48 protein-coding genes (2 of these 48 running past the window's edge) are annotated in these 57,671 nt (G+C 58.7%); 37 read left to right on the top strand and 11 right to left on the bottom strand.

Annotated features, from left to right (window positions below; translation table 11 throughout):
- From lepA to acpS, 7 genes are all read left to right on the top strand, one after another.
- A protein-coding gene (gene lepA / locus NWP14_RS15255) for a translation elongation factor 4 (RefSeq protein ID WP_095100189.1) crosses the window boundary here: on the top strand, positions 1-852 show its 3' end. Its footprint begins 948 nt before the window's first position; only the last 852 of its 1,800 coding nucleotides appear in the window; its start codon lies beyond the left edge, outside the window; it ends in the stop codon at positions 850-852.
- 16 nt (positions 853-868) lie between these two features.
- Positions 869-1,843 (top strand): signal peptidase I, encoded by a 975-nt coding sequence (gene lepB / locus NWP14_RS15250; RefSeq protein ID WP_095100192.1) that lies wholly within the window; start codon positions 869-871, stop codon positions 1,841-1,843.
- Between the two features lie 294 nt (positions 1,844-2,137).
- On the top strand, positions 2,138-2,818 hold the full coding sequence (gene rnc / locus NWP14_RS15245; protein WP_041146753.1) for a ribonuclease III: 681 nt from the start codon (positions 2,138-2,140) through the stop codon (positions 2,816-2,818).
- Positions 2,815-3,720: a GTPase Era gene (era, locus tag NWP14_RS15240; protein ID WP_095100195.1), complete on the top strand. Its 906-nt coding sequence runs from the start codon at positions 2,815-2,817 to the stop codon at positions 3,718-3,720. Before rnc ends, era begins: the two co-directional genes overlap by 4 nt.
- 131 nt (positions 3,721-3,851) lie before the next feature.
- Positions 3,852-4,592: a DNA repair protein RecO gene (recO, locus tag NWP14_RS15235; protein WP_095101323.1), complete on the top strand. Its 741-nt coding sequence runs from the start codon at positions 3,852-3,854 to the stop codon at positions 4,590-4,592.
- A gap of 8 nt (positions 4,593-4,600) precedes the next feature.
- Complete coding sequence (gene pdxJ, locus NWP14_RS15230; protein WP_095100201.1) at positions 4,601-5,332, top strand: pyridoxine 5'-phosphate synthase; 732 nt, start codon at positions 4,601-4,603, stop codon at positions 5,330-5,332.
- Complete coding sequence (acpS, locus tag NWP14_RS15225) at positions 5,332-5,712, top strand: holo-ACP synthase (protein ID WP_159237913.1); 381 nt, start codon at positions 5,332-5,334, stop codon at positions 5,710-5,712. Before pdxJ ends, acpS begins: the two co-directional genes overlap by 1 nt.
- Here acpS and NWP14_RS15220 read toward each other — a convergent pair.
- Both NWP14_RS15220 and NWP14_RS15215 read right to left on the bottom strand, forming a co-directional pair.
- The gene (locus NWP14_RS15220) at positions 5,709-5,969 is read right to left on the bottom strand and encodes a YfhL family 4Fe-4S dicluster ferredoxin (protein ID WP_045856379.1); all 261 of its coding nucleotides are present in this window, start codon (positions 5,967-5,969) and stop codon (positions 5,709-5,711) included. The two genes, acpS and NWP14_RS15220, sit on opposite strands and share 4 nt — an antisense overlap.
- Before the next feature lie 56 nt (positions 5,970-6,025).
- Complete coding sequence (locus tag NWP14_RS15215) at positions 6,026-6,874, bottom strand: MurR/RpiR family transcriptional regulator (RefSeq protein ID WP_095100207.1); 849 nt, start codon at positions 6,872-6,874, stop codon at positions 6,026-6,028.
- A 219-nt stretch (positions 6,875-7,093) separates the two neighbouring features.
- Here NWP14_RS15215 and yfhb point away from each other — a divergent pair, with 219 nt between their 5' ends.
- Together yfhb and tadA are read left to right on the top strand one after the other, a co-directional pair.
- Positions 7,094-7,717, top strand: coding sequence for a phosphatidylglycerophosphatase C (gene yfhb, locus NWP14_RS15210; RefSeq protein ID WP_375215610.1), 624 nt, complete (start codon positions 7,094-7,096; stop codon positions 7,715-7,717).
- A gap of 61 nt (positions 7,718-7,778) precedes the next feature.
- Positions 7,779-8,285 (top strand): tRNA adenosine(34) deaminase TadA, encoded by a 507-nt coding sequence (tadA, locus tag NWP14_RS15205; protein ID WP_346430879.1) that lies wholly within the window; start codon positions 7,779-7,781, stop codon positions 8,283-8,285.
- Here the strand turns inward: tadA and mltF are convergent.
- A complete protein-coding gene (gene mltF / locus NWP14_RS15200; RefSeq protein ID WP_375215598.1) occupies positions 8,282-9,898 on the bottom strand; it encodes a membrane-bound lytic murein transglycosylase MltF in 1,617 nt (538 codons plus the stop codon). The genes tadA and mltF overlap by 4 nt on opposite strands.
- Positions 9,899-10,072: 174 nt before the next feature.
- Here mltF and purL point away from each other — a divergent pair, with 174 nt between their 5' ends.
- The 5 genes from purL (at position 10,073) to glnB (ending at position 18,499) form a co-directional block, all read left to right on the top strand.
- Positions 10,073-13,960, top strand: a complete 3,888-nt coding sequence (gene purL, locus NWP14_RS15195; RefSeq protein ID WP_375215597.1) for a phosphoribosylformylglycinamidine synthase — start codon at positions 10,073-10,075, stop codon at positions 13,958-13,960.
- A gap of 652 nt (positions 13,961-14,612) precedes the next feature.
- The gene (locus NWP14_RS15190) at positions 14,613-16,049 is read left to right on the top strand and encodes a sensor histidine kinase KdpD (protein ID WP_095100221.1); all 1,437 of its coding nucleotides are present in this window, start codon (positions 14,613-14,615) and stop codon (positions 16,047-16,049) included.
- Between the two features lie 17 nt (positions 16,050-16,066).
- On the top strand, positions 16,067-16,771 hold the full coding sequence (qseG, locus tag NWP14_RS15185) for a two-component system QseEF-associated lipoprotein QseG (RefSeq protein ID WP_189339872.1): 705 nt from the start codon (positions 16,067-16,069) through the stop codon (positions 16,769-16,771).
- Positions 16,758-18,095 carry a two-component system response regulator GlrR gene (glrR, locus tag NWP14_RS15180; protein WP_095100227.1) on the top strand — a complete coding sequence of 446 codons (1,338 nt, stop codon included), beginning with the start codon at positions 16,758-16,760 and terminating at the stop codon, positions 18,093-18,095. The genes qseG and glrR overlap by 14 nt, the downstream gene beginning before the upstream one ends.
- Positions 18,096-18,160: 65 nt before the next feature.
- Complete coding sequence (gene glnB, locus NWP14_RS15175) at positions 18,161-18,499, top strand: nitrogen regulatory protein P-II (RefSeq protein ID WP_041146740.1); 339 nt, start codon at positions 18,161-18,163, stop codon at positions 18,497-18,499.
- Between the two features lie 37 nt (positions 18,500-18,536).
- Here the strand turns inward: glnB and hmpA are convergent, their stop codons facing one another.
- Positions 18,537-19,727 (bottom strand): NO-inducible flavohemoprotein, encoded by a 1,191-nt coding sequence (gene hmpA / locus NWP14_RS15170; protein ID WP_346430882.1) that lies wholly within the window; start codon positions 19,725-19,727, stop codon positions 18,537-18,539.
- A gap of 322 nt (positions 19,728-20,049) precedes the next feature.
- Between hmpA and glyA the strand changes: the two genes are divergently transcribed.
- Entirely contained in the window at positions 20,050-21,303 is a 1,254-nt protein-coding gene (gene glyA, locus NWP14_RS15165; protein ID WP_095100236.1) for a serine hydroxymethyltransferase, read from the top strand.
- Positions 21,304-21,369: 66 nt separating this feature from the next.
- Here the strand turns inward: glyA and NWP14_RS15160 are convergent, their stop codons facing one another.
- Both NWP14_RS15160 and NWP14_RS15155 read right to left on the bottom strand, forming a co-directional pair.
- A complete protein-coding gene (locus NWP14_RS15160) occupies positions 21,370-21,792 on the bottom strand; it encodes a DoxX family protein (RefSeq protein ID WP_346430883.1) in 423 nt (140 codons plus the stop codon).
- 77 nt (positions 21,793-21,869) lie between these two features.
- Positions 21,870-23,063, bottom strand: a complete 1,194-nt coding sequence (locus tag NWP14_RS15155) for an ROK family protein (protein ID WP_375215596.1) — start codon at positions 23,061-23,063, stop codon at positions 21,870-21,872.
- A gap of 113 nt (positions 23,064-23,176) precedes the next feature.
- Here NWP14_RS15155 and NWP14_RS15150 point away from each other — a divergent pair, with 113 nt between their 5' ends.
- The 4 genes from NWP14_RS15150 to NWP14_RS15135 all read left to right on the top strand — a co-directional run bounded on the left by NWP14_RS15150 (position 23,177) and on the right by NWP14_RS15135 (position 30,006).
- On the top strand, positions 23,177-26,452 hold the full coding sequence (locus NWP14_RS15150; protein ID WP_375215595.1) for a DUF5107 domain-containing protein: 3,276 nt from the start codon (positions 23,177-23,179) through the stop codon (positions 26,450-26,452).
- 69 nt (positions 26,453-26,521) lie between these two features.
- Positions 26,522-27,958: a sugar porter family MFS transporter gene (locus tag NWP14_RS15145; RefSeq protein ID WP_375215594.1), complete on the top strand. Its 1,437-nt coding sequence runs from the start codon at positions 26,522-26,524 to the stop codon at positions 27,956-27,958.
- A complete protein-coding gene (locus NWP14_RS15140) occupies positions 27,958-28,785 on the top strand; it encodes an aldose 1-epimerase (protein ID WP_375215593.1) in 828 nt (275 codons plus the stop codon). The genes NWP14_RS15145 and NWP14_RS15140 overlap by 1 nt, the downstream gene beginning before the upstream one ends.
- An 87-nt stretch (positions 28,786-28,872) precedes the next feature.
- The gene (locus tag NWP14_RS15135) at positions 28,873-30,006 is read left to right on the top strand and encodes a 3-phenylpropionate MFS transporter (RefSeq protein ID WP_346430891.1); all 1,134 of its coding nucleotides are present in this window, start codon (positions 28,873-28,875) and stop codon (positions 30,004-30,006) included.
- On the opposite strand, the gene csiE is transcribed toward NWP14_RS15135, so the two are convergent.
- Positions 30,003-31,280 carry a stationary phase inducible protein CsiE gene (csiE, locus tag NWP14_RS15130; protein WP_375215592.1) on the bottom strand — a complete coding sequence of 426 codons (1,278 nt, stop codon included), beginning with the start codon at positions 31,278-31,280 and terminating at the stop codon, positions 30,003-30,005. The genes NWP14_RS15135 and csiE overlap by 4 nt on opposite strands.
- A gap of 124 nt (positions 31,281-31,404) precedes the next feature.
- Here csiE and NWP14_RS15125 point away from each other — a divergent pair, with 124 nt between their 5' ends.
- Positions 31,405-32,043: a DUF1007 family protein gene (locus NWP14_RS15125; RefSeq protein WP_095100259.1), complete on the top strand. Its 639-nt coding sequence runs from the start codon at positions 31,405-31,407 to the stop codon at positions 32,041-32,043.
- A complete protein-coding gene (locus tag NWP14_RS15120; RefSeq protein ID WP_375215591.1) occupies positions 32,034-33,014 on the top strand; it encodes a nickel/cobalt transporter in 981 nt (326 codons plus the stop codon). The genes NWP14_RS15125 and NWP14_RS15120 overlap by 10 nt, the downstream gene beginning before the upstream one ends.
- Positions 33,015-33,057: 43 nt before the next feature.
- On the opposite strand, the gene suhB is transcribed toward NWP14_RS15120, so the two are convergent.
- Positions 33,058-33,861 carry an inositol-1-monophosphatase gene (suhB, locus tag NWP14_RS15115; RefSeq protein WP_095100264.1) on the bottom strand — a complete coding sequence of 268 codons (804 nt, stop codon included), beginning with the start codon at positions 33,859-33,861 and terminating at the stop codon, positions 33,058-33,060.
- A gap of 120 nt (positions 33,862-33,981) precedes the next feature.
- On the opposite strand from suhB, the gene trmJ reads away from it, so the two are divergent.
- From trmJ to sseB, 11 genes are all read left to right on the top strand, one after another.
- The gene (trmJ, locus tag NWP14_RS15110) at positions 33,982-34,722 is read left to right on the top strand and encodes a tRNA (cytosine(32)/uridine(32)-2'-O)-methyltransferase TrmJ (RefSeq protein ID WP_095100266.1); all 741 of its coding nucleotides are present in this window, start codon (positions 33,982-33,984) and stop codon (positions 34,720-34,722) included.
- Positions 34,723-34,951: 229 nt separating this feature from the next.
- Positions 34,952-35,443 carry a Fe-S cluster assembly transcriptional regulator IscR gene (iscR, locus tag NWP14_RS15105; RefSeq protein WP_041146727.1) on the top strand — a complete coding sequence of 164 codons (492 nt, stop codon included), beginning with the start codon at positions 34,952-34,954 and terminating at the stop codon, positions 35,441-35,443.
- A gap of 242 nt (positions 35,444-35,685) precedes the next feature.
- Positions 35,686-36,900, top strand: coding sequence for a cysteine desulfurase (gene iscS / locus NWP14_RS15100; RefSeq protein WP_041146726.1), 1,215 nt, complete (start codon positions 35,686-35,688; stop codon positions 36,898-36,900).
- 26 nt (positions 36,901-36,926) lie between these two features.
- Positions 36,927-37,313: a Fe-S cluster assembly scaffold IscU gene (gene iscU, locus NWP14_RS15095; protein WP_002913991.1), complete on the top strand. Its 387-nt coding sequence runs from the start codon at positions 36,927-36,929 to the stop codon at positions 37,311-37,313.
- Positions 37,314-37,328: 15 nt separating this feature from the next.
- On the top strand, positions 37,329-37,652 hold the full coding sequence (gene iscA, locus NWP14_RS15090; RefSeq protein WP_041146725.1) for an iron-sulfur cluster assembly protein IscA: 324 nt from the start codon (positions 37,329-37,331) through the stop codon (positions 37,650-37,652).
- 182 nt (positions 37,653-37,834) lie between these two features.
- Positions 37,835-38,350 (top strand): co-chaperone HscB, encoded by a 516-nt coding sequence (gene hscB, locus NWP14_RS15085; protein ID WP_375215590.1) that lies wholly within the window; start codon positions 37,835-37,837, stop codon positions 38,348-38,350.
- Positions 38,351-38,425: 75 nt separating this feature from the next.
- Positions 38,426-40,276, top strand: coding sequence for a Fe-S protein assembly chaperone HscA (gene hscA, locus NWP14_RS15080; protein ID WP_375215589.1), 1,851 nt, complete (start codon positions 38,426-38,428; stop codon positions 40,274-40,276).
- A gap of 1 nt (position 40,277) precedes the next feature.
- A complete protein-coding gene (gene fdx, locus NWP14_RS15075) occupies positions 40,278-40,613 on the top strand; it encodes an ISC system 2Fe-2S type ferredoxin (RefSeq protein WP_095100276.1) in 336 nt (111 codons plus the stop codon).
- A gap of 1 nt (position 40,614) precedes the next feature.
- Positions 40,615-40,815 carry a Fe-S cluster assembly protein IscX gene (iscX, locus tag NWP14_RS15070; RefSeq protein ID WP_041146721.1) on the top strand — a complete coding sequence of 67 codons (201 nt, stop codon included), beginning with the start codon at positions 40,615-40,617 and terminating at the stop codon, positions 40,813-40,815.
- A gap of 179 nt (positions 40,816-40,994) precedes the next feature.
- Positions 40,995-42,281, top strand: coding sequence for an aminopeptidase PepB (gene pepB, locus NWP14_RS15065; RefSeq protein ID WP_095100279.1), 1,287 nt, complete (start codon positions 40,995-40,997; stop codon positions 42,279-42,281).
- Positions 42,282-42,368: 87 nt separating this feature from the next.
- A complete protein-coding gene (gene sseB, locus NWP14_RS15060) occupies positions 42,369-43,145 on the top strand; it encodes an enhanced serine sensitivity protein SseB (RefSeq protein WP_095100281.1) in 777 nt (258 codons plus the stop codon).
- Between the two features lie 31 nt (positions 43,146-43,176).
- On the opposite strand, the gene sseA is transcribed toward sseB, so the two are convergent.
- From sseA to NWP14_RS15045, 3 genes are all read right to left on the bottom strand, one after another.
- Positions 43,177-44,022, bottom strand: a complete 846-nt coding sequence (gene sseA, locus NWP14_RS15055; RefSeq protein WP_346430896.1) for a 3-mercaptopyruvate sulfurtransferase — start codon at positions 44,020-44,022, stop codon at positions 43,177-43,179.
- Between the two features lie 123 nt (positions 44,023-44,145).
- Entirely contained in the window at positions 44,146-45,330 is a 1,185-nt protein-coding gene (locus NWP14_RS15050; RefSeq protein WP_375215588.1) for an amidohydrolase, read from the bottom strand.
- 37 nt (positions 45,331-45,367) lie between these two features.
- The gene (locus NWP14_RS15045) at positions 45,368-46,579 is read right to left on the bottom strand and encodes a hypothetical protein (protein WP_346430898.1); all 1,212 of its coding nucleotides are present in this window, start codon (positions 46,577-46,579) and stop codon (positions 45,368-45,370) included.
- Positions 46,580-47,207: 628 nt separating this feature from the next.
- On the opposite strand from NWP14_RS15045, the gene NWP14_RS15040 reads away from it, so the two are divergent.
- From NWP14_RS15040 to rodZ, 5 genes are all read left to right on the top strand, one after another.
- The gene (locus tag NWP14_RS15040) at positions 47,208-52,157 is read left to right on the top strand and encodes an alpha-2-macroglobulin (protein ID WP_375215587.1); all 4,950 of its coding nucleotides are present in this window, start codon (positions 47,208-47,210) and stop codon (positions 52,155-52,157) included.
- The gene (gene pbpC / locus NWP14_RS15035) at positions 52,158-54,482 is read left to right on the top strand and encodes a peptidoglycan glycosyltransferase PbpC (protein WP_095100301.1); all 2,325 of its coding nucleotides are present in this window, start codon (positions 52,158-52,160) and stop codon (positions 54,480-54,482) included.
- 160 nt (positions 54,483-54,642) lie between these two features.
- Positions 54,643-55,074, top strand: a complete 432-nt coding sequence (gene ndk / locus NWP14_RS15030; protein WP_041146713.1) for a nucleoside-diphosphate kinase — start codon at positions 54,643-54,645, stop codon at positions 55,072-55,074.
- Between the two features lie 334 nt (positions 55,075-55,408).
- Complete coding sequence (locus NWP14_RS15025; protein WP_095100303.1) at positions 55,409-56,575, top strand: bifunctional tRNA (adenosine(37)-C2)-methyltransferase TrmG/ribosomal RNA large subunit methyltransferase RlmN; 1,167 nt, start codon at positions 55,409-55,411, stop codon at positions 56,573-56,575.
- Between the two features lie 272 nt (positions 56,576-56,847).
- A protein-coding gene (gene rodZ / locus NWP14_RS15020) for a cytoskeleton protein RodZ (RefSeq protein WP_346430901.1) crosses the window boundary here: on the top strand, positions 56,848-57,671 show its 5' portion. The gene runs 166 nt beyond the window's last position; 824 of the gene's 990 nt are visible here — the first part of the coding sequence; its start codon is at positions 56,848-56,850; its stop codon lies off the right edge, out of view.

The following is a 57,671-nucleotide window of genomic DNA, read 5'->3' as shown; positions in this document are numbered from 1 at the left end:
CTGAGCCTCAACGACGCCTCTCTGTTCTATGAACCAGAAAGCTCGACGGCGCTGGGCTTTGGTTTCCGCTGCGGCTTCCTCGGCCTGCTGCACATGGAGATCATCCAGGAGCGTCTGGAGCGCGAATACGATCTGGACCTGATTACCACGGCGCCAACGGTGGTCTACGAAGTCGAGACGACGGCGAAAGAGGTCATCTACGTCGACAGCCCGTCCAAGCTGCCGCCGCTGAATAACATTCAGGAGCTGCGCGAGCCTATTGCGGAGTGCCATATGCTGCTGCCGCAGGAGTACCTCGGCAACGTCATCACCCTGTGCATTGAGAAGCGCGGCGTGCAGACCAACATGGTTTACCACGGTAAACAGGTTGCGCTGACCTATGAAATCCCGATGGCGGAAGTGGTTCTCGACTTCTTCGATCGCCTGAAGTCAACTTCTCGCGGCTACGCGTCGCTGGACTACAACTTCAAGCGCTTCCAGGCCTCCAACATGGTGCGCGTAGATGTGCTGATCAACAGCGAGCGCGTCGATGCGCTGGCGCTGATCACCCACAATGATAACGCCCCGTACCGCGGTCGCGAGCTGGTGGAGAAGATGAAAGAGCTGATCCCTCGTCAGCAGTTCGATATCGCGATTCAGGCGGCAATCGGCAACCACATTATCGCCCGTGCTACCGTTAAGCAGCTGCGTAAAAACGTCCTGGCGAAATGCTATGGCGGCGACGTGAGCCGTAAGAAGAAGCTGCTGCAGAAGCAGAAAGACGGTAAGAAGCGAATGAAGCAAGTAGGCAACGTTGAGCTGCCGCAGGAAGCGTTCCTCGCCATTCTGCACGTGGGTAAAGACGGAAAATAACCATTAAGGAGTTGGCATGGCGAACATGTTTGCCCTGATCCTGGTGATCGCAACCCTGGTGACGGGGCTTTTATGGTGTCTGGATAAGTTTATCTTCGCACCGAAGCGCCGCGCAGGTCAGGCCGCAGCTCAGGCGGCGACCGGCGAAGGGCTTGATAAAACGACGCTGAAGAAAGTCGGCCCGAAACCGGGCTGGCTGGAAACGGGGGCCTCGGTGTTCCCGGTGCTGGCCATCGTGCTGGTGGTGCGTTCATTTATTTACGAACCCTTCCAGATCCCGTCAGGCTCAATGATGCCGACGCTGCTGATCGGTGATTTTATTCTGGTAGAGAAGTTTGCTTACGGGATTAAAGATCCTATCTACCAGAAAACGCTGATCGAGACCGGGCATCCGAAGCGTGGCGATATCGTGGTGTTTAAATACCCGGAAGATCCGCGCCTTGACTACATCAAGCGGGCGGTGGGTTTACCGGGTGATAAAGTCACCTACGATCCGCTGACTAAGCAGGTCACTATCCAGCCGGGATGCAGTTCCGGACAGGCGTGCGGCAACGCGCTGCCGGTCACTTACTCCAACGTTGAGCCGAGCGATTTCGTCCAGACTTTCTCGCGCAGCAACGGCGGTGAAGCGACCAGCGGCTTCTGGCAGCTGCCGAAGGGCGAGAGCAAGGCTGACGGTATCCGTCTGACCGAACGCAAAGAGACGCTGGGTGACGTTACCCATCGGATTCTGACCGTGCCGATTGCTCAGGATCAGGTAGGTATGTACTACCACCAGTCCGGTCTGCCGCTGGCGACCTGGATTGTGCCGCCGGGCCACTATTTCATGATGGGCGACAACCGCGATAATAGCGCGGACAGCCGCTACTGGGGCTTTGTGCCGGAAGCAAACCTGGTGGGTAAAGCCACGGCCATCTGGATGAGCTTCGAAAAACAGGAAGGCGAGTGGCCGACCGGCGTACGTTTATCGCGCATCGGCAGCATCCACTAATTTTCCTGACCGATTCACGCTGCCGCCGCAATATCGGCAGCGTGAATTATTTAATATTTAAATCCATCCAAACTAACGACATCCCTTGTCGTTGCGTATAGAATATCCCCCCGAAGTTTTGGTTGTCTCTCGTAAGAGTGACACTGCACACGAAACCGCGTTGGTTGTTTATACTCTCAATAATTTGGGTTGCAGAAAGGCGACAAGCAAGCGCGCATGCAACGTGAAGTTGGCGAGAGTGCTCAGGTCGGTTTCGTGTGCTGCATTTTTGACGCATTCATTTATTGGTAACGCATGAACCCCATCGTAATTAATCGGCTTCAACGGAAGCTGGGCTACACTTTTAATCATCAGGAGCTGTTGCAACAGGCATTAACTCACCGCAGTGCCAGCAGCAAACACAATGAGCGCCTGGAATTCTTAGGCGACTCTATTTTGAGTTTTGTGATCGCGAATGCGCTCTACCATCGCTTCCCTCGGGTTGACGAAGGCGATATGAGCCGTATGCGCGCGACGCTGGTACGGGGCAACACGCTGGCGGAAATCGCTCGCGAGTTTGAGCTGGGTGAGTGCCTGCGTCTGGGGCCGGGTGAATTGAAAAGCGGTGGCTTCCGTCGCGAATCGATTCTGGCAGATACCGTTGAAGCGTTAATTGGCGGAGTCTTCCTCGACAGCGATATCCAGAATATCGAACGCCTGATCCTCTCCTGGTACCAAACTCGTCTGGACGAAATTAGCCCGGGCGATAAGCAAAAAGATCCGAAGACCCGCCTGCAGGAATATCTGCAGGGTCGCCACTTGCCGCTGCCATCTTATTTGGTTGTCCAGGTGCGCGGGGAAGCACACGATCAGGAATTTACTATCCACTGCCAGGTTAGCGGCCTGAGTGAACCGGTGGTCGGCACGGGTTCCAGCCGTCGCAAGGCGGAGCAGGCTGCCGCCGAACAGGCGCTGAAAAAGCTGGAGCTGGAATGAGCGAAGAAAAAAGTTATTGCGGGTTTGTTGCCATCGTTGGCCGCCCGAACGTGGGTAAATCCACGCTGTTGAACAAGCTGCTTGGGCAGAAGATTTCTATTACTTCGCGTAAAGCGCAGACCACCCGTCACCGCATCGTCGGTATCCATACCGAAGGGCCGTATCAGGCAATCTACGTTGATACCCCGGGCCTGCATATGGAAGAGAAGCGGGCGATTAACCGCCTGATGAACAAAGCGGCGAGCAGCTCGATTGGCGACGTTGAGCTGGTGATCTTCGTTGTTGAAGGCACCCGCTGGACCGCCGACGACGAAATGGTGCTGGGCAAGCTGCGCGACGCCAGGGCGCCGGTTATTCTTGCGGTGAACAAAGTCGATAACGTGCAGGAAAAGGCCGATCTGCTGCCGCACCTGCAGTTCCTGGCAAGCCAGATGAACTTCCTCGATATCGTGCCGATTTCCGCAGAAACCGGGACCAACGTCGATACTATCGCCGGGATCGTGCGTAAACATCTGCCGGAAGCGATTCATCACTTCCCGGAAGATTACATCACCGATCGTTCCCAGCGCTTTATGGCTTCTGAAATCATCCGTGAGAAGCTGATGCGCTTCCTCGGGGCCGAGCTGCCGTACTCCGTAACGGTAGAGATCGAGCGTTTCCAGACCAACGAACGCGGCGGTTATGATATTAACGGCCTGATCCTGGTTGAGCGTGAAGGGCAGAAGAAGATGGTTATTGGTAACAAAGGTGCCAAAATCAAAACCATCGGTATTGAAGCGCGTAAAGACATGCAGGATATGTTCGAAGCGCCGGTTCACCTCGAACTGTGGGTGAAGGTGAAATCCGGCTGGGCCGACGACGAGCGCGCGCTGCGCAGCCTCGGTTACGTTGACGATCTCTGAGTTTGATACTCTATGGCTTTCGAGGTGCAGGCAGGCGGCAGGACCGCGAGTCCCCGGGAGCTTACCGTAGTAAGTGACCAGGGTGTGCGGACGCAGCCAACGCCCCTGCAGCCTGCAAGACGACGCGTATGATGGAAGGCTGGCAGCGCGCTTTCGTTCTGCATAGTCGTCCCTGGAGCGAAACCAGCCTGATGCTGGACGTCTTCACGGAAGAGTCGGGCCGCGTGCGCCTTGTTGCTAAAGGCGCGCGTTCCAAACGCTCCAGCCTCAAAGGCGCTCTCCAACCTTTTACCCCCTTACTGCTCCGCTTTGGCGGCCGTGGCGAAGTCAAAACGCTGCGCAGCGCCGAAGCCGTTTCGCTGGCGCTCCCGCTCAGCGGGATCACGCTCTATAGCGGTCTCTACGTCAATGAGCTGCTCTCCCGCGTGCTCGAACACGAAACCCGCTTCTCTGAACTGTTCTTCGACTACCTGCACTGCCTCCAGGCGCTGGCCGGCGCGAGCGGTTCGCCGGAACCCGCTCTACGGCGTTTCGAGCTGGCCCTGCTCGGACATCTCGGCTACGGCGTCGATTTCCTGCACTGCGCCGGTAGCGGCGAAGCGGTCTCCGATACCATGACCTATCGTTACCGCGAAGAAAAAGGCTTTATCGCCAGCATGGTTATTGATAACAGCAGCTTTACCGGGCACCATTTGAAAGCGCTGGCTAACCGTGAATTTCCGGATAGCGATGCCTTACGTGCTGCCAAACGCTTTACCCGTATCGCCCTGAAGCCGTATCTTGGCGGCAAGCCGCTAAAGAGCCGGGAGCTGTTTCGCCAGTTTATCCCCGCCAGAGCGGCGCGAGCAGATAAAACAAATAATGAACAATGAGGATTGTCATGGCTGAATTACTGTTAGGGGTCAACATTGACCATATCGCTACGCTACGTAACGCTCGCGGCACCGCATACCCGGACCCGGTACAGGCAGCGTTTATCGCCGAGCAGGCCGGCGCCGACGGTATTACCGTGCATCTGCGTGAAGATCGCCGCCATATCACCGACCGCGATGTGCGCATCCTGCGTCAGACGCTGGGTACCCGCATGAATCTCGAAATGGCGGTGACCGAAGAGATGCTGGCTATCGCCTGCGAAACCAAACCGCATTTCTGCTGCCTGGTGCCGGAAAAGCGCCAGGAAGTGACCACCGAGGGCGGCCTGGACGTGGCCGGCCAGCGCGAAAAAATGCGCGATGCCTGCCAGCGTCTTGCCGATGCCGGCATTCTGGTTTCGCTGTTCATTGATGCCGATTTTGCGCAAATTAAGGCGGCGGCGGAAGTCGGCGCGCCCTATATCGAAATTCATACCGGCTGCTACGCGGATGCCGAAAGCGACGCTCAGCAGGCCAAAGAGCTCGAGCGCATTGCGAAAGCGGCCACCTACGCCGCCAGCCTTGGCCTGAAGGTCAATGCCGGACACGGTCTGACCTACCACAACGTCAAGGCCATCGCCCGACTGCCGGAAATGCATGAGCTGAATATCGGCCACGCGATTATCGGTCGCGCGGTGATGAGTGGCCTGAAGGAAGCGGTTGCTGAAATGAAGCGCCTGATGCAGGAAGCCCGTCCTTAATGGCTATTCTCGGGCTGGGCACGGATATCGTTGAAATTGCCCGCATTGAAGCGGTGATCGCCCGTAGCGGCGATCGCCTTGCCCGACGCGTTTTAAGCGATAGCGAGTGGGCAATCTGGGAGCAGCACCAGCAGCCGGTGCGTTTTCTGGCCAAGCGCTTTGCGGTGAAAGAGGCGGCGGCAAAAGCGCTAGGTACCGGGATTCGTAACGGTTTGGCTTTTAACCAGTTTGAAGTCTACAACGATGAGCTGGGTAAACCGAAGCTGCGCTTATGGGGTGAGGCTAAGAATCTGGCGGAGCGTCTGGGAGTCAGCGCGGTTCACGTCACGCTGGCCGATGAGCGCCACTACGCCTGCGCAACGGTAATTATCGAAAGCTAGATTTTATCCGCGTGGTGCATCAGCACAAATTTATCCCACAGCTGCTCTTCGTTCTCGAGGTGCGCCGGATCTTTGAGGATCGTATTGGGGATCGGGCACACTTTTTGACAGGTGGGCGTTTCATAATGGCCCACGCACTCCGTGCAGCGATCGCTGTTAATTTCATAAATGCTATCACCCATCGAAATGGCCTCGTTCGGACACTCCGGTTCGCACATATCGCAGTTGATGCATTTTTTGGTAATTAACAGCGCCATCAGGTAATTCTCAGAAACAACACAAACAGGGCGGGCATTATACGCCCATTTTCTGCTCACACCAGCTTTTTCACCAGCGCCTCGCTGTGGCGAATACGGTCCGGCGCATGCTCAAGATCCTGCTGGACCAGCGCCATAAACAGCAGATCCGTCAGCATCATCTGCGCGCTGGTTGAGGAGATAGCCGCGCTGCGCGTCGCCTGCTCTTCAGCAATGGTATACAGGCACTGTGAGGCCTGCTGCTGCAGCGCGTTGGGGCTGAAGCCGGTGATCGCCAGGATCCGGCAGCCAACGCGCAGGGCTTCTGCCGCCGCCATGTTGATTTCGCGCCGCTCGCCGGAATAGGAGATGGCGAACAGCAGATCGTCCGGCGACATCGCCTGAACGGTGGCCAGCAGGGCGTGCATATCCTGCTCGGCGACGGCGTTAATGCCAATCTTCATCAGCTTCCAGCTGAAGTTGCGCGCCACCAGGCCCGAGGCGCCGATGCCGGTAATAATGACCCGACGGGCGGTACGCAGCAGCGCAACGGCCTCCAGCAGCTTCTCTTCGCTGTTAACGTCCAGCGAGGCGTGCATCGCCGCCACGTTATCCTTAATCAGCTTTTCACCCACCAGACGCAGCGGATCGTCGCCGAGGATCTGGTTATGCACCGGGACCGACTGCGGGTCGGGCGCGCTGGCCAGCGCTTCGCTCAGCGCCAGCTTCAGGGCCGGGAAACCTTTGAAGCCCATCTTCTGGGCGAATTTCACCACGCTGGACTGGCTCACGCCCGCTTCACCCGCCAGCTGCTGGGAGCTCAGGTGCCGGGTCTGGTCCGGCTGGGCGAGGATAAAATCAGCCAGCTTCTTATCGCTTGCCGCCAGAGAGGGGTAGCGCTGGCGAATGCGGATTAAACAGTTCATAGGTTTTCCTGAGGACGGCCTTCACCCTCTGCTGAAAGAATTTTGTATTCGATTATAAGAGGATTATGGCGAATTAAAAATTCTGGCGCTGAGATTTCTTGAGGAACGACCTTAACCCAAATTCAACGCCCGCAGATGTTTTTAATATTAAGGGTGCAAGGCTGGTAAGCTATCGGCTGCTGGAATGACTAAAAGAAGAGGTCGGGTTTGAATAGCGTTATGCGTCGGGTGGTCTTTTTTGATCTTGATGGAACCCTGCACCAGCAGGATATGTTTGGCAGCTTCATACGCTACGTGTTGCGTCATCAGCCTCTGAATCTGCTGCCGGTGATGCTGTTGCTGCCGCTTATCCTCGGCGGGCTGCTGGTCAACGGCAGGGCGGCGCGCTGGCCGATGAGCCTGCTGCTGTGGGCGTCCACCTGCGGGCGCAGCGAGGCGAAGCTCAAGCGCCTGGAGGCGAACTTCGTCCGCTGGTTTCGCCAGCACGTGACGGCGTTCCCGGTGGTGCATGCCCGGCTAACGGGCTATTTGACCAGCACCGATGCCGACGTCTGGCTGATCACCGGTTCGCCGCAGTCGCTGGTGGAGCAGGTCTATTTTGATACGCCCTGGCTACCGAGGGTGAACGTGATTGCCAGCAGGATGGCGCGGCGCTACGGCGGCTGGGTCCTGACTCTGCGCTGCCTGGGTCATGAAAAAGTGGTGCAGCTGGAGCAACAAATTGGCGCGCCGCTGCGGCTGTATAGCGGCTACAGCGACAGCGAGCAGGATAATCCGCTGCTCTGCTTTTGCCAGCACCGCTGGCGGGTGACGCCGCAGGGCGACCTGCATCAGCTAGAGTGATAGTGTCTAATGCGCGGCCGGCATGTATAATGCGCCCCGCTTTTGCACAGGAGTCCCCGCTTTGTCTGACCATGAACGCAATGATGAATACTGGATGCGTCACGCTTTGACGCTGGCTAAACGCGCCTGGGAAGAGGGCGAAGTGCCGGTGGGCGCCGTGCTGGTACACAATAACCAGGTCATTGGCGAGGGCTGGAATCGTCCAATCGGCCGTCACGATCCGACCGCGCATGCCGAGATCATGGCCATACGCCAGGGCGGGCTGGTGCTGCAAAACTACCGCCTGATTGACGCCACGCTATACGTCACCCTTGAGCCCTGCGTGATGTGCGCCGGGGCGATGGTGCATAGCCGCATCTCGCGCCTGGTTTTCGGCGCCCGGGATGCCAAAACCGGCGCCGCCGGATCGCTGATCGACGTGCTGCACCATCCGGGGATGAACCATCGGGTTGAGATCGCCGAAGGCGTTCTCGCTGAGTCGTGTTCGGCAATGCTGAGCGATTTTTTCCGCTGGCGGCGGGAAGAGAAAAAGGCGCTAAAGAAGGCGCGCCAGGAAAGCGAGGGCTAGTGGCCCAGCCCGGGGATTTTGAATTTGGCGTTATCGACCAGCGCTTCGGCGCGGAATTTGAAGAACGGTAGCGTCTGCTCTTCCTTTTTATCTACCTCATCCGGCATAACCGCCGGATAGTCGCCGGCCATCGCCAGCGCCTGCTCGTCCTTGCTCTCCTTCTCGGAAAGATAGCCGACCAGGCTGATATGGTATTTGCGAATATTCTCGACGTAAGCGTACGCTTCATGGCCCCGCGCGTAGCCGTATTTCAGCCTGCTGTAGTAGGATTTTTGGCTGAGAAGCGGGAGGCGCTGCTTTACGTCTGCCCAGCTGTCGGGGTTACCCTTTTGTTTTTTCGTCAGGGCGATGGCGTCAAGAATATGCGCATAGCCCATATTGTAAGCCGCCAGCGCAAACCAGATCCGCTCATCTTTGGGTACCGAATCCGGAACCTTATTCATCATATCCTGCAGATAACGCATGCCGCCGTTGATACTCTGTTCGGCATCGGTGCGGTCGGTTAATCCCAGGCTCTGGGCGGTGTTTCTGGTGAGCATCATCATCCCGCGAACTCCGGTCGGCGAGGTCGCCTGCGGGTCCCAGTGCGACTCCTGCCATGAAATAGCCGCCAGCAGACGCCAGTCGATCTGTCGGGCATATTTTTCAAACATCGGCTGCAGATCCGGCAGGATATTTTCTACCGCTCGCAGGAAGGTTCGCGTATCGACATAATCGAAATCGTTGCCGTGCCCGAGATACTTTTCTTCCAGCCGCGCCAGCGTGCCGTCTTCATTAATGTTGTTGAAGAAATCGAGCATCGCCGCCGATAGCGAATTGTCATCGCTCTTTACGCTAAACCAGGTCACCGGCTGCTCATCGGTGATGTCCAGCGCGACCGCCAGCTCAGGATGAACGCGCTGAAACAGGCTGACCGCTACGGAATCGGCGATGGTGTAGTCCAGGTCGCCATCGATGACCGCCTGCATCAGCGCCGTGGTGCCGCGCTTTTCATCGACGCGCCAGCTGAGATCGGGATATTTACTGCCCTTTAGGTTCTGCAGGTCGTTAATGGCGACGTGGCCCGGCGCGATAACCAGCTGGTCTGCATTGAGGTTAGCAAGGGTGCGCGGGCGAGTGCTGCCGACCCGGTAGACCAGCTGCTGCGATACGGAGTAGTAGCTCGGTCCCGGCTGATAGTTCTTCACCCGCTCGGAGTTATAGACCAGCCCTGCGCCGAGCATGTCGGCCTTGCCGTCATCCAGATCGTCAAAGAGCTGGCTGATATTCTGCCGGACGGTGACCTTGAGCTTGACGCCGAGGTAGTCGGCGAACTGCTGCGCCAGCTCGTAATCAAGGCCGTAGGTTTTGTCATTGATGGTCGCAAAGGTCATCGGTGAGTTGATGGTGCTGATCCGCAGCTCTCCGCGCGACATAATTCCCGCCACGCGGTTCTCTGGTTTGCCCGACCACGGGATCGACGGCCACAGGGCAGCCGCCAGCAACAAGGTAACAATGCCGATGAGCAGATAATTAATCTTTAGTTTTTTCAGATAGTTAATCTTCTGCAGCTCTGTGTTCCTCAGCAGACTATGACCAGAAAAAGTAAAAGGTTGTCGATGAATGAGCGGCATTTTGCTTAAGAATGCGCCAGTTGGCAACTTATTCGCGATAGGGGTCACATTTATTGGTAAACACAGGGAATGATTTTATTTCCACGCAAACGGTTTCGTCAGGGCACAGGATTCACTATAATAGCGCCCGTTTCCCCCCTGGCTCATATTGAAAGCTTCGAAGACGAGAGACTTATGATGGAAATTTTGCGTGGTTCGCCTGCACTGTCGGCATTTCGTATTAATAAACTGCTGGCACGTTTTCAGGCGGCCAACATACCGGTAAGCACAATATATGCAGAGTATGTTCATTTTGCCGACCTGAACGCCCCGCTCGGCGGTGAGGATCGCGAGAGGCTGGCACGACTGCTCAAGTATGGCCCAAGCTTAAGTAGCCATACCCCAACCGGTAAATTACTGCTCGTCACCCCCCGCCCTGGCACCATCTCCCCCTGGTCTTCTAAAGCTACCGATATTGCCCATAACTGCGGCCTGGCACAGGTTGTGCGCCTTGAGCGCGGCGTGGCGTACTACGTTGAAGCCGGTACGCTGAGCGCTGAGCAGTGGGCCGTCGTTGCGGCTGAACTGCACGACCGGATGATGGAAAGCATATTTGACGCGCTGGAAGAGGGCGAGAAGCTGTTCGCTCAGCATCAACCTGCGCCGGTCACCAGCGTTGACCTGCTGGGCCAGGGCCGCCAGGCGCTGATCGACGCTAACCTCCGTCTGGGGCTGGCGCTGGCGGAAGATGAAATCGACTATCTGCAGGATGCCTTCAAAACGCTGGGCCGTAATCCGAACGATATCGAACTGTATATGTTCGCGCAGGCTAACTCCGAGCACTGCCGCCACAAGATTTTTAACGCCGATTGGGTTATCGACGGCGAACAGCAGCCGAAGTCGCTGTTTAAGATGATCAAAAATACCTTTGAGAAGACCCCGGACTACGTTCTGTCTGCCTATAAAGACAACGCCGCGGTTATGGAAGGTTCAGAAGTCGGTCGCTTCTTTGCCAGCCATCAGGAAGGGATTTATGACTACCATCAGGAAGCGGCGCATATCCTGATGAAGGTAGAAACGCATAACCACCCGACGGCGATTTCCCCGTGGCCGGGCGCGGCGACCGGTTCCGGCGGCGAAATCCGCGATGAAGGCGCAACCGGACGCGGGGCGAAACCCAAAGCGGGCCTGGTCGGGTTCTCGGTTTCTAACCTGCGCATCCCGGGCTTCGAACAGCCGTGGGAAGAAGATTTTGGCAAACCGGACCGCATTGTCACCGCGTTGGATATCATGACCGACGGCCCGCTGGGCGGCGCGGCGTTTAACAACGAATTTGGTCGTCCGGCGCTGAACGGCTACTTCCGCACCTATGAAGAAAAGGTTACCAGCCACAACGGTGAAGAGCTGCGCGGCTATCACAAGCCGATCATGCTGGCTGGCGGCATCGGCAACATTCGCGCTGAGCACGTCCAGAAAGGTGAAATTATCGTTGGGGCGAAGCTTATTGTTCTCGGCGGCCCGGCGATGAACATTGGCCTCGGCGGCGGAGCAGCATCGTCTATGGCATCCGGTCAGTCTGATGCGGACCTCGATTTTGCCTCCGTACAGCGTGACAACCCGGAAATGGAGCGCCGCTGTCAGGAGGTCATTGACCGCTGCTGGCAGCTGGGCGAAGCCAACCCGATTCTCTTTATTCACGACGTCGGCGCGGGCGGTCTTTCGAACGCGATGCCGGAGCTGGTTAGCGACGGCGGCCGCGGCGGCAAATTCCAGCTGCGCGATATTCTCAGCGATGAGCCGGGTATGAGCCCGCTGGAAATCTGGTGCAACGAATCGCAGGAGCGCTACGTGCTGGCGGTGGCACCGGACCAGCTGCCGCTGTTCGACGAGCTGTGCCGCCGCGAGCGCGCGCCTTACGCCGTGATCGGCGACGCTACCGAAGAGCTGCATCTGAATATGAGCGACAGCCATTTCAACGACCAGCCGATCGATCTGCCCTTGGACGTGCTGTTGGGCAAAACGCCGAAAATGACCCGCGACGTGCAGACCCTGAAGGCGAAAGGTGAAGCGCTGAATCGCCAGGGAATGACCGTTGCCGATGCGGTAAATCGCGTTCTGCACCTGCCGGCGGTGGCGGAGAAAACCTTCCTCGTCACCATCGGCGACCGTACCGTTACCGGCATGGTGGCGCGCGATCAGATGGTTGGTCCGTGGCAGATCCCGGTGGCTAACTGTGCGGTCACCACCGCCAGCCTCGATAGCTACTACGGCGAAGCGATGGCCCTTGGCGAACGTACGCCGGTGGCGTTACTGGACTTTGCCGCCTCCGCCCGTCTGGCGGTAGGCGAAGCGCTGACCAACATGGCGGCAACGCAGATTGGTGCGCTGAATCGCGTGAAGCTTTCGGCAAACTGGATGGCGGCGGCCGGACACCCGGGCGAAGATGCCGGCCTGTACGAAGCGGTGAAGGCGGTTGGTGAAGAGCTGTGTCCGGCTCTGGGCCTGACTATCCCGGTCGGCAAAGATTCGATGTCGATGAAAACCCGCTGGCAGGAAGGCAGCGAGCAGCGCGAGATGACTTCTCCGCTGTCGCTGGTGATCACCGCTTTTGCCCGCGTGGAAGATGTGCGTCGTACCGTGACGCCGCAACTCTCCAGCGAAGACAACGCCCTGCTGCTGATTGATTTAGGCAACGGCCGCAACGCGCTGGGCGCGACCGCGCTGGCGCAGGTTTATCGCCAGCTGGGCGATACCCCGGCAGACGTTCGCGACGTTGCGCAGCTGAAAGGCTTCTGGGACGCAATGCAGGCGCTGGTGGCCGAACGCAAGCTGCTGGCTTACCACGACCGTTCTGACGGCGGCCTGCTGGTGACGCTGGCTGAGATGGCCTTTACCGGCCACTGCGGCCTGACGGCGGACATTGCCGCGCTGGGCGACGATAGCCTGGCGGCGCTGTTCAACGAAGAGCTCGGCGCGGTTATTCAGGTTCGCGCCGCGGATCGCGAGGCGGTTGAAGCGCTGCTGGCGTCCCACGGCCTGGCGGAGTGCACCCACTACCTCGGTCAGGCAACGGCGGGCGACCGCTTTGTCATCACCGCCGACGGCAGCCCGGTATTCAGCGAAAGCCGCTCTACGCTGCGTACGTGGTGGGCAGAAACCACCTGGCAGATGCAGCGTCTGCGCGATAACCCCGAGTGCGCCGATAGCGAACACGCCGCGAAAAGCAACGATAGCGATCCGGGCCTCAACGTTAAGCTCTCCTTCGATATCAGCGAAGATATCGCCGCGCCGTACATTGCGACCGGCGCGCGTCCGAAGGTGGCGGTACTGCGCGAGCAGGGCGTCAACTCGCACGTGGAGATGGCCGCGGCCTTCCATCGCGCGGGCTTTGATGCCGTTGACGTGCATATGAGCGACCTGCTTGCGGGCCGTACCGGTCTTGCCGACTTCCAGGCGCTGGTTGCCTGCGGCGGCTTCTCCTACGGCGACGTGCTGGGGGCGGGCGAAGGCTGGGCGAAATCGATTCTGTTCAACGACCGCGTGCGCGATGAGTTTGCGACCTTCTTCCATCGTCCGCAGACCCTGGCGCTGGGCGTGTGTAACGGCTGTCAGATGATGTCGAACCTGCGGGAGCTGATCCCGGGAAGCGACCTGTGGCCGCGCTTCGTGCGTAACTACTCTGACCGCTTTGAGGCGCGCTTCAGCCTGGTCGAAGTGACGCAAAGCCCGTCTCTGCTGCTGCAGGGAATGGTCGGCTCCATGATGCCCATCGCCGTTTCTCACGGTGAAGGGCAGGTGGAGGTGCGCGACGGCGCGCATCTGGCGCAGCTTGAGAGCAAAGGGCTGGTCGCGCTACGCTTCGTGGATAACTTCGGTAAAGTCACCGAAAGCTACCCGGCGAACCCGAACGGCTCGCCGAACGGGATTACCGCCGTCACCAGCGAAAGCGGTCGTGCCACCATCATGATGCCGCACCCTGAGCGCGTCTTCCGTACCGTGGCAAACTCCTGGCACCCGGAAAACTGGGGAGAGGACAGCCCGTGGATGCGTATTTTCCGCAATGCGCGTAAGCAGTTAGGCTAAACCGGCTCCTGGTTCCTTGCTCTAAAAGGCCTCCCGCGAAAGCGGGGGGCCTTTTTGTTTGTGATGGGTATCGCAGCAGGGTGTCGGGATTTACCGACAAACGCGAGGAAGGAGTGTCTCCAAAAGGAGACATTTAATTCATTGATTTTAAAAGGGGTTACCAGGCCGGTTGTGAAGCGTTGCTAAATGGCGACAGTGTGGTTAAAAAACAGACACCATCGTTTGGGGTGATAAGTATAGAAAATCTATTATATTTCATTGTGTTAATAAAATGTTTTGTAATGTGGCATAGAACGTGCATAATAATATGCAGTGGCTCATTCACCTTCTTATGTCAGCCCCTTCGGGACGCGCTACATAAACTTCGAATGACGCACAACAAGGTGCCTGCCGTCCAACTCCTGATAATAGCTCTGCTTTATCAGCCATCGGGCGAAACGTCGAGTTAGGCACCGCCTTATTTCTTAATAAAGCCAGGCACTTGCCTGGCTTTATTATTTCCGCTCCAGGGCAAGCCAGCGGCGTGATTATCCGCTCCGCTGATGGGCCTCGCCCTGACTTGTCGCCTTTCGCGCAGATCTGCTGATTGCACCTGTTACTCTGCGGCGTCCTCAGTTAGCATCATCTTAAGCTAATGTTTGAGGCTATATACTTGAAGCGACTCTCTCTTTTCCCCCGCTCATTGCGCCAGCTGGTGACGCTCTCCTTTGTGCTGATCCTGCTACCCCTGCTGGTTCTGGCCTGGCAGGCGTGGCAAAGCCTGAACGCCCTCAGCGCCCAGGCTGCGCACATCAACCGGACCACGCTGGTCGATGCTCGTCGCAGCGAGGCAATGATTAACGCTTCGCTGGAAATGGAGCGCAGCTACCGCCAGTACTGCGTGCTGGACGATCCGACTCTGGCGAAGGTTTATCAGAATCAGCGCCAGCGCTACAGCGAAATGCTGGACGCGCACGCCGGCGTTCTGCCGGATGAGAAAATCTGGCAGGCGCTGAGCCAGGATTTGAGCGACCTGGCGCAGCTGAGATGTAAAAACAGCAGCCCAGACGCAAAGTCCGCAGAGAGCCTGGAAGCCTTCGCCACGGCCAACAGCGTCATGGTGCAGGCCACCCGAACGGTCGTTTATTCGCGCGGGCAGCAGCTCCAGCAGGAGATCGCCGAACGCGGGCAGTTCTTCGGCTGGCAGGCGCTGGTGCTGTTCCTGCTGAGCCTGGCGCTGGTGCTGCTGTTTACCCGCATGATCATCGGCCCGGTAAAAGGGATTGAGAAAATGATTAACCGGCTGGGGGAAGGGAAGTCGCTGGATAACGCGGCGCTGTTCACCGGGCCGCGCGAGCTGCGCTCGGTCGGCGAGCGCATCATCTGGCTGAGCGAGCGCCTGGCCTGGCTGGAGTCGCAGCGGCATCAGTTTTTACGTCATCTCTCGCATGAGCTGAAAACGCCGTTAGCCAGCATGCGGGAAGGTACGGAGCTGCTCGCCGACCGCGTCGCCGGGCCTTTGACCGCCGAGCAGCAGGAAATTGTCGAGATCCTCGACAGCAGCAGCCGCAATCTGCAAAAGCTGATTGAACAGCTGCTTGATTACAACCGTAAACAGGCCGACGGCCCGGTGGCGCGCGAGACGGTGAACCTTGCGGAGCTGGTAGAAAGCGTTGTCTCCGCCCACAGCCTGCCGGCAAGAGCTAAACTGATGCGAACGGATCTCAGCCTGGAGGCCAGGTTCTGCCAGGCGGAGCCGGCTTTGCTGGCGAGCGTGCTGGATAATCTCTATTCCAATGCGGTGCACTATGGTGCTGAATCCGGTAACATTCACATTCACAGCTACCGGCACGGCGAGCAGGTGCGCATCGACGTTAGCAACAGCGGCGAGCCGATACCGCCGGTGGAAAGAAAAATGATTTTTGAGCCCTTTTATCAGGGAAGTCACCAGCGTAAAGGGGCGGTAAAAGGCAGCGGTCTCGGGCTAAGCATTGCGCGGGACTGCGTGCGACAAATGCAGGGTGAGCTAAGCCTGGTCGACGATATACCCGGGCTGATCTGTTTTCGCATCACGCTACCCACCGGCGAGCCGGGAAAAATCAACACATGAATCAACAATGGGTGACTATGTCCCACTTTTTCGCATGGGTTCGTCCCGTCAAAGTCTGGCTGCTGTCCGGCGTTTCTTGCCTTGCGCTGGCCGGATGTTCCGCGGCTTTATCGCCGCATACGGCAAACGACAAAGCGCAGCCCGAGCTGCCGCAGCACCAGGTGGCGGATTTCCTCTCGGTTGATTGCGCAGATATCTGGTCTCTGAACGGTGATATCAGCGACAAAAATCCGCTCTACTGGCTGCGCGGAATTGACTGCGCCGATCGCCTTGCTCCGGTACAGGCGCGGGCGGAAGCCCGGCAGCACGGTGACGACCGCTGGCAGGATGCGTTTAAGCGCGGCATTTTGCTGGCGGACGCCAAAATTACCCCGGACGAGCGGCGCGAGCTGGTTTCTCGCCTGGATACCTTCAGCTCCCAAATTGCCGTGCAGGTGCGCCCGCTTTATCAGCTCTGGCGCGACGGCCAGAGCCGCCAGCTGCAGCTGGTGGACGAACGTTCCCGCTACGCGAAGCTACAGCAGACCAGCGATGCCGAGCTCGACGCGCTGCGCCAGCAGGAGCAGCAGCTGCGCGGCGAGCTGGAGCTCACGACGCGTAAGCTGGAAAATCTCACCGATATCGAACGTCAGCTCTCCACCCGTAAGCCGGGAGGGAATTTTAATTCTGACGTCGGACACGGTAGCGATAAAGTCCCGGAGGCCAATCATGACGAGCCGTAAACCCGCGCGCCTGCTGCTGGTGGACGATGACCCAGGGCTGCTGAAGCTGCTTGGGATGCGCCTTGTCAGCGAAGGATACAGCGTGGTCACTGCCGAAAGCGGCCCCGAGGCGCTGCGCGTGCTGGGGCGCGATAAGGTCGACCTGGTGGTCAGCGATTTACGCATGGATGAAATGGACGGCCTGCAGCTGTTTGCCGAAATCCAGAAGGTGCAGCCGGGAATGCCGGTGATTATTCTCACCGCCCACGGATCGATTCCGGAGGCGGTGGCCGCGACCCAGCAGGGAGTGTTCAGCTTCCTGACCAAGCCGGTAGATAAGGATGCGCTGTACAAAGCCATTGATGACGCCCTGGAGCACAGCGCGCCGGCGACGGATGAGCGCTGGCGCCAGGCGATTGTGACCCGTAGCCCGCTGATGCAGCGTCTGCTTGAGCAGGCGGGCATGGTGGCGCAGTCGGACGTCAGCGTGCTGATTAACGGCCAGAGCGGCACCGGCAAAGAGATCGTCGCCCAGGCGATTCATAACGCCAGCCCGCGCCACGCTAAGCCGTTTGTCGCCATTAACTGCGGCGCCCTGCCGGAACAGCTGCTGGAGTCGGAGCTGTTTGGCCACGCCCGCGGCGCCTTTACCGGCGCGGTCAGCAATCGGGAAGGGCTGTTTCAGGCCGCCGAAGGGGGAACGCTGTTCCTCGATGAGATCGGCGATATGCCGGTGGCCCTGCAGGTAAAACTGCTGCGCGTCCTGCAGGAGCGAAAGGTCCGCCCGCTGGGCAGCAACCGCGACATCGACATCGACGTGCGGATCATCTCCGCCACCCACCGCGACCTGCCTAAGGCGATGGCCCGCGGCGAGTTCCGCGAAGATCTGTTTTATCGCCTGAACGTGGTGAACCTGAAGATCCCGCCTCTCGCCGATCGCACCGAGGATATTCCGCTTCTTGCCAACCATCTGCTGCGGCAGTCGGCCGACCGGCACAAGCCGTTTGTCCGCGCCTTCTCGACCGATGCGATGAAGCGGCTGATGGCCGCCAAATGGCCGGGCAACGTGCGTCAGCTGGTGAACGTGATTGAGCAGTGCGTGGCGCTGACCTCATCGCCGGTGATCAGCGACGCGCTGGTGGAGCAGGCGCTGGAAGGCGAGAATACCGCGCTGCCGACTTTCGTTGAGGCGCGCAATCAGTTTGAGCTGAACTACCTGCGCAAGCTGCTGCAAATAACCAAAGGCAACGTGACGCACGCGGCCAGAATGGCCGGGCGCAACCGCACCGAATTTTATAAACTGCTGTCGCGCCACGAGCTCGACGCCAACGACTTTAAAGAGTAGCTCCTCGGCATAGCGCAAGTTATGATACGGTAAGCAACCGGTTACGCGACTAAGACAGGAACACCATGAAAAAGATTGATGCGATTATTAAACCTTTCAAGCTGGATGACGTGCGTGAAGCGCTGGCGGAAGTCGGCATCACCGGGATGACGGTAACGGAAGTGAAGGGCTTTGGCCGTCAGAAGGGCCATACCGAGCTGTACCGCGGTGCGGAGTATATGGTGGATTTTCTGCCAAAAGTGAAAATCGAAATCGTGGTCACTGATGATATCGTCGATACCTGCGTGGATACTATTATCCGCACGGCGCAGACCGGTAAAATCGGCGATGGCAAAATCTTTGTCTTTGACGTGGCGCGCGTGATCCGTATCCGTACCGGCGAAGAAGACGACGAAGCGATTTAAGTTTTAACCCTCTCCCCGGCGGGGAGAGGGGCATCAATTACAGTACCTTGTGCGGGCCAAAGCATTCGTAATGAATGCGCTCGCTATTGATGCCAAGCGCCACCAGCTGCTTCGCAGCGTGCTGCATAAAGGCTACCGGGCCGCAGAGGTAGAACTGCATCAGCGGGTCGCGCAGGCTCTCTGCCTGAGCGGTCAAATCCATCAAACCTTCGCTATTAAAACGCGCCGCCTGACGGTCCTCTTCGCCAGGGCTGCGATACCAGACGTGAGAAGCAAACTTAGGCAAGGTCGCTCCCAGCGCGCTGACCTCATCGGCAAAGGCGTGAACCTCGCCGTTTTCCGCCGCGTGGAACCAGTTAACCTGCGCCGGATGGCGCGCTTTTGCCAGCGAATCCAGCATTGCCAGCATTGGCGTTTGGCCGACGCCGCCGGAAAGCAGCGTTACCGGAGTTTCGGCGTCAACGGTAAGGAAGAAGTCGCCTGCCGGCGCCGCCAGGTGCACAACATCCCCTTCGCTTGACGCATTGTGCAGCCAGTTCGATACCTGACCGCCGCTCTCGCGCTTCACGGCAATGCGATAGCCTTTGCCATCCGCCTTACGCGTCAGGGAGTACTGGCGAATCTCCTGATATTCAAACCCTTCTGGCTTCAGCCAGACGGCCAGGTACTGGCCCGGCTGATAGTCGGCAACCGGCTGACCGTCTACCGGCTCCATTTCGAAGCTGGTGATCAGCGCGCTGCGCGGGGTTTTCTTCACGATGCGAAACGCGCGGGTCCCTTCCCAGCCGCCGGTCTTGCTGGCGCTATCCTGATAGATTTCGGCTTCGCGATTGATAAAGACGTTTGCCAGCACGCCGTAGGCTTTGCCCCAGGCATCAAGCACTTCCTGACCCGGGCTGAACATTTCATCCAGCGTCGCCAGCAGGTGGCCGCCGACAATATTGTACTGCTCCGGCCTGATCTGGAAGCTGGTGTGCTTCTGCGCGATTTTTTCTACCGCCGGCAGCAGGGCCGCCAGGTTATCGATATTGCTCGCATAGGCGGCAATAGCGTTAAACAGCGCCTCACGCTGATCGCCGTTACGCTGGTTGCTCATATTGAAGATTTCTTTGAGTTCTGGGTTATGAGCAAACATGCGATCGTAGAAATGGGCGGTCAGCTTTGGACCGGTTTCGACCAGCAGGGGAATGGTGGCTTTGACCGTAGCGATGGTTTGAGCGTCGAGCATAGCAGCTTCCTTTAGTGTTATCTTAATGATGCATTTCAAATGCATCTTATATAAATAACCCTGCAATGTAAATGGTTCTTTAACACCCTGCATTGAAACAGTTACAACGTGAAGAATTTGCATCACAAACCTGAAAAGAAATCCGTTGATAATCGTAGAGGCGTTATTGCTCAAAGCCTTGTGTCATGCGGAGCCAAACGTTTGCGTAAAATCGTTTGTCAAGACCTGTTATCACAGAACGATTCAGTTATACTGTGGGCCGTCGCCCAAAAAGGCCCCTTTTTAGAGCTGTAATCTATTGTTAGCTGAGCAGGAGATGCGGATGTTAAAGCGTGAAATGAACATTGCCGATTATGATGCCGAACTGTGGCAGGCTATGGAGCAGGAAAAAGTACGTCAGGAAGAGCACATCGAACTGATCGCCTCCGAGAACTACACCAGCCCGCGCGTTATGCAGGCACAGGGTTCTCAGCTGACCAACAAATATGCCGAAGGCTATCCGGGCAAGCGCTACTACGGCGGCTGCGAATACGTTGATATCGTCGAGCAGCTGGCTATCGATCGCGCAAAAGAGCTGTTTGGCGCTGACTACGCCAACGTGCAGCCGCACTCCGGTTCTCAGGCTAACTTCGCGGTTTACACCGCTCTGCTCCAGCCGGGCGATACCGTTCTCGGTATGAACCTGGCGCAAGGCGGCCACCTGACTCACGGCTCCCCGGTTAACTTCTCCGGCAAACTGTACAACATCATCCCTTACGGTATTGATGAGTCCGGCAAAATTGACTACGAAGATATGGCGAAGCAGGCGCAGACCCATAAGCCGAAGATGATCATCGGCGGCTTCTCTGCCTATTCCGGTATCGTTGACTGGGCAAAAATGCGTGAAATCGCAGACAGCATCGGCGCATACCTGTTCGTCGATATGGCGCACGTTGCGGGCCTGATTGCCGCGGACGTTTACCCGAACCCGGTTCCGCACGCTCACGTTGTCACCACAACCACGCACAAAACCCTGGCGGGTCCGCGCGGCGGCCTGATCCTGGCGAAAGGCGGCGACGAAGAGCTGTACAAAAAGCTGAACTCTGCCGTATTCCCAAGCGCTCAGGGCGGCCCGCTGATGCACGTTATCGCCGCGAAAGCGGTAGCGCTGAAAGAAGCGATGGAGCCAGAATTCAAAGTCTACCAGCAGCAGGTAGCGAAAAACGCCAAAGCGATGGTGGAAGTGTTCCTGAACCGCGGCTACAAAGTGGTGTCCGGCGGGACTGAAAACCACCTGTTCCTGCTGGATCTGGTTGATAAGAACCTGACCGGTAAAGAAGCTGACGCTGCCCTGGGCCGCGCCAACATCACCGTGAACAAAAACAGCGTGCCTAACGATCCGAAGAGCCCGTTCGTGACTTCCGGTATCCGTATCGGTTCTCCGGCTGTAACTCGCCGCGGCTTTAAAGAAGCGGAAGTGAAAGAGCTGGCAGGCTGGATGTGTGACGTTCTGGACAACATCAATGACGAAGCGGTAACCGAGCGCGTTAAAGGTAAAGTTCTGGATATCTGCGCACGCTTCCCGGTTTACGCATAACGCTGAGCCGCTGAAAGCGAATAAAAGGCCGCGAATGCGGCCTTTTTTACGTCTGTCGCCCGGTGATTAACGCCGGTCGAGCGAGATGGCGCCCGGGCCGACTATCGCCAGCAGCAGGAAGGCGCCGGCAATGCTGACGTTTTTATAGAAGTTAATCATATTTGGCAGCACCGCATCGCCGGACATATCCCAGAAATGGTGGCCGATAACCGCCGTGCCCAGAGTATAAAAAATAAAGATGACCGCCAGCGGACGCGTGAAGAAGCCGAGAATAATCAGGATCGCCGCCGGGACCTCCATCACGATGGCGATAACGGCCGCCAGCGTCGGCAGCGGGGCGCCGGATGACGCCATATACTGCACGGTGCCGCTAAAGCCCAGCAGTTTGGGGTAGCCAAAGATGATAAACAGCAGCACGACGGCAATACGCGCAATCAGCAGCAGTACGTGGCGCGAGGAACCAAAATCAAAATAGCGTAATGCGTTCATAACCAGCACCTTATGAAAGACGAGTTATTTAAACGTAATACACAATTTTGCTCCCCGCCACGAATTGAAATCGGTACCTAGATTTTCTCCAGCGCCTCCTCCACGTACAGATAACCAATACCCAGCAGCTGCTGCGCGCGCGTGAGCCGACCGAAGCTAATTTGGGTGGCGTGCGCGCGCGGAGTGTCGCCGTGATCGAAGGGGTTAAAGCTGGTTTGTTTAACAATGGTGTTTAACCACTGCTCGCCAAAAGCGCAGCTGCGGCCGTAGAGCCATATCTGATTAATATTGAGCAGATTGAGGAAGTTATACAGGCTTAAGCCAATCGCATTGGCGGAGTTTTCAACCCAGGCACGGATATGCACGTCGCCCTGTTCCCAGGCTGCTATAAGCGACCCGGTGGTTAATTTATCGGGGGAGGGCTGCGCCTCCGGCTGGGTTTTTAGCCACACCCGAGCCTGCTTTTTCAGCGCGCTGAGCGAGGCGATTGTTTCCAGACAGCCATAGCGCCCGCAGTCGCAGGCGGTGCCGTCCGGATTGACAATCGTATGCCCAATCTGGCCGCTACCGTAGAGGCTCCCGCGGTAGATCTGATCGTTAATAACAAACGATGAACCAATGCCGTAATCGACGTTGATCACGCAAAAATCCTGCGGCGCGGTGCTGTTCTGCCATTTTTCGGCCAGCGCCAGCATGGCGCAATCATTATCAACCCTGACCTGAACGCCCAGCTGCTCCTCAAGTAAATATTTGAGTTCGACCGGCGTCTTCCAGCGCGCCTGGGGCATGGTTTGCGAGACGCCGGTCACCGGATCCACCTGCCCGTGAACCCCCAGCGCGATGTTTATTTTATGCTGCGGATACCGGCGGTGGATGCTTCGCCAGCAGTCGATAATCGCCGTTAGCAAAGCCTGAGGGGTCGGCGCATCGATACGAATATTCTGGTGCTCGTCGACGGCCAGCAGGCGAGCATCGGCGAGCTGATACTCAATGCTGGTCGGCGTGATATTCATACACAGCGTCCACGCGCCGTGCTGCGGGATCTGAAAACTACCGCTATTGACGCCTCGGTTACTCATTTTTTCCGTGGAGTGGCTGATGAGTCCTTCGCTGAGGAGCTCTTCGAGTATGTTGCTCACCGCCGGAATGGATAGCCCGCTGAGCTGAGCGAGCTGCGATTTACTGAGCTGCTTTTCCCGCCACAAACAGGCCAGAAAGATAGATTTATTGGCCTGCCTGACCCGAACGTTGTTGAATCCGGTTAGCTGCATACACTTAACTCCCTTAACTATATTGCGTGAGCATTGCGCACTTTAACAGCTAATCAAGATTATAAACTCGCCTCTATGAGTTTTTTACTTAATTACTTTTAGTGGAGAGCGTTATGCACGGTTCGGTTAAGGTCTGGCAGGAAACGATTACACTCCCGACGTGGACGACGGGTGCGGAGGATCCTAACCCGATGTTCCTGGAAAAACGGGTCTATCAGGGTTCATCTGGCAGCGTGTACCCCTACGGCGTGGTTGATACCTTAACCGGCGAGCGGGAGATGCGCGACTATCAGGCGGTGTGGATGGAGAATGATTTCATTCGCATCATGCTGCTGCCGGAGCTCGGCGGACGAATCCATCGCGCCTACGATAAAGTAAAACAGCGTGATTTCGTCTACTACAACGAAGTGGTGAAACCGGCGCTGGTCGGCCTGCTCGGGCCATGGATTTCCGGCGGGATCGAGTTTAACTGGCCGCAGCACCATCGTCCGACAACCTTTATGCCCGTCGATTTTACGATCCAGCAAGGGGATGGCGGCGTGCAAACCGTGTGGATGGGCGAAGCTGAACCCATGCGCGGATTGCAGGTAATGGCCGGCTTTACTCTTTATCCCGATCGGGCGCTGATTGAAATTACCGGTAAGGTTTTTAACGGTAACGCCACGCCGCGCCACTTCTTATGGTGGGCCAACCCGGCGGTGAAGGGCGGGGATGCGCACCAGAGCGTGTTCCCGCCTGACGTTACCGCCGTGTTCGATCATGGCAAGCGCGACGTTTCTGCATTCCCCATCGCCACCGGTACCTATTACAAAGTGGACTACAGTGCGGGCGTGGATATTTCCCGGTATCGGAATGTCCCGGTGCCGACCTCCTATATGGCAGAAAAATCAGAATATGATTTTGTCGGTGCCTACCATCATGATGAACGAGGCGGATTGCTGCATGTCGCCGATCACCATATCTCGCCAGGTAAAAAGCAGTGGAGCTGGGGATATGGCGATTTCGGCCAGGCCTGGGATCGGAATCTGACCGACGCGAATGGCCCCTATATTGAGCTGATGACCGGCGTATTCACCGATAACCAGCCAGATTTCACCTGGCTTGCGCCCTACGAAGAGAAAATTTTTGTCCAAAACTTCCTGCCGTATAGCGAGCTGGGAATGGTGCAAAATGCGAATACCCGCCTGGCGCTAAAGCTGGTTCGTGAAGCCGGGCAGCTGCAGCTGGGGGTCTATGCGATTGCGCCTCTGGAAAACATTGCGCTGGAGCTGAGTGCGGATAATCAGCCGCTCTATGAAACCCGGATAACCTTAAAGCCGGGTGAAAGCTGGCAGCACGCGCTGCCCGAGAACGGCGCTTCGCGCTTGACCCTGCGGGTGAAAAGCGCCGGGGGTGAACCGCTGCTGCATTATCAGGAGCATCTCGCCCAGCAGACTCCGTTACCGGATCCGGCAACCGCGCCAGCCGTGCCGGAAGAGATCGACAACGGTGATGAGCTCTATTTCATTGGTCAGCATCTTGAGCAGTATAACCACGCCAGCCGCTACGCCGGAGACTACTACCGTCGGGCCATTGCGATTGATCCCCTCGATTACCGCAATAACGTCGCTCTTGGCACCCTGGCGCTGAACGGCGCCGACTGGCCGCTGGCAGAGCAGTGCGCCCGCTCCGCACTGCAGCGCGCTCATCGGCTGAACAAAAATCCGCGGGATGGCGAAGCCAGCATGCTACTCGCCAGAGCCCTGGAAAGACAGGGGGATGACACGAGCGCATGGGATCACTATTACAAAGCCTCATGGAGCGGCAGCTGCCGCGATGCGGCCTACTGGTCGCTGGCTCGGCTGGCGATGAAGCGCGGTGATGTTGCTGATGCGCTGGAAAAAGTCGAGATCAGTCTGCGATTTAATTCCGCGAACCACCTTGCTATGGGGCTGAAGGCGCTGGCGCTGGCGAAACTACAGCGCTGCGATGAGGCGCTGGATTATATCGCGCTATGCCTTGAGCAGTATCCTCTGAGCTACCCGCTGCATTGCGTACGCTGGATGATTGGCCAGGGCGATGAATTCCGGGAAAACCTGCTGCGCGTTACCGGCTGCAGAGGCGCCAACGCCAGCCTGCTTGCGGGATGGCTGCTCTCTATCGGGCAGCAGAAGTCTGCACAAGCGCTGTTGGCGTTACTGGATTGCCAGGAGGCGCTACCGATGCTGTGGCGCGCCGCGCTAAGCGACGACGTCGGCGAGCGCCAGCAGCTCATTGCATCAGCGCAGCGCTGCCATGTTCTGCGGGTCCGTTTCCCCAACACGCTGGATGAAGTCTGGATGCTGCAACAGCTGGAAGAAAGCGCGTTTGCCCGCTATCTGCTGGGCTGCTTCTGGTATAGCAAGCGCCGCTATGAAGACGCGGTGAGCTGCTGGCATGACGTCCTGGCAAAATCCCCGGACTACGCGCCGGCCCATCGTCTGCTTGGCGTTTATGCCTGGAATAAACGTCAGGATCTGCCGCAGGCTCTGGCCAGCCTGCGGCGAGCGGTGGAAATCGAACCACAGAATGCGCGCTTCCGCTTCGAGCTCGACTACCTCAACAAGCTGACCGGCGCTCCCGTCAGCGAGAGATTGCGTCATCTTGAAGCGCATCGCGCCGTCGTGCTGAAACGGGACGATCTCACCGCTGAGCTGCTCAGCCTGTGGAACAGCAGCGGGCGTTATGCCGATGCCGCAGATATTCTCCGCACGCGAAAGTTTCATCCCTGGGAAGGTGGGGAGGGCAAGGTGACGGGACAATATTTGCTTAACCAGCTGCATGTTGCGTTACAGGCTATTGAGGGCCATGCGTACGCTCCGGCAACGCAGCGGCTGGAGGACGCGCTGCGCTATCCTCTTAACCTCGGAGAGGGCAGGCTTCCTGGGCAGACGGATAATGATATCTGGTATTTGCTGGGCCACTGCGCCGCGCAAACGGGAGAGACGCAGCGGGCAGCAGCCTGTTACCAGCGCGCAAGCCTCGGAGGATCGTCGCTGGATGCCGGTCGCTACTACAACGATCAGCCCGCCGATTATCTCTTCTGGCAGGGAATGGCGCTGCGCAAGAGTGGCGATGTGCAGCTGGCGGAACGGCATTTCCACAATTTTATCGACTGGGCCCGACGCCATCGTGACGACGTTCCCGGCGCTGATTTCTTCGCCGTCTCTCTACCTGATCTGGTGGTGCTCGACGTCCCGGCGGCAGCGCAGCATCGTCAGCACTGCCTGTTTATTGAAGCGCTGGGATATCTGGGTCTGGGGAATGTGGCTGACTACCGGCGAGCGATTCAGCAGCTGCTGGCCGTCAACCCCGCCCACGATAAGGCGCATCTGATTGACCATGCTCTGCAAAGCGGCATTTTTTCCTGAACCTCAACCGGCGGGCCCGTGCCCGCCAACCCCTACTTTTCCCTGCGTTTCCCTGAAAGAGGAATCCATATGAATAACGCGCAGACACATCTAAAAATGGGCTACGTCTGGACGATCTGTCTGGTTGCCGCCTGCGGTGGTTTACTGTTTGGCTATGACTGGGTGGTGATCGGCGGCGCGAAGCCGTTTTATGAAGCTTATTTTTCCATTACCGACCCGGCGCAGTCCGGCTGGGCGATGAGTTCAGCGCTGGTTGGCTGCGTTTTCGGTGCGCTGGCTTCGGGATGGTGCGCGGATAAATTTGGCCGCAAAATTCCGCTAATCATCGCTGCGGCGCTGTTTACTCTGTCTGCCTGGGGCACGGCGCTTGCCGGCAGCTTTGATATGTTCGTGGCGTGGCGTATCGTTGGCGGCCTGGGCATTGGGCTGGCTTCAGCGCTAAGCCCAATGTATATCGCCGAGATAAGCCCCGCCGCGCAGCGCGGACGCTTTGTGGCGGTGAACCAGCTGACGATTGTTATTGGCGTGCTGGCGGCACAGCTGGTTAATCTGGCGATCGCGAAGCCGGTCGCAAGTAGCGCAACCCTGGCAGAAATCAGCGCCAGCTGGAACGGGCAGGTAGGCTGGCGCTGGATGTTTGGTTCTGGCATCGTGCCTGCGGTGGCATTCCTGGTCCTGATGTTTTTTGTTCCCGAGTCGCCGCGCTGGCTGGTCCGCGTGGGGAAAAGCCAGCGCGCGCACCAAATGCTGATGCGCATCGGTAATCAGCGCTACGCCGATGAAACCATCAGGGATATCGAGCAAACCCTCAGCAAAGACACGCAAAAAGTCTCCTGGTCCGCGCTGTGGCATCCTAAAGTTCGCCCGATCATTGTGATTGGTATGGTGCTGGCAATGTTCCAGCAGTGGTGCGGCATTAACGTTATTTTCAACTACGCGCAGGAGATCTTCGCTTCCGCCGGATTCGATATTAACAGCACGCTGAAGTCGATTGTGGCTACCGGGTTGATCAACCTGATCTTTACCATCGCCGCGCTTCCGCTGGTCGATAAGATTGGTCGCCGCAAGCTGATGCTGCTCGGCGCCGCCGGGCTGACCATCATTTATGCGCTTATCGCCGCGGCCTACGGTCTGGGTATTCTGGGATTGCCGGTGTTGATTCTGGTGCTGGCGGCGATCGCCATTTACGCGCTGACGCTGGCTCCGGTGACCTGGGTTTTGTTATCCGAAATTTTCCCTAACCGCGTGCGCGGGCTGGCGATGTCGCTGGGTACGCTGGCGCTGTGGGTGGCCTGCTTCCTGTTGACCTATACCTTCCCGCTGCTTAATGCCGGGCTGGGCGCGTCGGGTAGCTTCCTGCTGTACGGGGTCATTTGCGCGGCGGGGTATCTGTACATTCTGCGCAACGTACCGGAGACCAAAGGCATTACGCTGGAGGCGCTGGAAGAGCAGCTGGCGGAGCGCCATGCTGGCAGGCAGGCGCTGAAACAGGAGCAGACGCGCTAATGGCGGAAAGCTTCATTCTGGAAAACGCGCATCTACGGATGCGCGTCGATCCGCAGGGCGGTAAGGTGCAAAACCTGTTCTCCCGTCAGTATCAAGCCCCGGTGTTATATGAAAATCCTGCAGGCGGCATGTTTCCGATGGTGCCGCTGGCAAACCGGGTGGCCGGAAACCGCTTCCCTTTCCGGGGACGTGAAATCGCCCTGCCGAATCATCATGCGGACGCGCAGTTCTTTCTCCACGGTGACGGCTGGCTAAGACCGTGGGAGGTACTTGAACGTGCCGCTCAGCGCTGCGTACTGCAACTGCGTAGTCGCTACGCCTGCGGATTCGATTATCGAGCACAGATCCGCTATGAGCTGCAGGAGGGGGATCTTATCGCTTCTCTGAGCGTCACCCACTACGGCGATGAACCGATGCTCTACGGCGGCGGTTTTCACCCCTTTTTTGCCTTCGACAGGCACAGCCGGATGCAGTTTCAGGCGAGCGGCTACTGGCCAGAGGGCGAGTCACATTTGCCGCTTAGCTGGCGTGGAGAGCTAGCGGCTGGCGGAGATTTTTCGCATCTGGCTTACGGAGAAGATAGCTGGCTGAACGTCTGCTATTCCGGCTGGAACGGGACGGCACTCATTCAACGAGAGGTGATGTCTGTCACAATTTCATCGCAAACACCGTGGCTTATGCTGTTCCGTATGTCGGGTGAACCGTTTGTCTGCCTGGAGCCGCAAAGTCACCCTGTAAACGCGCACAACATGGACGGGCAGCCTGGTCTGGTGGTATTAGGGCAGGGCGAGACGATTTCATGGTCGCTGAAAATAGCGGTTAAATAGGCCAGATTCAGCGGCGTATACCCAAATCCTCGGCTTGCGCCCGCTGGGGTTTATCGCCAGACTGTCGCCTCCATTCGGGAGGAAATCATGGTCTTGCACTCCACGCGCTGGCTGGCGCTTAGTTACTTTACCTACTTCTTTAGCTACGGCATCTTCCTGCCGTTCTGGAGCGTCTGGCTGGCAGGCGCAGGGCTGACGCCGGAAACCATCGGCGTGCTGCTCGGCGCCGGGCTGGTGGCTCGTTTTCTCGGCAGCCTGCTGATTGCGCCGCGGGTGAGCGATCCCTCCCGGCTAATTTCCGCCCTGCGTGTCCTGGCGCTGCTGGCGCTGCTGTTTGTTCTTGGCTTTTGGGCCGATAGCCGCGTGGCCTGGCTGATGGTGGTGATGGTCGGCTTCAATCTGTTCTTCTCTCCGCTGGTACCGCTGACCGATGCGCTGGCGAATACCTGGCAAAAGCAGATAACTATGGACTACGGGCGCGTGCGCCTGTGGGGATCGGTGGCGTTTGTTATCGGCTCCGCGCTGACCGGCAAGCTGGTCAGCCTGTTTGATTATCGGGCGATCCTGGTGCTGCTAAGCCTCGGTATCGCTTCAATGCTGCTGGGCATGCTGCTTAAACCCTCGGTGATGCCGCAGGGGGAAGTTCGCCACCAGCAGACGGCCGGACTCCCGGCATGGCTGAAGCTGGTGCGCCAAAGCTGGCGCTTCCTCGCCTGCGTCTGCCTGCTGCAGGGCGCGCATGCCGCCTACTATGGTTTCAGCGCGATTTACTGGCAGGAGGCGGGCTATTCCGCTTCGGCGATCGGCTATCTCTGGTCGCTAGGGGTGGTCGCGGAGGTGGTTATCTTTGCGCTGAGCAAAAAAGTATTTAGCCGCTTTAGCGCGCGGGATTTACTGCTGCTTTCCGCCGTTTGCGGGCTGATTCGCTGGACCCTGATGGGCTGGACCACGGCGCTGCCGTGGCTAATCGTCGCGCAGATCCTGCACTGCGGCACCTTTACGGTATGTCACCTGGCGGCGATGCGCTATATTTCGGCGCGTCAGGGCAGCGAGGTGATTCGTCTGCAGGCGGTCTACTCCGCGGTCGCAATGGGGGGCAGCATTGCGGTGATGACGGTATTTGCCGGCTTCCTCTATCAGCATCTGCACCAGGGCGTTTTCTGGGTGATGGCGCTGGTAGCCTTGCCGGCGCTGGTTCTGCGGCCGAAGGCGGTGGCCTAGTCCTCGAGCATTTTACAAATATGCTGCCGCTGGTGATCGCTGAACATCTCCTCAGCGTGAAACAGCGGCGGCGAAAACAGCGGCAGCGACGTAGCATAAGGGGTCACGACCAGCGCCACGCCCTTCGGCGCGCCTTCCTTTTGAAAGGCGTGAACGTTTTGATATTTGATATTGAGCGGCAGCAGGGTCAGCTCGCGCAGCTGCAGCTCAAGAGCCTGCTCAAGGTCGGGATTGTCGTGGGTGAGCAGCACCACCTGCTTCTCGTGCAGCTCGCTTTTCTGCATCAGCCATGCGCCAAAAATCACCGCAATCAGCCCCACTTCCTCCTGATTAAAATGGACCCTGTAGGCGCTTTCAAACTCCTCCAGCGCCGTTTTTGTGGTGCGCATCAGGCGCGGATAGAGGCGGTTCATCTCTTCCGGTAGCGCATTATCGATGCCGATAGCGAACACGCTGCGGTTCAGCGCCTGGGAGAGATGAATATAGAGCTGATCGCTCAGCCCCTGATCGTCGCTAAACGGGCGGCCCGATAGATCCTGAAAACGGTGGATCAGCCCGGAGATAGCCAGGTGCAGGCGCCGGTCCTGCTGGTGGCCATCGCGGATAGGATCGGGGGTTTTGAGCAGCATGAACAGCAGGGTCAGAAAGAGCTGCTCGCCCGGGTGCGGCGCGGTGGTGATCCGACGCTGCCAGTGACGGATAATCTCAGCGGCGAGAATCGACTCCGCCGCCTCCTGCGTCCAGCGCTGCTGCTGTTCGGTAAAGGCCGGCGTCAGCCCGAGATGATGCTGAAGCAGGCAGTACTGCAGATACAGACGCAGGAAATGAATGTCCCGGCAGTCAAACTGGCGGTTAAGCGTCCGGGCGCAGCGGTTGACCAGCGCCTGCAGATTGGTGTCGTCGTATAAGGTGCGCGCAACGCCCTGCAGTTTAAGCTGCGTTTTTAATGCTGGGGTAAAATGGTGGCTGATAAAATGCGGACACAGGCGCAGCGCCCGGCGTAAGCCGTGCAGTAAGCACAGGCGTTGATCGATTGCGGCGCCTTCAATCCGATAGCTGCCGTCCACCTGCGACGCGAGGGTCAGGCGGTGGTAACGCTGAATTTCACGTCCCGTCTCCGCGATATCTTGCCGGGCCGTGGCCTCATCAACCAGGTTGATAGCGCTAAGCCGCTCGGGGGTCACCGGCTGCCCGGGCAGATAAAACATCAGCAGGACCTGGTTACGGCGCTGTGGACTGGAAAGCGCAGATGGTGGTTCAATCACTGTCATCATCTGGTAAGTTCCAGTTAGGGTTTTTGCTAAGAATAGCCAATGGATGAACAGAGATCTGGGCAGGCTGGCGTCTTTACGTCAGGATTGCTGGATAGGTTCACAGAATTTTTCACGCGAGGAACGGATGAAGAGAGTGAAACAATGCACCTGTGCGGCATTTTTCATGGTTTTATCATTTAGCGTGCTAGCGCATCCGCATAGCTTTATCAGCCTGCGGACGGAGGTGGTCGCCGATAACGGACAGCTCACCGGTTTTAAAATGCGCTGGACGATGGATGAGATCACCTCCTCAGACCTGCTTTACGATGCCGGAAGCGCAAAGCCGGGAGATGAAGTCTGGAAAAAGCTGGCGGCGGAAGTGATGGCGAACGTCCTCGGGCAGCACTACTTCAGCGAGCTTTGGCATAACGGCCAGCACGTGAAGTTTGACAACCGCCCCGACGGCTACGGTCTTGAACGTGACGGGCATCAGGCGGTACTGACCTTTACTCTGCCGCTGGCTAAACCGCAGCCTCTAGCGGGCCAAACCCTGACGCTTTCGACCTACGACCCCACCTATTACGTCGATATGTTCTATGAGAAGCCGGGCGATGTCACTCTGCCTGCGGCGCTGCGCGCGGGGTGTAAAGTGACGGTCGTGACGCCAAAGCCGAATGATAAAATGACGGCCTTTGCGCAATCGCTCGATAAAGCCGACGCGCCGCCGGAAGATATGGCGCTCGGAACCTATTTTGCTCAGAAGGTGACGCTGACATGTCGGTAGTATTCTCAACCCCCTCCCGGGCTTCCCGCCTGCGTCAGCTGTGGCCGCTGGCGCTGTTTTTAGCGCTGGCGTTGGGCGCGGGCGTCTGGCTGTGGCAGGCCTGGCCGGAGGTGATGCGGCAAAGCGCTATCTGGCAGCGGGCGTTAAATTTCGAGCTAAGCGGCCTGCTTAAAGCGGTGGCGGAAAATCCGCGAGCGGCGGGGCTTTCGCTGCTGACGTTTAGCTTTATCTACGGCGTACTGCACGCGCTGGGGCCGGGGCACGGCAAGATTGTGATTAGCACCTGGCTGGCGACGCATCCCGCGAAGCTCAGGTCGAGCATTGCGCTGACGCTGGCCGCCTCGCTCCTGCAGGGAGTGGTGGCGATCGTGCTGGTGGTGGTGGTGCTGACCCTGCTGCAGCTGCCGGCAAGGCAGCTTCATCTCAGCAGCTTTTGGCTGGAGAAGGGGAGCTATCTGCTGGTCGGCGCGCTGGGCCTGCTGCTGTGCTGGCGGGCGCTGAAAAAGCTGCGCGGGCTGCTGCGTCGGCCAACGTTTACCGCCTTTACGCCGCATCACGTTCATCATGCGCACTGCGGCTGCGGGCATCAGCATATGCCGGCGCCGGAACAGCTGCAAAGCGGCGATGACTGGCGCGCGCGGCTGGTCATCGTTCTGTCGATGGGCATGCGTCCCTGCTCAGGGGCGATCATGGTCCTGCTGTTCAGTAAGGTGATTGGCGTATTTAGCTGGGGAATGGCGGCGGCGCTGGCAATGGCGGCGGGAACCTCGCTGACCATCAGCGGGCTGGCGCTGCTGGTGCACGGCTTCCGTCAGCTGGCCGTCAGGCTTAGCGGGAATAAAACGCCGCCTCTCTGGCAGCAGGTTGGCTGGTCGACGCTGGCGCTGTCCGGCGGCGTCATTTTAGTGGCGGCGGCGGTGGTGATGTGGAGCAGCGCGGTGCCGGGCGGCGGCGGGCTGCGGCCGTTTTGAGTGATATCCTCATCCCGGGCGGGCCGGGATGAGGTGAGAGAGATTAACGCTTCAGCGCTTCGCTCAGCTCTTCACGCATGTTGGCCAGCATCGCTTTAACTACGCGCGGGTTGCCGGCAACGATGTTGCCGCTGTGCAGGTAGTTATGGCCACCGGTGAAGTCGCAAACGATAGCGCCCGCTTCACGAGCGATCAGCTCGCCGGCGGCGAAATCCCAAGGCTTCAGCGCGATCTCGAAGTAGCCATCGACGCGGCCTGCGGCAACGTAGGCCAGATCCAGGGCAGCAGAACCTGTGCGGCGGAAGTCAGCGCATTCGGTAAACATTTTGCCCAGAATATTCATGTAAGAGGTGGCGTGCTGTTTCGCTTTGAACGGGAAGCCGGTGGCGATAATCGTGCCATCCAGATCGCGAGCGGTGCTGCCGCGCAGACGATAGCCGTTCAGCTGAGCGCCCTGGCCGCGGGTCGCGGTGAATAGTTCGTTGCGCATCGGATCGTAAACCACGGCGACTTCGGTACGGCCTTTAATGCGTACGGCGATGGATACGGAGAAGTGCGGCAGACGTTTTACGAAGTTGGTGGTGCCATCCAGTGGATCGATAACCCATTGAACATCCTGATCTTCACCTACGTGCTCACCGCTTTCTTCGGTGATAATAGTGTGCTGCGGGTAAGATTTGCGAATCGTTTCAATAATCAGCGCTTCGGCTGCCTTATCGACGTTGGTCACAAAATCATTGCTGCCTTTCTGGCTGGTTTCTACGGAGTCTGGGGTTTCGTAGTGCTTGGCAATTAAATTACCCGCCTTGCGCGCTGCGCGCACGGCGATATTCAGCATCGGATGCATCGGTCTCTCTCACTGGATGTTAAAGAACGGGAAAAAACGGCGCACATAGTAACAGTGAAATCTGCCTATGTCTTCGTTTTATGATAGCATGCGTGAATAATCTTTAGCCGAAGAACACTAATGCTGCAAAATATTCGTATCGTACTGGTAGAAACATCACACACTGGCAATATGGGCTCCGTGGCTCGGGCAATGAAAACGATGGGCCTGACTAACCTGTGGTTGGTTAACCCGCTGGTTAAGCCTGACTCGCAGGCTATCGCCCTGGCGGCCGGCGCCAGCGACGTTATTGGCAATGCGCATATTGTCGATACGCTGGATGAAGCCCTGGCCGGATGTAGCCTGGTGGTCGGAACCAGCGCGCGTTCGCGTACTTTGCCGTGGCCGATGCTCGACCCGCGCGAATGCGGCCTGAAGAGCGTATCAGAAGGCCAGCACGCCCCGGTGGCTTTGGTATTCGGCCGCGAGCGCGTCGGTCTGACCAACGACGAGCTGCAGAAATGCCATTATCACGTCGCGATTGCCGCCAACCCGGAGTACAGCTCGCTGAACCTGGCAATGGCGGTGCAGGTCATCGCTTATGAAGTGCGGATGGCGTGGCTGGCAACGCAGGAGCAGGAACAGCCCCAGGTCGAACAACAGGACGAAACGCCGTATCCGCTGGTGGATGATTTAGAGCGCTTTTACGGCCATCTCGAGCAGACGCTGCTGGCGACCGGCTTTATTCGCGCCAGCCATCCGGGGCAGGTGATGAACAAACTGCGTCGTCTGTTTACCCGCGCGCGCCCGGAAAGCCAGGAGCTGAACATCCTGCGCGGAATGCTGGCGTCGATTGAGCAGCCGCAGAAGGATAAAGAGTAACCGCGCCGCATAGGGGCGCGCTGAGCGGCTGATACCGCCGCTCGCGGAGCCGCAGCGCGGTCGCGAATATCAGCCGCCGGGCGATAGGGCACAGATAGCCAAATACCTGACTAAAACAGTCAAGTAAATAGTTGACCAAATTACTCGGGAATGTCAGACTTGGCCCTGCTATGCAATACCCATATTAATAAAAAGCCCGGGCAGGGGCGAGTTTGAGGTTAAGTAAGACATGAGACTGACATCTAAAGGGCGTTATGCTGTGACCGCGATGCTGGACGTCGCGCTCAACTCTGAATCGGGCCCGGTTCCGTTAGCTGATATTTCTGAGCGTCAGGGGATTTCGCTTTCCTATCTGGAACAGCTGTTTTCCCGCCTGCGTAAAAATGGTCTGGTATCGAGCGTACGCGGTCCAGGCGGCGGTTATTTATTAGGGAAAGAAGCCGGTAGCATCGCCGTTGGCGAAGTTATCAGCGCGGTTGATGAATCCGTTGACGCCACCCGTTGTCAGGGTAAAGGCGGCTGCCAGGGGGGCGATAAATGCCTGACCCACGCGCTGTGGCGCGACCTGAGCGAGCGCCTGACCAGCTTCCTGAATAACATCACTCTGGGCGAACTGGTGAACAACCAGGAAATCCTTGATGTTTCGGGTCGTCAGCACAGCCATGAATCCCAGCGTAATACCCGCACTCAGGACGCTATCGACGTCAAACTGCGTGCGTAGTTTACCCGTCCTGTTTCGGGGCGCTGCTGCGTAGGCCGCGTTTGTTCACCCCAGCCGCTTGCTGATGTAAGCTTCTGGGGGCTTACAAGCCCGCCGCCTTGCTGCATCGCAAAACAGTTAGGGTAAAAATTATAAAAGATTTTCGAATCAGGCCGGGATGTTGCGACATCCCGTTTACCCGGTCGTACATCAAGCCGGCCGCCTGGTTCCTTGCATTGAGTGATGTACGGAGTTAAAGAGCAATGAAATTACCGATTTATCTCGATTACTCCGCAACAACGCCGGTGGACCCGCGTGTTGCCGAGAAAATGATGCAGTTTCTGACCCTGGACGGGACCTTTGGTAACCCGGCCTCTCGTTCACACCGTTTTGGCTGGCAGGCTGAAGAGGCGGTAGATATCGCCCGTAATCAGATTGCCGAGCTGGTCGGTGCCGACCCGCGCGAAATCGTCTTTACCTCAGGCGCAACGGAATCCGACAACCTGGCGATTAAAGGTGCAGCCAACTTTTATCAGAAAAAAGGCAAGCACATTATCACCAGCAAAACCGAGCACAAAGCCGTGCTGGATACCTGTCGCCAGCTGGAGCGTGAAGGTTTCGAGATCACCTACCTGGCGCCGCAGCGCAACGGTATTATCGATCTGAAAGAGCTGGAAGCGGCCATGCGCGATGACACCATCGTGGTCTCCATCATGCACGTGAACAACGAAATCGGCGTGGTGCAGGACATCGCAACCATCGGCGAAATGTGCCGCGCACGCGGTATCATTTATCACGTTGACGCCACCCAGAGCGTGGGCAAACTGCCTATCGACCTGAGCCAGCTGAAAGTTGACCTGATGTCCTTCTCCGGTCACAAAATTTATGGCCCGAAAGGCATTGGCGCGCTGTACGTCCGTCGCAAACCGCGTATTCGTATTGAAGCGCAGATGCACGGCGGCGGTCACGAGCGCGGCATGCGTTCAGGCACTCTGCCTGTCCACCAGATCGTCGGTATGGGCGAAGCTTACCGTATCGCGAAAGAAGAGATGGAAACCGAGATGGCGCGCCTGCGCGGTCTGCGTAACCGTCTGTGGGAAGGCGTAAAAGATATGGAAGAGGTTTACCTCAACGGTGACCTCGCCCAGGGCGCGCCGAACATTCTCAACGTCAGCTTCAACTATGTTGAAGGCGAATCGCTGATTATGGCGCTGAAAGACCTGGCCGTTTCCTCCGGCTCCGCTTGTACCTCAGCGAGCCTTGAGCCGTCCTACGTGCTCCGCGCGCTGGGCATGACTGATGAACTGGCGCACAGTTCTATCCGTTTCTCTTTAGGTCGTTTTACTACCGAAGAAGAGATTGACTACACCATCAACCTGGTTCGTAACTCCATTGGTCGTCTGCGCGATCTTTCTCCGCTGTGGGAAATGTTCAAGCAGGGCGTGGATCTGAACAGCATTGAATGGTCACATCATTAATCGGTAGGTATTAAGGAGAATTCATCATGGCATACAGCGAAAAAGTTATCGATCATTACGAGAATCCGCGCAACGTTGGCTCTTTTGACAACAGCGATGAAAATGTCGGTAGCGGCATGGTCGGCGCGCCGGCGTGCGGCGACGTTATGAAGCTGCAGATTAAAGTCAACAATGAAGGTATCATTGAAGACGCGCGCTTCAAGACCTACGGCTGCGGTTCCGCTATCGCTTCCAGCTCCCTGGTTACCGAGTGGGTGAAGGGCAAGTCTCTGGACGAAGCTCAGGCTATCAAAAACACCGATATCGCCGATGAGCTGGAGCTGCCGCCGGTAAAAATCCACTGCTCTATCCTGGCGGAAGACGCGATTAAAGCCGCGATTGCGGATTACAAAAGCAAGCGTGAAGCGAAATAATTAAGAGGTTATTGTATGTCGATTACTCTTAGCGACAGCGCAGCGTCGCGAGTGAATACCTTCCTGGCCAACCGCGGCAAAGGCTTTGGCCTGCGCTTAGGTGTTCGCACCTCCGGATGTTCAGGTATGGCCTACGTGCTGGAATTTGTTGACGAGCCGGCGGCAGAAGACACCGTGTTTGAAGATAAAGGCGTCAAGGTAGTGATCGACGGCAAAAGCCTGCAGTTCCTCGACGGCACTCAGCTGGACTTTGTCAAAGAAGGCCTGAATGAAGGGTTTAAGTTTACCAACCCGAACATCAAAGATGAGTGCGGCTGCGGCGAAAGCTTCAACGTGTAATCTGCACTATATCCGCTAAATTTCGGTGCAGCATCGAGGCGGCACGCGGGCGTTTCCCGATAGGCTTACGACAGTAGGCGGACGCCGCCGGTTAAGATGTGTCCTGAGAGGCGCGGATATATAACCCCACTGCGGAGTACCGTGCGTGGGGTTTGCTTTATCTCGTTAACCCTGAGGTTACTATGGACTATTTTGCCCTCTTCGGGTTACCGGTCAGTTATACCCTTTCGCAAGAACAGCTGGCTGTCCGGTACCAGGATTTGCAGCGTCAGTATCACCCCGACCGGTTCGCCAGCGCCAGCGCCGCCGAACAGCTCGCCTCCGTGCAGCACTCCGCGACGATTAATCAGGCGTGGCAAACGCTGCGTCATCCGCTGACCCGCGCCGAATACATCCTTTCGCTTCACGGCTTCGATTTAGCCAGCGAGCAGCACACCGTGCGCGATACCGCGTTCCTGATGGAACAGCTGGAGCTGCGCGAAGAGCTGGATGAGATCGAAAAATCGCAGGATGAAGCGCGTTTGAGCGCGTTTATTCAGCGCGTGAAGGGGATGTACGACGTCCGTCAGCGGCAGGTCGTTGAGCAATTAGACGGCGAAGCGTGGGAGGCCGCGGCGGATACCGTGCGTAAGCTGCGTTTTCTCGATAAGCTTCAGAACGTAGCAGAACAACTCGAAGAAAAGTTTTTTTCACTCTAACGTATTCGGGTCGCCATGCAGCCAACGTAGCTGCAGCACAGATTATGACGAGTAAATTAATATTCGGAAGCAATTATGGCCTTATTACAAATTAGTGAGCCTGGCCTGAGTGCCGCGCCGCACCAGCGTCGTCTGGCGGCGGGTATTGACCTGGGTACCACCAATTCACTGGTCGCCACCGTGCGTAGCGGCCAGGCCGAAACTCTGCCCGATCGCCAGGGGCGCTACCTGCTGCCTTCGGTGGTGAACTACCAAACGTCCGGCCTCAGCGTCGGCTATGACGCCCGACAGAATGCGGCGTTGGATCCGGTTAACACCATCAGCTCGGTGAAGCGCATGATGGGCCGCTCTCTGGTCGATATTCAGACCCGCTACCCGCATCTGCCTTACCAGCTGCAGGCCAGCGAAAACGGTCTGCCAATGATTCAAACCGCCGGCGGTCTGCTTAACCCGGTCCGCGTTTCCGCCGATATCCTCAAGGCGCTGGCCGCCCGCGCGACGGAAGCCCTTGCCGGCGAGCTCGACGGCGTGGTGATCACCGTCCCGGCCTATTTCGACGATGCGCAGCGCCAGGGCACTAAAGACGCCGCGCGTCTGGCCGGCCTGCACGTACTTCGCCTGCTTAACGAACCGACGGCGGCGGCGATTGCCTACGGTCTCGACTCCGGTCAGGAAGGGGTTATCGCGGTGTACGATCTCGGCGGCGGCACCTTTGATATTTCCGTTCTGCGCCTCAGCCGCGGCGTCTTCGAAGTTCTGGCCACCGGCGGCGACTCGGCGCTCGGCGGCGACGATTTCGACCATCTGCTGGCGGACTATCTGCGCGAGCGGGCGGGCCTCAGCGATCGCAGCGATAACCGCCTGCAGCGCGAGCTGCTGGATGCGGCTATTGCGGCCAAAATTGCCCTTAGCACAGCGGAAACCGCTCGCGTTGACGTCGGCGGCTGGCAGGGCGAAATCACCCGTAGCCACTTTAATGAGCTGATTGCTCCGCTGGTTAAGCGCACTCTGCTGGCCTGTCGTCGCGCGTTGAAGGACGCCGGCGTGAGCGCGGAAGAGGTGCTGGAAGTGGTGATGGTGGGCGGCTCCACCCGCGTGCCGCTGGTGCGCGAGCGCGTCGGCGAGTTTTTTGGCCGTACCCCGCTGACCACTATTGACCCGGATAAAGTTGTTGCTATTGGCGCCGCCATTCAGGCCGATATTCTGGTCGGCAATAAGCCGGACAGCGAACTGCTGCTGCTCGACGTTATCCCGCTCTCTTTGGGGCTGGAAACGATGGGCGGCCTGGTGGAGAAAGTGATCCCGCGCAATACCACCATTCCGGTGGCCCGCGCCCAGGAGTTCACCACCTTTAAAGACGGTCAGACGGCGATGTCCATCCACGTCATGCAGGGCGAGCGCGAGCTGGTGCAGGACTGCCGTTCGCTGGCGCGTTTTGCGCTGCGCGGTATCCCGGCAATGCCCGCGGGCGGGGCGCATATTCGCGTCACCTTCCAGGTCGATGCCGACGGGCTGCTGAGCGTCACCGCTATGGAGAAATCGACCGCGGTCGAAGCGTCCATTCAGGTGAAACCCTCCTACGGCCTGAGCGACAGCGAAATCGCCACCATGATCAAAGATTCGATGAGCCACGCCGAGCAGGACGTCAAGGCGCGAATGCTGGCCGAGCAAAAAGTCGAAGCCGCACGCGTTCTGGAAAGCCTGGAAAGCGCGCTGGCCAGCGATGCCGCGCTGTTAAGCGCCGCAGAACGTCAGGCTATCGATGACGCAACGGCGCAGCTGCGCGCGGTGGCGGCAGGCGATGACGCCGATGCAATAAGAGAAGCCATTAAAAATACAGACACACAAACCCAGGAATTTGCCGCACGCCGCATGGACCAGTCGGTCCGTACCGCGCTGAAAGGCCAATCCGTGGACGAGGTTTAATATGCCAAAGATTGTTTTTCTACCCCATCAGGACCTGTGCCCGGATGGCGTAGTTGTGGAAGCTAAAATCGGTGAGACCATTCTTGATGCTGCGCTGCGTAGCGGTATTGAGATTGAACACGCCTGTGAAAAATCCTGCGCCTGCACCACCTGCCACTGCATCGTGCGTGAAGGTTTTGACTCGCTGGCCGAAAGTACCGAAGATGAAGACGATATGCTGGATAAGGCCTGGGGGCTGGAACCCGACAGCCGTCTGAGCTGCCAGGCGCGCGTGACCGCCGACGATCTGGTCGTCGAAATTCCGCGCTACACCATCAACCACGCACGCGAGCATTGATATGGCACTGAAATGGACCGATAGTCGCGAAATAGGCGAAGCGCTGTATGACGCCTTCCCGGATCTCGACCCGAAAACCGTTCGCTTCACCGATTTGCATCAGTGGATTTGCGAGCTGGAAGAGTTTAATGACGATCCAAACGCATCCAATGAAAAAATTCTGGAGGCAATTCTGCTAGTCTGGTTAGACGAAGCAGAATAATTTTCGCGTCATGTTCCACGTTGCAGATGCGTTGGCCGCGTTCGCTCACCCCAGTCGCATAGTTATCTATGCTCCAGGGGATTTGCTTACTTGCCGCCTTCCTGCAACGCGAATCATTTAGCGGAAAAATTTTAACGGGCTGCCATAGGGTGGCCCGTTTGCTAATAAGGATGAATAAAATGACCGAAGCCATGAAGATTACGCTGACGACCCAACCTGCCGACGCGCGCTGGGGAGAAAAAGCGGCTTACAGCATTAACAACGACGGCATCACCCTGCATCTGAACGGTAAAGACGACCTGGGCCTGATTCAGCGCGCGGCGCGTAAAGTTGACGGGATGGGCATCAGGCACGTCGCTCTCGATGGCGAAGGCTGGAATACCGATCGCGCGTGGGCGTTCTGGGCGGGCTATAAAGGGCCGAAAGGCAGCCGCCAGGTTGAGTGGCCGGCGCTGGATGATGCGCAAAAGCGCGAGCTGGATAGCCGTCTGGCCATTATTGACTGGGTGCGCGACACCATTAACGCGCCGGCGGAAGAGCTCGGCCCGGAGCAGCTGGCCCAGCGCGCGGTCGATCTGCTGTGCGGCGTTGGCTGCGATAACGTCTCTTATCGCATCACCAAAGGCGAGGACCTGCGCGAGCAGAACTATCTTGGTCTGCATACCGTCGGACGCGGCTCCGAGCGCCCGCCGGTCCTGCTGGCGCTGGACTACAACCCAACCGGCGATAAAGACGCGCCGGTCTATGCCTGCCTGGTCGGGAAAGGCATCACCTTCGATTCCGGCGGCTACAGCATCAAGCAGAGCGCGTTTATGGATTCGATGAAGTCCGACATGGGCGGCGCGGCAACGGTCACCGGCGCGCTGGCGTTTGCGATCTCCCGCGGCCTGAATAAGCGCGTGAAGCTCTACCTGTGCTGCGCTGACAACCTGATTAGCGGCAACGCCTTCAAGCTTGGCGATATCATTCGCTACCGTAACGGTAAAACCGTAGAAATTATGAACACCGACGCCGAAGGCCGTCTGGTGCTGGCGGATGGGCTAATTGATGCATCTGCGCAGAAGCCGGAGCTGATTATCGACGCGGCGACGCTGACCGGAGCGGCGAAAACCGCGCTGGGCAACGATTACCACGCGCTGTTCAGCTTCGACGACGCGCTGGCGGCTCGCCTGCTGGCGAGCGCGCAGGCGGAAAACGAAGCCTTCTGGCGTCTGCCGCTGGCGGAATTCCACCGCGGCCAGCTGCCGTCGAACTTCGCCGAGCTGAACAACACCGGCAGCGCCGCCTATCCGGCGGGCGCCAGCACGGCGGCAGGATTCCTCTCCCATTTCGTTGAGAACTATCACCAGGGCTGGCTGCATATCGACTGCTCCGCGACCTATCGTAAATCCGCCGTTGAGCAGTGGTCTGCCGGTGCGACGGGGCTCGGCGTGCGTACGATTGCCAATCTGTTAACCGCAGAGTAAAAATGGCGGGGCGATAGCGCCCCGGATTGTCTCACCCCGGCCCGCGTCCACGGCCGGGGGATTTCTGATTCTGATGTTGTGAGAGCCATGTCCGAAACTAAAAATGAATTAGAAACGCTGCTGGAAAAGGCGGCGATTGAGCCAGGCCATCGCCCGGCTTTTTTCCGTACGCTGCTGGAGTCCACCGTTTGGGTGCCCGGCGCGGCGGCTGAAGGTGAACAGGTTGTCGAAGAGAGCGCCGTAGACCTGCAGCACTGGGAAAAAGATGATGGCGCCTCGGTCATTCCCTTTTTTACCTCGCTGGAGGCGCTGCAGCAGGCGGTCGAAGACGAGCAGTCTTTTGTGGCGATGCCGGCGCGTACGCTGATGGCGATGACGCTGGGCGAGACGCTGTTCCTCAATGCCAAACTGCCGGCCGGAAAAGAGTTTACGCCGAACGAAATCAAGCATCTGCTGGGTGAAGATGGCGGTCCTCTCAGCGCGCAAACCGTGCTGGAAGGCGGGCAGCCGCTGCTGCTGTCTGAGGTGGCCGAGCCGCCGGCGCAGATGGTGGATTCGCTGACCACGCTCTTTAAATCCCTGAAAACCGTAAAGCGCGCGTTTCTGTGCTCGATTAAGGACAGCGCCGACGCGCCGGCGAATCTGCTTATCGGCATTGAGGCCGAGGGGGATATTGAAGAGGTCATCCAGGCGACCGGCAGCGTGGCAACCGACACGCAGCCCGGCGATGAGCCGATCGATATTTGTCAGGTCGTGGAAGGGGAGAAGGGCATCAGCCACTTTATGATTGCCCATATCGCGCCATTCTATGAAAAGCGCTGGGGCAGCTTCCTGCGCGATTTCAAGCAGAACCGCATTATCTGATGACGGCGGGGCATTAACCCCGCCGCTATTTTTATTGCGCCGGCTCTATCGGCAGATCCGGGCGGGCGCCCCATTCGCTCCACGAACCGTCATACAGGCAGACGCCGTTGACGCCCAGCGTCGTCAGCGCCAGCACCACCACGGCCGCCGTGACGCCGGACCCGCAGCTGGCGATAATCGGCCGCTCAAAATCCACGCCCTGACGCAGGAAAATATCATTCAGCTCGTCGATAGTTTTCAGCTCGCCGTTAATCACCAGCTCGGTCCACGGGACGTTCAGCGCCCCGGGAATATGCCCCCGGCGCAGGCCAGGACGCGGCTCATCGACGAGTCCGTTAAAGCGCCCGGCCGGACGCGCGTCGACGATCTGGGCCGATCCTTCATGGCTCACCAGCAGCACGTCGGTCAGCCGCTTAACCACCAGCGGATCGAAGCGGCCGTCGAATTCGCCCTCCGGTAGCTGCGGATCGTCCTGCTCCAGCGGCAGCTCATCGCGCTGCCAGCCGGCCAGGCCGCCGGCGAGAATAGAGACGTTTTCGACCCCGAAGGTCCGCAGCATCCACCAGGCGCGCGGCGCCGAGAAGAGGTTGCCTTCATCGTAAACCACCAGATGCTTATCGCTGCTCACGCCAAGCTCGCGCATCGCCACGGCGAAGGCTTCCGCGCGCGGCATCATATGCGGCAGCGGGCTGGTGCGATCGGAAAGCGCTTCAATATCGAAAAATACGGCGTTGGGAATATGACCCGCGCGATATTCGGCGTGCAAATCGCGATCTTCCTGCCCTGGCGGCGCCATTCGGGCATCGATAATCTGGATTTCCGGGTCATCAATATGTTCCGCTAACCAGTCGGCGGCGATAAAAAACGAAGTGGACATGGCTATCTCCGTGTCATCAACAATAGATAGATTGTTGATGTTTTTGCCCTTACCGACAAGGCATTTTCACGTAATACATATCGTAATGTGATATGTCCCCGGCGCAGGCCGGGGGAGAAACGATCAGAAGCGGTTTTGATGCAGATAGCGCCAGGCGTACTGGGCGTACAGCCCGGCGCCGGTTTTCATCACCTGCTCATCAATATTGAAGCATCCGTGATGGTGGGCGTAGTCGCTCCCTTTCTCTTTATTGCCGGAGCCGAGCAGGGCAAAACAGCCGGGAATGTCCTGCATATAAAAGCTGAAATCCTCTCCGCCGGTCGTGGGCTTTTCGCTGAATAGCACGCCGTCGCCGAAGGCCTCGCGGATCACCGATTGCGCCAGCCGTGCGCTGCGCTCTTCGTTAATCACCGGCAGCGTGCCGTAGCAGTAGTCGACGTCAACGGTCGCACCATACATCGCCGCGGTATGCTGCGCATAGCGCGTTATTGCGGCCTCCAGGCGCTGGCGGGTTTCGATGCTGAAACAGCGCACGGTGCCGTCCAGGACGGCATTTTCGGCAATCACGTTGAACCGGGTGCCGACATCCATTCGGCCGATAGAGACCACCGCGGATTCCAGCGGCGAAGTTTCACGCGCCACGATAGCCTGCAAATTCATCACGAAGGCGGAGGCGACGACCGCCGCATCGATGCAGGCCTCCGGCATTGAACCGTGACCGCCGCGGCCGCGAAAAGTGACTTTGAGTAGATCCGCGGAGGCAAACGACGACCCCACGTTGCAGGAGATTTTACCGGCAGGCGAGCCGGACCAGATGTGCATGCCAAAAATGTTGTCGACGCTATCGAGCGCGCCCTGGTCGATCATGGCTTTCGCCCCCTCGGCAATCTCCTCGGCGGGCTGAAAAATTAAACGCACGTTACCGGCCATCTGCTCGCGAACCTCATACAGCGCGCGGGCAGCGGTGAGCAGCATTGCGGTATGGGAATCATGCCCGCAGGCGTGCATTTTCCCGGCGATTTGCGATTTATAGCTGAGCCGATCGTTGAGCTCCTGCACCGGCAGCGCATCCATATCGGCGCGCAGGGCGACCGTCTTGCCCGGCCTGCCGCCGGCGATGTCTGCAATGACGCCGGTCGGAACGGTACGACGACAGGCGATGCCGATGCTCTCCAGTTCTGCCACGACGCGCTCCGTCGTTCGCCGTTCCTCCCACGGCAGCTCCGGGTGGGCGTGTAGATCGCGGCGAAAGTCGATTGTCGCCTGCTCTTCTCTGGCGATGATGGCGGTAATAGCGGGGTTAATCATAAAACGGACTCCATAGGGACGTAGAAAATGAAAGACTTCAGCCGATAACCGGCGCCAGATAACCCACCAGTATTCCGGCCAGGATGACGGAAACAATCGTCACGGAGATAAACCCGCCGACCAGCATTGGCCCCAGCATGTGCTGAGTCAGCATCTGGCGTTCTTTTTCATCCTGGGTGAGGGAGTTAATGGCTTCGTTGGTGATGATGTAATCCGCCGGAAAGCCGTACAGCGCGGTCAGGGAGATGGCGAACGACATGGCGCCGCTGACGCCGAGCGCTTTCCCTACGGCCCAGGAAACGATAAACATGCCGATAACCGCCGTGGCGATGAGCACCGCCATCGGATAAAGCAGGCGCAGCAGCATATCCGGCGTGGCTTTGTTCAGGGTATCAAAGATAAACAGCATCAATGCCATTACGGCAAAGCCGAATCCGTTCGCTTTTTGCAGCGTATGTTTTTCAAGAAAGCCCAATGAAGTAAAGACCACGCCAAAAAACAGGCACAGTACGAACGGGCTGATGCTCACGATGGGTTTTGCCAGCTCGGAGACAAACCAGGCCAGGCAGCCCACCATCGCCAGGCGCAGGAATTTAAAATAGGTACTGTTGTAGCTGGTGGGGATGCGGCTAAACAGATGCGGCATCATTTCCTCACCGCAGGCGAGGAGGGGCCGTTCATCTTCAGCGCTATCAGGATGATGCTCGCCGCTGCGGTGGCGCGTAAGCAACGCTTTTCCTTCGCGTTGTAGCATGATGGCGGTGAGGGGATAGCCGGCGAATCCCTGCATCACGTAAATCAGAATCGCCAGCACCGACAGATCCACCAGCCCGGCGTTGCTAGCGCCTTGCGACATAATCAATGATGAAACGATCCCGCCGACCAGCGGCGGGATGGTAACCAGCGCGGTGTTGTGGTCAAACAGCAGCAGGCTCACCGCGAAGACGGCCACCGTTATCCCGGCGATACCCGCAAGCGCGACGATCACCGTTTTCCACTGGCGCATGAGCTCCTTCAGCGACAGCAGGGTCCCCATATTGGTAATCAGCAGATACATCAGCATGATGGCGACGGGGGCCGTGATCCCCGCCCGGCTGATAATATCGGCCGGGAAAAATGTCCAGTACCCGCCCAGAAACAGCACCGCACAGACAAAGACGGAAGGGACCCAGGCTTTGGTGCGGGTCGAAATAACATCGCCTGTATAAAGAATAAAAATAATAATTAAAAGAGCGCTCATTTGTGACATAAATAATTCCCATATTACGTATTTCATATGTCAATACGGAACGGATGGCTGTTGTGCCGTTATTGATTCCGCAGAACGGGCGGTCAGTGCTACCACCAGAAGTTTTTTAGCCGACGTGGGCATTAACATATACCGTGAATCATGCGCCTGGCCGGGCAGCGGCAGTGAAGCCATTTCTCCATCTGAAGATGAGAAGGGACGGCTGCCGCGAAGGTAAGGGCGGCATGACATATCACGGTATAGCGTTCAAGTAAGAGAAAACCAGCAGGTTGTCAATTTATAGACGGGGGCTAATGTTAATTTCAGAATTAAGCCGGGCGGAAGTATGCGCTTTCACATTATAATTAAATCTGCGTATTATCACTCTCTCTTATTTTTAATTGCGCTCTGCGATATGTTTTATATTCATCGTGCGAAGTTTGTTGTAATCTTTCGCGCTGCCCGGACGCAAATACGCCGTCGTTATTATTCTCATCTGCCGGGTAAAACCTATCGCTGAAATTATATCATCGGGAAAATCAGGCCGTCGGCGCGCTGCGGATACTATAAGCAATTGGTAATTCCGCCGTTGACGCATAATAATGTGTTCACTACAGGTATCTGGCTGTTTGGGCCAAGGGGTTAAAGGATGAAACCATTTCGTTTAGCGACGCTATCTCTGGCGCTGCTTACCGCTCTTTCGCTTGCCGGCTGCGACGATAGCGGCAAAACTCAGACCGCTGCGCCAGCCGCATCTTCTTCTGCGGATAATCAGGGCGCAGCGAAACCGGACGGCGCCCAGCTCGCTAAGCTGGCGGAGAAAAGTAAAGGCAAGGCGCTGACGCTGCTCGACGCCTCGGAAGTCCAGCTGGACGGCGCGGCGACGCTGGTCCTGACCTTCTCCGTTCCGCTGCAGCCGGATCAGGATTTCTCCCGCAGCGTGCACCTTGTCGATAAAAAAAGCGGGAAGGTTGACGGCGCTTGGGAGCTGGCGCCGAACCTGAAAGAGCTGCGCCTGCGCCATCTTGAGCCGAAACGGGAGCTGATTGTCTCCGTTGACCCCACGCTGACCGCGCTGAATACCGCGACCTTTGGTACCTCTTTTGAAAAAACGATCGCCACCCGCGACGTCGCCCCCAGCATCGGCTTTGCCAGCCGGGGCTCGCTGCTGCCGGGCAAAGTCGTGGCCGGGCTGCCGGTGATGGCCCTGAACGTCGATAGCGTCGACGTGAACTTCTTCCGTATCAAACCCGAATCGCTGTCCGCCTTCGTCAGCCAGTGGGAGTACCGGAATTCGTTAAGCAACTGGGAGTCCGACGAGCTGCTAAAAATGGCCGACCTGGTCTACAGCGGACGTTTTGACCTCAATCCGGCGCGCAATACGCGGGAAAAGCTGCTGCTGCCGCTGGCGGATATCAAACCCTTGCAGCAGCCGGGCGTCTACGTGGCGGTGATGAACCAGGCGGGCCATTACAGCTACAGCAACGCCGCGACGCTGTTTACGCTCAGCGATATTGGCGTCTCGGCGCATCGCTACCATAACCGGCTGGACGTCTTTACCCAAAGCCTCGAAAACGGCGCGGCGCAGTCCGGTATCGAGGTTCAGCTGCTCAACGCCAAAGGGCAGACGCTGGCGCAGGCCAAAAGCGACGGCCAGGGCCACGTGACGCTGCAAACCGATAAAGACGCCGCGCTGCTGCTGGCGCGCAAAGAGGGGCAAACCACCCTGCTGGATCTCAAGCTGCCCGCGCTGGATCTGGCGGAGTTCGCCATTTCCGGGGCCCCCGGTTTTAGCAAGCAGTTCTTTATGTTTGGCCCTCGCGATCTCTATCGCCCGGGGGAGACGGTGATCCTCAACGCGCTGCTGCGCGACGGCGACGGCAGGCCGCTGGCCGAGCAGCCGGTGAAGTTCGATGTGGTTCAGCCGGACGGCCAGGTGATCCGCTCCCTGGTGAGCCAGCCGGTGAACGGCCTGTATCAGTTTACCTGGCCGCTCGACGCCGGCGCGGCCACCGGTATGTGGCATATCCGCGCCAGCACCGGCGACAATCAGCCGCGCGAGTGGGACTTCCACGTTGAAGACTTCATGCCCGAGCGGATGGCGCTGAACCTGAGCGCGCAAAAGGCTGCCGTTGCGCCGAATGCCGACGTGACCTTTGCCGTCGCCGGGGCCTATTTATACGGCGCGCCTGCCAGCGGCAACCAGCTGCAGGGGAAACTGTTCCTGCGTCCGCTGCGCGATGCGGTCGCCGCGCTGCCGGGCTTCCAGTTCGGCGATATTGCCGAGGAAAACCTCTCCCGCAGCCTCGATGAAGTACAGATGACGCTGGACGAAAAAGGCCACGGGGAAGTGACCACCGCCAGCCAGTGGCAGGATAGCCATTCGCCGCTGCAGGTGATTTTACAAGCCAGCCTGCTGGAGTCCGGCGGTCGTCCCGTGACCCGCACCGTGCAGCAGGCTATCTGGCCTGCCGATGCCCTGCCGGGCATCCGTCCTGAATTCACCCTGAAAGACGTGTATGACTACCGGACCGACAGCACGGTGAAGCAGCCGGTGGTGGATGAAAACAGCACCGCCGGATTCGAGATTGTCTATGCCGATGCCGCCGGAGACAAAAAAGCGGTCTCCGGACTGCAGGTGCGCCTCATTCGCGAACGCCGCGACTACTACTGGAACTGGTCGGATAGCGAAGGCTGGCAGTCGCAGTTCGACCAGAAAGACCTGCAGGAGGGCGAAGAGTCGCTGGATCTGCTGGCCGGACAAACGGCGAAGATCAGCTTCCCGGTGGAGTGGGGCTCTTACCGGCTGGAGGTGGAGGACCCGGAGGGCGCGGTCAGCAGCGTGCGCTTCTGGGCCGGCTACAGCTGGCAGGATAACAGCGACGGCGCGGGGGCCGCGCGCCCGGACCGGGTCACCATGAAGCTGGATAAACCGGCCTACAAGCCCGGTGACACCATCAAGCTGCATATCGCCGCGCCGGCGGCAGGCAAAGGCTATGCGCTGGTCGAGTCCAGCGAAGGCCCGCTGTGGTGGCAGGAAATTGACGTTCCGGCCGCAGGGATGGATCTGTCGATCCCGGTCGATAAAGCCTGGAACCGCCATGACCTCTACCTCAGCACGCTGGTGATTCGCCCCGGCGACAAATCGCGCTCCGCGACGCCGAAACGGGCGGTGGGGCTGCTGCATCTGCCGCTCGGCGATGAAAACCGCCGCCTGACCCTTGCGCTGGATGCGCCGGAAAAAATGCGTCCCAACCAGCCGCTGACGGTAAAAGTGAAAGCCAGCGTTAAAGAGGGCGAGACGCCGAAGCAGGTGAATGTCCTGCTCTCGGCCGTTGATAGCGGCGTGCTGAACATTACCGACTACGCGACGCCGGACCCGTGGAACGCCTTTTTTGGCCAGAAGCGCTACGGGGCGGATATTTACGATATCTACGGCCAGGTGATTGAGGGCCAGGGACGACTGGCGAGCCTGCGCTTCGGCGGCGACGGTGACGAGCTCAAGCGCGGCGGTAAGCCGCCGGTCAATCACGTGACGATTATTGCGCAGCAGGCCCGGCCGGTAACGCTTGATGACAATGGCGAAGGAACCGTGACGCTGCCGATCGGTGATTTTAACGGCGAGCTGCGGGTGATGGCCCAGGCGTGGACCGCCGATGATTTTGGCAGCAGCGAAGACAAAGTGGTGGTCGCCGCGCCGGTAATTGCCGAGCTGAATACGCCGCGCTTCCTCGCCAGCGGCGATACCACGCGCCTGGCGCTGGATCTCAGCAACCTGACCGACAGGCCGCAAACGCTGAACGTTGCGCTTAGCGCCGGCGGCCTGCTGCAGCTTGCGCAGCCGGCAATCGCGCCGGTTCAGCTGGCGCCGGGCGCGCGTCGCACCCTGTTTGTGCCGGTTAGCGCCAAAGAGGGGTTTGGCGACGGCCAGCTCAGCGCGACCATTAGCGGCCTGAACCTGCCGGGCGAGACCTTCGCCCCGCTGCAAAAGCAGTGGAAAATTGGCGTCCGTCCGGCCTTCCCGGCGCAGACGGTCAACGTTGGCGCGGTGCTGCAGCCTGGCGAAAGCTGGCAGGCGCCGCCGGAGCAAACGCTCGGCTTCTCGCCGGCGACCCTGCAGGGGCAGCTGGTGTTCAGCGGCAAGCCGCCGCTCAATCTGGCCCGCTATATTCGCGAGCTGAAAGCCTATCCTTACGGCTGCCTGGAACAGACCGCCAGCGGATTGTTCCCGTCGCTTTACACCAGCGCGGCGCAGCTGAAAACGCTGGGCATTGAGGGCGACAGCGATGAAAAACGCCGCGCGGCGGTGGATCTCGGCATCGCGCGCCTGCTGCAGATGCAGCGCGACGACGGCGGCTTTGCGCTATGGGATAAAAACGGGCCGGAGGAGTACTGGCTGACCGCCTACGCTATGGACTTCCTTGTGCGGGCGGGCGAGCAGGGCTACAGCGTGCCGGCCAACGCTATCAATAACGGTAACCAGCGCCTGCTGCGCTATCTGCAGGAGCCGGGGCTGATGACCGTGCGCTACAGCGACGACGCGCCGGCCAGCCGCTTTGCCGCCCAGGCCTACGCCGCTCTGGTGCTGGCTCGTCAGCAAAAGGCGCCCCTTGGCGCGCTGCGTGAAATCTGGACCCGCCATGACCAGGCGCGATCCGGCCTGCCGCTGCTGCAGCTCGGCATTGCGCTGAAAGCGATGGGCGACGCGCCGCGCGGCGAGCAGGCGCTGAAGCTGGCGATGAGCACGCCGCGTCAGGATCGGGATCGCTGGCTGGGAGATTACGGCAGCGCGCTGCGCGATGATGCGCTGAAGCTGGCGCTGCTGGAGGAGAATAAGCTGCTGCCGGAGGCGCAAAACTCGCTGCTGAGCAATCTGGCTGACGAGGCCTACGGCCAGCGCTGGCTCTCTACTCAGGAGAGCAACGCGCTGTTCCTTGCCGGCCGCGCGCTGCAGGATTTACCCGGCAGCTGGCAGGCGCAAACCTCATTGCAGGCGCAGCCGCTCGCGGCGGATAAAGCGCAGACCCGCAACCTGACCGGCGACCAGCTGGCGGCGCTGCAGGTCAGCAATACCGGCAGCCAGCCGCTCTGGCTGCGTCTTGACAGCAGCGGCTATCCGCTTAGCGCCCCGCAGCCTTCGGGCAACGTGCTGGGTATTGAACGGCAGATCTTCGACACTCGCGGGCAGCAAAAATCGCTGAGCTCGCTGCGCAGCGGCGAGCTGGTGCTGGTGAAGCTGGAAATTACCGCTAAACGTAATGTGCCGGATGCGCTGGTCGTCGATCTGCTGCCGGCGGGGCTTGAGCTGGAAAACCAGAACCTGGCAAACAGCAGCGCCAGCCTGCAGGAGAACGGAGAGGCGGTGCAGAACCTGCTCAACCAAATGCAGCAGGCGGATATTCAGCATATCGAATTCCGCGACGATCGCTTTGTTGCCGCGGTAGCGGTAAACGAAGGGCAGCCGGTTACGCTGGTCTACCTGGCGCGGGCGGTGACGCCTGGGACCTATCAGGTTCCTCAGCCGCAGGTGGAATCGATGTACGTTCCGCAGTGGCGGGCAACCGGTACGGCCAGCGGCCCGCTGATCGTCACTCCGTAAATGCGGCGGTTGGTGAAGATAAGGCGCCGCTGGCGATGGCTGGCGGCGACGCCGTTCCTGCTGTGGCTGGCGCTGCTGGCGGCGGATCGCCTGTGGCCGCTGCCGCTGCACGAGGTGGCTCCGGCCAGGGTGGTGGTGGCCCAGGACGGTACGCCGCTGTGGCGCTTTGCGGACAAGCAGGGCGTCTGGCGCTATCCGGTGACTCTTGATGACGTGTCGCCGCGCTATCTGCAGGCCCTGATCCAGTACGAAGACCGCTGGTTCTGGGATCACCCCGGCGTAAACCCGCTGGCCATTGCCCGCGCGGCCTGGCAGGACGCAACCTCCGGGCGCGTCATTTCGGGCGGCAGCACGCTGACTATGCAGGTTGCGCGCCTGCTCGACCCTCATCCCCGAACCTTCGGCGGCAAGCTGCGCCAGCTGTGGCGCGCGCTGCAGCTGGAGTGGCATTTATCGAAAAGCGAGATCCTGACCCTGTACCTCAACCGCGCGCCGTTTGGCGGCACGCTGCAGGGGATCGGCGCCGCCAGCTGGGCTTATCTAGGGAAACCGCCGGCCCGGCTCAGCTACGGCGAAGCGGCCCTGCTGGCGGTGCTGCCGCAGGCGCCGAGCCGTCTGCGTCCGGATCGCTGGCCGCAGCGGGCTCAGGCGGCGCGTGATAAAGTGCTGGCGCGTATGCAAACCCAGGGCGTGTGGTCGGAGAAGACGGTGCGCGAGGCCGTGGAAGAGCCGGTATGGCTGTTCCCCCGCCAGATGCCGCAGCTGGCACCGCTTTTTTCCCGGCGGATGCTGGCAAGCAGCGGCGAAGACAAGGTGGTGACGACCCTCGATGCCGGGCTGCAGCGCCAGCTGGAGGATTTAGCCCTCAACTGGAAATCGCGCCTGCCGCCGCGCAGCTCGCTGGCGATTGTCGTCGTCGATCATACCGATATGCGCGTGCGGGGCTGGGTCGGCTCGGCGGATATTAGCGATGACAGCCGCTTTGGGCACATCGATATGGTGTCGGCGATCCGTTCTCCGGGCTCCGTATTGAAGCCGTTTGTCTACGGCATGGCGCTGGACGAGGGGCTGATTCATCCGGCCTCTCTACTGCAGGACGTCCCGCGGCGGTTCAGCGATTATCGGCCCGGTAACTTTGACAGCGGCTTTCATGGCCCGGTCAGCGCCAGCGACGCGCTGGTGCGCTCTCTGAACCTTCCGGCAGTGCAGGTGCTTGAAGCCTACGGGCCAAAACGGTTTGCCGCCACGCTGCGCAACGCCGGCCTGCCGCTGATGCTGCCGCCGGGCGCCGAGCCCAATCTGTCGCTGATCCTTGGCGGCGCAGGCGCCCGGCTTGCGGATATCGTGGCGGCGTATAGCGCGTTTGCCCGTCACGGCAAGGCGGGTCGGCTGCGGATGACGCCGGACGCGCCGCTGGTGGAGCGGCCGCTGCTGTCGCCAGGGGCGGCGTGGATAGTGCGGCGAATTCTGGCCGGTGGATCTCAGCCGCTCCCCGATGACTCGCTGGTTCAGGTGGTGCCGCTGGCGTGGAAAACCGGCACCAGCTACGGCTATCGCGACGCCTGGGCGGTTGGCGTTAACGCCCGCTATCTTATCGGTATCTGGACCGGGCGGCCTGACGGTACGCCGGTGGTCGGGCAGTTTGGCTTCGCCAGCGCGGTACCGCTGCTAAATCAGGTCAACAATATGCTGCTGGCACGGCCGACGGCGGGGCGCGACGGGCTGCCTGCCGATCCGCGCCCGCCGTCGGTGAGGGCGGCAACCATCTGCTGGCCCGGCGGGCAGAACCTGCCGCCGGGAGACGCCAACTGCCGCCGTCGGCTGGCTACCTGGCTGCTCGACGATAGCCAGCCGCCGACGCTGCTGTTGCCGGGTCAGGAAGGCGTGCGCGGCATTCGTTTTCCGGTATGGGTAGATAAGCACGGGCTGCGGGTCGCGGCCGACTGTCCGGGTGCGGTGGAGAAAAACGTCGACGTCTGGCCGCTGCCGCTGGAGCCGTGGCTGCCGGCGAACGAGCGCCGTCGGGCGAGACTGGGGCCGGCATCGGCGGAGTGTCCGCCGCCGCCAGGCGCAGATGCCGCGCCGCTGGTGCTTTCCGGCATTCGCGATGGCGCGGTCATTAAGCGTTTGCCCGGCGCGGCGCGGGTGGTGGTGCCGCTGCAGACCACCGGCGGCGAAGGGCGACGCTGGTGGTTTCTCAACGGCGAACCGCTGGAGGCGGCGGGGGCCGGCGCGAGCCTGACCCTGGAGCGGCTGGATAGCTATCAGCTGGTGGTTATGGATGAGGCGGGGCAGGTTGCGGCGGCGAATTTCACTCTGCAATAAAGTCGGGGCGGCAAGGCCCTGCTTTTTGTGTTGCTAAAGCTCGTCTTATTTTAACAAAATGTTACCTTCATCCATAGGCAGCGCCTGAGTTGCTCATTATAATGCGCGCCAGGCCATACGATCGTATGCCCAACAACATAAAATTTTATTAGAGGTAATCATGGCTATTGAACGTACTTTTTCCATCATTAAACCAAACGCGGTGGCAAAAAACGTTATTGGCGGCATCTTTTCTCGCTTCGAAGCTGCAGGGTTCAAAATCGTCGGCACCAAAATGCTGCACCTGACCGTTGAACAGGCTCGCGGTTTCTACGCCGAGCACGAAGGTCGCCCGTTCTTTGACGGTCTGGTTGAGTTTATGACTTCCGGCCCGATCGTCGTATCCGTTCTGGAAAGCGAAAATGCCGTGCAGCGTCACCGTGACCTGCTGGGCGCAACTAACCCGGACAACGCGCTGGCCGGCACCCTGCGTGCTGACTACGCTGACAGCTTCACCGAGAACGGCACCCACGGTTCCGACTCCGTTGAATCTGCTGCCCGCGAAATCGCGTTCTTCTTCGCCGAAGGCGAAGTTTGCCCGCGCACCCGTTAATCTCCTGCGTCTTTCACGCCACCGCTTTGTTGGCTTCATTCGCGCACCCCGGTCACATAGCTATCTATGCTCCCGGGGATTTGCGAACTTGCCGCCTCGCCGTGACGTGAAATACTTTGGAAATTCAGATCCTCAGCTTTTCGACAATCGAAAAGCCATAGAGGATTAAGTACGCAGCAACAGATTTTTTCATCATTGCCGCGTGCAAACGTGGTATTGATACACCAGACTTTGTACAATGCAGCGCCCCTGGACGAGCACTCGTTCATTGGGGCGCTTCTTTTTTTCAACCCTCCTGGGGCCATAACGTGTAACAACGAGGCCGGAATAGATTATGTCTGAACATATTGTCACGCCTGATAACGCCGCTCTGACGGTGCCGAACAAAGATGCCAAAATTAACCTGCTGGATCTGAACCGTCAGCAGCTGCGCGAGTTTTTCAAAAACATGGGCGAAAAGCCCTTCCGCGCCGATCAGGTGATGAAATGGATGTATCACTACTGCAGCGATGACTTTGATGATATGACCGATATCAACAAAGTTCTGCGCGGCAAGCTGAAGGAAGTCGCGGAAATTCGCGCGCCGGAAGTCGTCGAGGAGCAGCGCTCCAGCGATGGCACGATCAAATGGGCGATTGCCGTCGGCGATCAGCGCGTTGAAACGGTATATATCCCGGAGGACGATCGCGCGACTCTGTGCGTCTCCTCTCAGGTTGGCTGTGCGTTAGAGTGTAAATTCTGTTCGACGGCGCAGCAGGGCTTTAACCGCAACCTGCGGGTATCAGAAATTATCGGCCAGGTTTGGCGCGCGGCGAAAATCGTCGGCGCGGCAAAAATTACCGGCCAGCGTCCGATCACCAACGTGGTCATGATGGGGATGGGCGAGCCGCTGCTGAACCTGACCAACGTCGTGCCGGCGATGGAAATTATGCTCGACGACTTTGGTTTTGGTCTCTCCAAGCGTCGCGTAACGCTCTCCACTTCCGGCGTTGTCCCGGCGCTGGATAAGCTCGGCGATATGATAGACGTCGCGCTTGCCATCTCTCTGCACGCGCCGAACGATACGATCCGCGATGAGATCGTGCCGATCAACAAAAAGTACAACATCGAGACCTTCCTGAACTCGGTGCGCGGCTATATTTCCAAGTCCAACGCCAACCAGGGCCGGGTGACGATCGAATACGTGATGCTCGATCACGTCAACGACGGCACCGAGCATGCGCACGAGCTGGCGGAGCTGCTGAAGGATACGCCGTGCAAGATCAACCTGATCCCCTGGAACCCGTTCCCGGGCGCGCCGTATGGCCGTAGCTCCAACAGCCGCATCGACCGTTTCTCCAAGGTGCTGATGGATTATGGCTTCACCACCATCGTGCGTAAAACGCGCGGCGACGATATCGATGCCGCCTGCGGACAGCTTGCCGGTGACGTTATCGACCGTACCAAACGTACGCTGCGCAAGCGTATGCAGGGCGAAACGATTGATGTGAAAGCGATCTGATAAATGTGCGGCGCGCAATATTTCACGCGCGCTGCATAATTATGTTGAACCGGTGGGCGAAATAGGCTGATTCGGCCAATAATTACGGTGCGTTTTTGTCGACTTTGAGGCAGTATGTAGCGGCACAACAACCGCTTAGAATTCAATATTGATAAGTATCTGTGATAGTTCGCCATACGGACTTATACTATTTGTCTGACGTTTAGCAGATGTTTCGCGGCGCGGGTTTTACCGGCGCTGAACTTTAAATTTCACGTACCAGTAGTTGTCGAATGAATACTGAAGCCACTCAAGATCATCAAGAAGCAAACACTACGGGCACGCGTCTGCGCAATGCCCGCGAACAACTCGGGCTCAGCCAGCAAGCGGTGGCTGAGCGCTTATGCCTGAAGGTTTCCACGGTTCGTGATATCGAAGACGACAAGGCGCCAGCCGACCTCGCTTCAACCTTCCTGCGCGGCTACATCCGCTCCTATGCGCGTCTCGTGCATATTCCGGAAGAAGAACTGCTGCCGATGATGGCAAAACAGGCACCTATCCGCGCGGCGAAAGTTGCGCCGATGCAGAGCTTCTCTCTGGGCAAACGCCGTAAAAAGCGCGACGGCTGGCTGATGAGCTTCACCTGGCTGGTGCTGTTTGTGGTGATTGGCCTGAGCGGCGCCTGGTGGTGGCAAGACCATAAGGCGCAGCAGGAAGAGATTACCACAATGGCCGACCAGTCAACCGCTGAGCTGAATGCGGGCGACAGCGGCAGCCAGAACATTCCCTTAGATAACGGTGCCGATAACACGGCGCCGGACGGCGCCAACAGCGTGGCGAACAGCGCGCCTGTAGATACCTCTACCGCGCCGGCTCCGGCCCCAGCGGCGTCCGTACCGACTGCGGCGAATAATAACGCCGTCGTTGCTCCGTCTCAGGCGCAGGTCGATACCGCGGCAGGCGCTGCGGCCCCGGCCTCTCCGCTGCCAACCGATCAGGCGAACGTGACCGCAGCCGCTGCGGCTCAGGATCTGGTCCTGAACTTCTCTGCCGACTGCTGGCTGGAAGTCAGCGATGCAACCGGTAAGAAGCTGTTCAGCGGTTTGCAACGCAAAGG

It is taken from the genome of Klebsiella sp. C349492 (assembly GCF_042055345.1).
Classification (GTDB): domain Bacteria; phylum Pseudomonadota; class Gammaproteobacteria; order Enterobacterales; family Enterobacteriaceae; genus Klebsiella; species Klebsiella scottii.
Note: the sequence above shows the minus strand (reverse complement) of the source record. Positions and strands in the feature narration are given on the sequence as shown.

Bases quoted from the DNA above. Each gene is read 5' to 3' on its own strand.
- NWP14_RS15140 (WP_375215593.1), top strand. From the start codon at position 27,958: ATGGCGGAAAGCTTCATTCTGGAAAACGCGCATCTACGGATGCGCGTC.
- pepB (WP_095100279.1), top strand. From the start codon at position 40,995: ATGACCGAAGCCATGAAGATTACGCTGACGACCCAACCTGCCGACGCG.
- iscS (WP_041146726.1), top strand. From the start codon at position 35,686: ATGAAATTACCGATTTATCTCGATTACTCCGCAACAACGCCGGTGGAC.
- NWP14_RS15145 (WP_375215594.1), top strand. From the start codon at position 26,522: ATGAATAACGCGCAGACACATCTAAAAATGGGCTACGTCTGGACGATC.
- iscA (WP_041146725.1), top strand. From the start codon at position 37,329: ATGTCGATTACTCTTAGCGACAGCGCAGCGTCGCGAGTGAATACCTTC.
- pdxJ (WP_095100201.1), top strand. From the start codon at position 4,601: ATGGCTGAATTACTGTTAGGGGTCAACATTGACCATATCGCTACGCTA.
- hscB (WP_375215590.1), top strand. From the start codon at position 37,835: ATGGACTATTTTGCCCTCTTCGGGTTACCGGTCAGTTATACCCTTTCG.
- NWP14_RS15025 (WP_095100303.1), top strand. From the start codon at position 55,409: ATGTCTGAACATATTGTCACGCCTGATAACGCCGCTCTGACGGTGCCG.
- purL (WP_375215597.1), top strand. From the start codon at position 10,073: ATGATGGAAATTTTGCGTGGTTCGCCTGCACTGTCGGCATTTCGTATT.
- NWP14_RS15045 (WP_346430898.1), bottom strand. From the start codon at position 46,579: ATGTCACAAATGAGCGCTCTTTTAATTATTATTTTTATTCTTTATACA.
- csiE (WP_375215592.1), bottom strand. From the start codon at position 31,280: ATGATGACAGTGATTGAACCACCATCTGCGCTTTCCAGTCCACAGCGC.
- hmpA (WP_346430882.1), bottom strand. From the start codon at position 19,727: ATGCTCGACGCTCAAACCATCGCTACGGTCAAAGCCACCATTCCCCTG.
- lepB (WP_095100192.1), top strand. From the start codon at position 869: ATGGCGAACATGTTTGCCCTGATCCTGGTGATCGCAACCCTGGTGACG.
- recO (WP_095101323.1), top strand. From the start codon at position 3,852: ATGGAAGGCTGGCAGCGCGCTTTCGTTCTGCATAGTCGTCCCTGGAGC.
- era (WP_095100195.1), top strand. From the start codon at position 2,815: ATGAGCGAAGAAAAAAGTTATTGCGGGTTTGTTGCCATCGTTGGCCGC.
- glnB (WP_041146740.1), top strand. From the start codon at position 18,161: ATGAAAAAGATTGATGCGATTATTAAACCTTTCAAGCTGGATGACGTG.
- glrR (WP_095100227.1), top strand. From the start codon at position 16,758: ATGACGAGCCGTAAACCCGCGCGCCTGCTGCTGGTGGACGATGACCCA.
- NWP14_RS15120 (WP_375215591.1), top strand. From the start codon at position 32,034: ATGTCGGTAGTATTCTCAACCCCCTCCCGGGCTTCCCGCCTGCGTCAG.
- NWP14_RS15135 (WP_346430891.1), top strand. From the start codon at position 28,873: ATGGTCTTGCACTCCACGCGCTGGCTGGCGCTTAGTTACTTTACCTAC.
- NWP14_RS15220 (WP_045856379.1), bottom strand. From the start codon at position 5,969: ATGGCGCTGTTAATTACCAAAAAATGCATCAACTGCGATATGTGCGAA.
- trmJ (WP_095100266.1), top strand. From the start codon at position 33,982: ATGCTGCAAAATATTCGTATCGTACTGGTAGAAACATCACACACTGGC.
- rnc (WP_041146753.1), top strand. From the start codon at position 2,138: ATGAACCCCATCGTAATTAATCGGCTTCAACGGAAGCTGGGCTACACT.
- yfhb (WP_375215610.1), top strand. From the start codon at position 7,094: ATGCGTCGGGTGGTCTTTTTTGATCTTGATGGAACCCTGCACCAGCAG.
- NWP14_RS15050 (WP_375215588.1), bottom strand. From the start codon at position 45,330: ATGATTAACCCCGCTATTACCGCCATCATCGCCAGAGAAGAGCAGGCG.
- NWP14_RS15040 (WP_375215587.1), top strand. From the start codon at position 47,208: ATGAAACCATTTCGTTTAGCGACGCTATCTCTGGCGCTGCTTACCGCT.
- iscU (WP_002913991.1), top strand. From the start codon at position 36,927: ATGGCATACAGCGAAAAAGTTATCGATCATTACGAGAATCCGCGCAAC.
- hscA (WP_375215589.1), top strand. From the start codon at position 38,426: ATGGCCTTATTACAAATTAGTGAGCCTGGCCTGAGTGCCGCGCCGCAC.
- qseG (WP_189339872.1), top strand. From the start codon at position 16,067: ATGTCCCACTTTTTCGCATGGGTTCGTCCCGTCAAAGTCTGGCTGCTG.
- NWP14_RS15155 (WP_375215596.1), bottom strand. From the start codon at position 23,063: ATGCAGCTAACCGGATTCAACAACGTTCGGGTCAGGCAGGCCAATAAA.
- suhB (WP_095100264.1), bottom strand. From the start codon at position 33,861: ATGCATCCGATGCTGAATATCGCCGTGCGCGCAGCGCGCAAGGCGGGT.
- iscX (WP_041146721.1), top strand. From the start codon at position 40,615: ATGGCACTGAAATGGACCGATAGTCGCGAAATAGGCGAAGCGCTGTAT.
- glyA (WP_095100236.1), top strand. From the start codon at position 20,050: ATGTTAAAGCGTGAAATGAACATTGCCGATTATGATGCCGAACTGTGG.
- fdx (WP_095100276.1), top strand. From the start codon at position 40,278: ATGCCAAAGATTGTTTTTCTACCCCATCAGGACCTGTGCCCGGATGGC.
- pbpC (WP_095100301.1), top strand. From the start codon at position 52,158: ATGCGGCGGTTGGTGAAGATAAGGCGCCGCTGGCGATGGCTGGCGGCG.
- NWP14_RS15160 (WP_346430883.1), bottom strand. From the start codon at position 21,792: ATGAACGCATTACGCTATTTTGATTTTGGTTCCTCGCGCCACGTACTG.
- NWP14_RS15125 (WP_095100259.1), top strand. From the start codon at position 31,405: ATGAAGAGAGTGAAACAATGCACCTGTGCGGCATTTTTCATGGTTTTA.
- sseA (WP_346430896.1), bottom strand. From the start codon at position 44,022: ATGTCCACTTCGTTTTTTATCGCCGCCGACTGGTTAGCGGAACATATT.
- sseB (WP_095100281.1), top strand. From the start codon at position 42,369: ATGTCCGAAACTAAAAATGAATTAGAAACGCTGCTGGAAAAGGCGGCG.
- acpS (WP_159237913.1), top strand. From the start codon at position 5,332: ATGGCTATTCTCGGGCTGGGCACGGATATCGTTGAAATTGCCCGCATT.
- ndk (WP_041146713.1), top strand. From the start codon at position 54,643: ATGGCTATTGAACGTACTTTTTCCATCATTAAACCAAACGCGGTGGCA.
- NWP14_RS15150 (WP_375215595.1), top strand. From the start codon at position 23,177: ATGCACGGTTCGGTTAAGGTCTGGCAGGAAACGATTACACTCCCGACG.
- iscR (WP_041146727.1), top strand. From the start codon at position 34,952: ATGAGACTGACATCTAAAGGGCGTTATGCTGTGACCGCGATGCTGGAC.
- mltF (WP_375215598.1), bottom strand. From the start codon at position 9,898: ATGCCGCTCATTCATCGACAACCTTTTACTTTTTCTGGTCATAGTCTG.
- NWP14_RS15215 (WP_095100207.1), bottom strand. From the start codon at position 6,874: ATGAACTGTTTAATCCGCATTCGCCAGCGCTACCCCTCTCTGGCGGCA.